We start from the raw sequence: 56,151 nt of genomic DNA on the forward strand, positions 1-56,151 counted from the left end.
ACAAGGCAGTATCACCCTGTGGCCGATCTCAGCAGCATCGAAACCATCGAGGACCCGGACGACCCGCGCCTGCGCGACTACACCGGCCTGACCGACGTCGAGCTGCGCCGCAAGCGCGAGCCCGCCGAGGGCCTGTTCATCGCCGAGGGCGAGAAGGTGATCCGGCGCGCCAAGCTCGCGGGCTACGAGATGCGGTCGATGCTGCTCTCCGCCAAGTGGGTCGACGTCATGCGCGACGTCATCGACGAGGTGCCCGCCCCGGTCTACGCGGTCAGCCCCGAGCTGGCCGAGCGGGTCACCGGCTACCACGTGCACCGCGGCGCCCTCGCCTCCATGCAGCGCAAGCCGCTGCCCACGGCCGGGGAACTCCTGCGGACCCACCGCCGCGTGGTGGTGATGGAGGCCGTGAACGACCACACGAACATCGGCGCGATCTTCCGCTCGGCCGCCGCCCTCGGCATGGACGCCGTCCTGCTCTCCCCGGACTGCGCCGACCCCCTCTACCGCCGTTCCGTGAAGGTCTCCATGGGCGCGGTCTTCTCCGTGCCGTACGCCCGACTGGAGTCCTGGCCCAAGGGCCTGGAAGGGGTGCGCGAAGCGGGTTACGACCTGCTCGCCCTGACCCCCGACGAGAAGGCCAAGACCCTCGACGAGGTCGCCCCCCACCGCATGGAGCGCGTCGCCCTGATGCTCGGCGCGGAGGGCGAGGGCCTGTCCCGGCAGGCCCTGGTCGCCGCCGACGAATGGGTGCGCATCCCGATGGCGCACGGCGTCGACTCCCTGAACGTGGGCGCGGCGGCCGCGGTGGCCTTCTACGCCGTGGCGACGGGCCGCCCCGCGCCCTGACCCGCCGACGGGCCCCCGGAGCCGAGCGTCAGGTCTGGGGACTCGCCGCCCCGGCGGTCACGAACCGCTGTCGTGCGGCTGGCGCACGTCGCTGACGCCCTGCTCCTGGCGGACGTCGCCGAGCCCGCGCGTGGGCCCCTGGCAGCCCTGAGCGGCCGCGATCCCCAGGGCCACGAGCAGCGTCACCACCACGAACACGAAGAGCCGCTGCCGCAGGAGCCGGGGGTTGGCGGGCCGCAGCCGCGTACCGGTGGTGCGCGGCCCCTGCCGCCCGGTGCCGCTGCGCGGTCCCTGCCTGCTGCCGGTGGAGCCCCGGGTGCCGCGCGGCGCGGACGGCCGCGAGCCGCCGGTCCGCGAGCCACCGGTCTTCGAGCCGCCCGTACGCGGATCGCCGTCGCGGAAGCCACCCGTCCGGGACGGGCCGGTGCGCGGCGGGGGAGTCCCCGGCGCAGCGCGGCGCTGCGTGCGCTGGTCGGCGTACTCGGCGGCGAGGCGGCCCGTCGGGCGCTCGTGCTGCTCCTGGCGCGGCGCGGGCGGCCGCACGTCGCTGAGGCCCTGCGCCTCGCGGGCCGCGATCTCCTTGAGCCGCAGCGACAGTTGGAGCGTGCTGGGACGTTCCTCCGGGTCCTTGGCGAGACAGGCCCGCAGCAGCGGCGCGAGCGCGTCCGGCACGCCGCGCAGCTGGGCCTCCTCGTGGACGACCCGGTAGAGCATGACCTCGGAACTGCCGTGCCCGAAGGGTGAGTCCGCCATCGACGCGTACGCCAGGGTCGCCCCGAGCGCGAAGACGTCCGTGGCGGGCGTGACCGCGGCGCCGCGCACCTGCTCGGGCGCCAGGAAGCCGGGCGAGCCGACGGCCGTGCCGACGTGCGTCAGGGTCGAGGCGCCGGTGGCCCAGGCGATCCCGAAGTCGATGATCCGCGGCCCCTTCGGGGACAACAGGATGTTCGACGGCTTGAGGTCCCGGTGCACCACACCGGCCTCGTGCACGGCGACGAGCCCCTCGGAGAGCGCGGAGCCGACGACGGCGACCTCGGCGGCGGACAGCGGCCCTTCGGCGGCGACCTTGTCGTGCAGCGAGGGACCGGGCACGTACTGCGTGGCGAACCAGGGCCGGTCGGCATCCAGATCGGCGGCGACGAGCCGGGCGGTGCACCCGCCGCGGATGCGCCGGGCGGCCGAGACCTCCCGCGCGAAGCGCGAACGGAACTCCTGGTCCTCGGCCAGATCGGGCCGGATCACCTTCAGCGCCACACGCTGCCCGCGACGGTCGGAGCCCAGATAGACGACACCCATCCCGCCGGCGCCCAGCCGCCTGTGCAGCCTGAACGAGCCGACGACACGCGGGTCCTCGCGCCTCAGGCGCATCATCGCCATGTTCATCCCCGCTGCCCGGTCCGTCTGACGAGCCACAGCTTACGTTTCCACGGCCCGGGCCGTGCAGAGGCCGCGCCCTCACGGGCCGATCGATTGTCAGTGCCCGGTGCGAAACTTGAAAAGTGGTCAGGTGGCGCGCGCCCAGGGCTCATCGCCGTCACCCGCACCCCCAACCACCCACCGTCGAAGGGGGATTGATCCCGTGAAGGGTGATCGCGTGGAGATAGTCGTGGACGCCGGGGACACGACGCGTACGTACGAAGTGGTGGCGAGCCGGGCGGGCCGTCGTGTGGAGACCGCCGTCCGCAGAGGAGTGGTCGAAGTGAGCGAAGTCACCCGCAGCGGCTCCGTCGTGCGCACCGCCCGGTTCATGGCGACCCGCGTCCTGGCCCTGGTCGAGCAGCCGGTCCCGAGAGAGGACAGCTCCGAGCGAATCGGACGTCCCCTCAGGGAAGACCCTGAGTCCTAGGACGGACCTAGGTCTCCATCTCCACCCACGGGAGTACTTGTGTGACGAGCGGTCATCCTCCGGGAGGCCCGCCAATCGGTACGAGGGCATGACGTGCGCCGCGCCCCACGCGCCTAAATTTGAGGTCAAGCGGCGGGTGCAGCACTCGTCCCCCGAGGTCAGACACCCGCCGCTGCCCATGAACCTCCATGCACAACAACAAAGTCAGGAAGGGAGAGCGGCCATGGCGGACACCGCGCCGCGGACCATGATCCGCACACGGGGACGCAGGCTCTCCACCCTGGGCGTCCGGCCTTCCGGAACGCGCCACCCACTGGTGGCCACGCTCATGGTTCTCCCCCTGGCAGCACTGCTGATCGTCGCCTTCGGCGGCTGGGACGCAGTGCTCACACAAGCGTCGTCCGTGGGCGAGATGCTGGGGCGCTGAGCGGCGCCCCAGGCCCGGAAGAGCGGTCCGGGCGGGGACATCCGGCCATGAAACCCCGTGGGGACGGGGGTGCGGCGGACGGCACACAGCCCGCGCAGCTGGGGAGCTGCGCGGGCTGTTCTTTTCCCCCTGACTCTTCTCCCCGGCCTCTTGGCCTCTTCTTCCCGGCCTGATCCCCACGGCCCTCACTCCCCGGTCCGCGTGCCGCCCTCCGGTCTGCGTGCCCCCCCCGGGTCTGCGTCCTCCCCGGTCCGCGTGCCGCCTCTCCGGTCTGCGCGCCGCGGGCTTCCTCTCCCCGCTTCACGTGCGCCTTCGCCGCTCAGCGCACGAGGTCTCCCCCCGCCGTACGAACCGCCGTACGAGCCGCAGGCCGGGCCCGGCAGGCGGCAACCCCCTGGCCACGGCCATGGCCAGAGGGCAGGGCAGGACCGGGGCGCGCCCGCGCGGCCCCACCCCGTACGCTCACGGCACACCCGCACCCTCCCAGGACCTCCGTGACCCTCCTCCCCGCCCTGGCCGCCCACGCCGAGCGACGGGCCCACGCCCCCGCCCGGCACGCCTGCCCCTGCGCCCCGCCCGCCGCCGTCCTGGCCGACCGGCCCGACGCCACCGTCGTCCGGCACGCCGACACCGTGGCCAAGGCCCACGCCCCCGGCACCCCCGAGCGCCCCCTGGCCGCCCGCCTGGCCACCGCGGCCCTCCCCGCCCTCGCGGACACCCTGCTCGCTCCGCTGGACCCGCGCCCCGCGCTCCTGCACGGCCGCCTCGTCACGCTCTGGCCGCACGGCACGCCCGTCGACCGGGACGACCCGGACGCCGCCCCCTGGGAGGGGGTCGCCACCCTCCTGGCCCGGCTGCACCGCACCCCGCCCGCCCGGCTGCCCTCCGGCCTGCCTCGCATGCGGGGCCCGGAGAAGGCGGCCCGGGCCGTCGCGCGCCTGCGCGCGGCCACCGCACGGGCCCCGCACCCGGGCGCGCCCGCCGTCGAGGGCGCCTGGGCGGCCCTGCCCCCCTGGGCCCGGGCCGAGGCTCCGCCGCTGGGCCCGCCGTCGCTGTGCCACGGCGATCTGCACCTGGGCCAGCTCGTGCGCGCGCCCGACGGCCGCTGGCTGCTGATCGACATCGACGACCTGGGCCTCGGCGACCCGGCCTGGGACCTGGCGCGCCCGGCCGCCTGGTACGCCTGCGGCCTGCTCGGCGCGGGGGAGTGGACGCGGTTCCTGGACGCCTACCGCGCGGCGGGCGGCCCGGCCGTCCCCACCGGCGGCGACCCGTGGCCCGTGCTCGACGTCCCGGCCCGCGCGCTGACCGTGCAGACGGCCGCGCTCGCGATCACCAAGGCGCGGGCGGGGGGCCGTGACCTGGACGAGGTGGAGCGGGACGTCGTCGACGCCTGCCGCCGGATGGCCGCCCTCCCTCCCGATCCGGCGCCGATCGGCCCGAAGTAGGGTGCAACGCACCGAAGCCGGGCAGACATCCGGCGAACCTGTCACGACCGGCTAGGAGTTGAGCCGCCCATGCACTGTCCCAAGTGCCACGCAGCGATGCACACGTACAACCGCAACGGCGTTCAGATCGAGCAGTGCAGCGGCTGCCGCGGGATATTCCTCGACTACGGCGAGCTGGAGGCCCTGACGCGTCTGGAGGGCCAGTGGAGCGGCCACCAGGCCCCGCCCGTGCCGCCCGCCACGCCCCAGGGCTACCCGGCCGCGCCCGCCCCCGCCTGGGGCGCCCCGCACCACGGTGGTCACCACGAGTACCACGGCGGCCACCACGAGCACCACGGTCACAAGCGGCACAAGAGCTTCGGCCACATGCTGTTCTCGTCCTGAATCCGGTCCCGCCCGGCACGGGCCGACGTGGCCCCGCCGGGCGGGAGCGCCGCCGTCCGCCGCGCGGCGCACGCACGACGAAGCCCCCGGCCGAGGAACGGCCGGGGGCTTCGTGGAGGTGGTGCGCGATACTGGGATTGAACCAGTGACCTCTTCCGTGTCAGGGAAGCGCTCTCCCGCTGAGCTAATCGCGCGGGACCATCAGCGAGTGTATACCCGCAGGTGGTAGGTGCTGCGTGCGCGATACTGGGATTGAACCAGTGACCTCTTCCGTGTCAGGGAAGCGCTCTCCCGCTGAGCTAATCGCGCGGGGAAACCTCGGTGACCGAAGACCCGAGGGCCTCATGATCAGAGATTCCAGTGGACGATACTGGGATTGAACCAGTGACCTCTTCCGTGTCAGGGAAGCGCTCTCCCGCTGAGCTAATCGTCCTTGGAGGTGGAGACGGGATTTGAACCCGTGTAGACGGCTTTGCAGGCCGTTGCCTCGCCTCTCGGCCACTCCACCAGGAGTACGGGGTTTCGGGAAGATCCCCCGCGTTCCTGCGAGCGGACGACCAGGTTCGAACTGGCGACCTCAACCTTGGCAAGGTTGCGCTCTACCAACTGAGCTACGTCCGCTTGTCTTTCCCGGTCCGCTTGCGCGTCCCGGCGACGTGTTGAACTCTAGCGGATTCCCGGGCCAGTACAAAAACGCGTTTGCGCAGCGTGCTGCGCTGCCGCCCTGGTCACCCGCGTCCGGGGCGCCGCAGAAGCGCCGGTCATAGACTCGCAGCCGTGCACGACCTGCCTCCCCTGGCCCGCTTCGGCGGCCTTGTCGCGACCGATCTGCGCGACGTGACCAGCGACCCTTCCGCCCTGGACGGCAGCGGCTTCTGGGCCGTCTGCGCGGACTTCGAGGGCCGTCTGGTGTGCGCCCGCTTCGGGCGGGTGCGCGAGGAGCCGGTGCCCGCCCCGGTGCCCGGCGCCTGGCACGGCCCGGCCGCCGGTGACTGGACGTCCTCCCTCGACCGCGCCGCGTACACGGACGGCGTACGCCGGATCCGCGCGCACATCGCGGCCGGGGACGTCTACCAGGCGAACCTCTGCCGGGTCCTGTCCGCGCCCGTCCCGGACGACGCCGACATCGACGCGCTGACCGCCCTCCTCGCGCGCGGGAACCCCGCTCCGTACGCCGGAACGATTCGTCTGCCCGCGCACGGCGTGGAGGTCGCCACCGCCTCGCCCGAGCTGTTCCTGCGCCGCGCGGGCGGTGCCGTCGAGTCGGGCCCGATCAAGGGCACCGGGCGGACCGAGGCGGACCTCCTGGACAAGGACTACGCCGAGAACGTGATGATCGTGGACCTCGTCCGCAACGACCTCGGACGGGTCTGCGCCACCGGCACCGTGACCGTGCCCGAACTGTGCGTCGTCGAGAAGCACCCGGGCCTGGTCCACCTCGTCTCCACCGTCCGCGGTGCGCTGCGGCCCGGGGCGGGCTGGCCGGAGCTCCTGGACGCGGCCTTCCCGCCCGGCTCCGTCACCGGCGCCCCCAAGTCCAGCGCCCTGCGGATCATCGACGCCCTGGAGACGGCGCCCCGCGGCCCCTACTGCGGTGGCGTCGGCTGGGTCGACGCCGACCGGGGCACGGGCGAGCTGGCCGTCGGCATCCGCACGTTCTGGATCGACCGCGCCGACGGCGTCCTGCGGTTCGGCACGGGCGCCGGCATCACCTGGGGCTCCGACCCCGAGGGGGAGTGGCGCGAGACCGAGCTGAAGGCCGAGCGGCTGCTGGCGGTAGCGTCGGGAACGTACGAACCAACGGGAGGGACCCCTTCGTGAAGATATGGCTCAACGGCGGCCTGCACGACCTCGACACCGCGCGCGTCTCCGTCCTCGACCACGGCCTGACCGTCGGCGACGGCATCTTCGAGACGGTGAAGGCGGTCGCCGGACGGCCCTTCGCGCTCACCCGCCACCTCGACCGGCTCGCCCGCTCGGCGCGCGGCCTCGGCCTGCCCGAGCCGGACCTGGACGAGGTCCGCAGGGCCTGCGCCGCCGTCCTCGACGCCAACCCCATGGCCCTCGGCCGTCTGCGCATCACCTACACCGGCGGCCTCTCCCCGCTCGGCTCCGACCGCGGCGACCACGGCCCGACCCTCGTCGTCGCCCTCGGCGAGACCGCGCGCAGGCCCGACACCACCGCCGTGATCACGGTCCCGTGGACCCGCAACGAACGCGGCGCCCTGACCGGCCTGAAGACCACCTCGTACGCGGAGAACGTGCTCGCGCTCGCCCGCGCCACCGAACAGGGCGCGAGCGAGGCACTGTTCGCGAACACCGTGGGGCGGCTGTGCGAGGGCACGGGCTCCAACGTCTTCGTCGTCCTCGGCGGCGAGATCCACACCCCGCCGGTGGCCTCCGGCTGCCTCGCGGGCATCACGCGCGCGCTGGCCGTCGAGTGGACCGGCGCGCACGAGACCGACCTGCCGTTCGACGTCCTGGACCGGGCCGAGGAGGTCTTCCTCACCTCCACGCTGCGTGACGTGCAGGCCGTCCACCGCGTCGACGGCCGCGACCTGCCCGGCGCCCCCGGCCCGGTGACCGCCAAGGCCATGCGGGTCTTCGACGAGCGCGCCGCCGACGACCTGGACCCGTGAGGGACCGGCCCGGCCGACGGGAAAAACAGATGACGCGGGGGCGCGGGATGGGTACAACTCCCGTGATGACCACGACTCTGCGGCCGGCCGGGCCGCTCCAGCAGAGCACTGACGGCACGAAGTCACGCACGTACGACGTGTGCGTGAACAGCCGCCCCGTCGGCCGGATCCAGCTGGCCACGCACCCCCTCTTCGGCCCGCGCGTCGCCGAGATCCTGGACCTGCGGATCGACGAGCGGGACCGCCGCCGCGGCCGCGGCACGGTGGCGGCCCTCGCCGCCGAGGAGGTGGCGCGCGGCTGGGGCTGCGCCCGCATCGAGCTCAAGGTGCTCGCGGCCGCCCCGGGCGCGCTGGACCTCGCCACCGCGCTCGGCTACGTGGAGCGCAACCGCAACATGTCCAAGCCGCTGCCCCCGGCGCCGCCCGCCCTGCCCGACGGGGTGCGGGCCAGGCCGATGACGGACGCGGAGTTCCGGGACTGGACGGCGCACACGACGGAGGCCTACGCCCGCGACTGGATCGAGCGCGGCGTCCCCGAGGCCGAGGCCCGCGACAAGGTGGCGCGGGACCAGGCGCGCCTCCTGCCCGACGGCCTGGCGACGCCCGGCACCCGGCTGAGCGTCCTGACCGAGGCGGACGCGACGGTGGGCACGCTGTGGACCGCCGACCGCGACGACGCGACCTTCGTGTACGACGTCGAGGTCCGCGAGGAGCACCGCGGCCGCGGCCACGGCCGGTCGCTCATGCTCCTCGCCGAACGGCAGTGCCGGGAGGCGGGCAGGACCCGCATCGGCCTGAACGTGTTCGCGGGCAACACCCCGGCGCTGCGCCTGTACGAGTCGCTCGGCTACGAACCGGACGCGTACTTCCTGTACAAGCCGCTGCTCTGACCCCTGCGGGCGGGCGCTCCGGCCTGCCGTACCCGCTCCGGCCCGCCGCGCCCGCCCGCGCGGTCGGAGCCGGCCCGTGTCAGCCCTGCGCGAGCAGACGGTCGGTGATCTCCTCGACGCGCTCGCGCAGGCCGTCCTGGCTCTTGCCGCCGTCCAGGCGCTCACCGCCCACCACGTACGTCGGCGTCCCGGTGACCCCGATGGCCTTGCCCTCGGCCTGGTCGGCGTCCACGATCAGGATGTGCCGCCCGTCCACCAGGGCGGTGTCGAACTCCTCGGCGTCCAGGCCGAGTTCCCGCGCCACCTCCACCAGGAAGGGTTCTCCCTTACGGTCCAGGTCCTCGACCCGGGCCAGGACCGCCTCGACGTACTCCCAGCCCTTGCCCTGCTCCACGGCCTCCTCGGCGGCCTGCGCGGCGGCGAAGGAGTGCCGGTGCTTCTCCAGCGGGAAGTGGCGCAGACGCAGCTCGGCGCGGTCGCCGTAGCGCTCCCGCAGGGCGCGCACGTCGTCCAGGGCGGTGCGGCAGTCGGGACACTGCAGCTCGCACCAGACCTCGATGACGACGGGGCTGGCGGGGCCGGTGGGGGAAGAGTCGTTCATGCGCACAGTCTCCCAGGCGACCGCCCGCCGACCGGCACCTGGGGAGGAGGCCCGACCCGGATATCTCCCTGATGTCCTCGTACGACATGGCTACGAGCCCCCGGCCAGGTGCAGGATGGAAGGGACAAGCGTGACCACACCGTGCCCGCGCGACCGCACCACACCCGCACGCCTGGAGGACCGGGATGATTGCCGAGACCATCTGCTCCGCCGTAGCCGCGGCCGGCCTTGGCATAGCCGCCGTCACCGCGTACCGCAAGCGTTTCCTCGCCGCGGCCCGCCTCGCGGCGTACGCCCTGGTCCCGCTCGGCCTGGTCATGACGGGCGCCGTCGAATGGGCGGCCGAGACCGCCTTCAGCCCGGTCGCCTGGGCGGGCTTCGGCGTCCTCGGCGCGGCCTGGCTGCTGTTCATGGGCACGCGCTCGGCGGAGCGCCGCTCCGGAGGCACCCGCAAGGAGCGCAAGGCAGCGGCCAAGGCGGCCCAGCGCGACGCGGTCGCCCCCGCGGCCTCGGCCCCCTCCCTCGGCGCGGGCGCGCGGCCCGCGGCCAAGCCGCAGAAGGCGGCGGCCCCCGCGGAGGACTTCAGCGACATCGAGGCGATCCTCAAGAAGCACGGCATATGAGCCGAAGCCAGACACACGGCGGCTGACTCGAGCGGCTCGCGCGCCGGGCGTCACCCTGTGGGGTCGCCGGTTCGAGCGTATCCACGGACACCGCTCGCAGGTACGCCACACCGGGCCCACCAAGGTCACGAAATGCGGCGAACTGCCGCTGTGATCGTGCGTGTTGGTCAGCACGGGTGTGCGCGCTGCGCCATCATCACCGCGAGATGCTGGACACCACCACACAGAGCGAACCCGCCCCGCCCGACGGGCACGGAACCGCCGACGAGCCGCGAGGCTGCCTCTTCGCCCTCTCCCAGCCCCCGCTGATGATCTTCCTGGCGGTGATCGGCTGCCTCTTGCTCATGGCCTCACTGCACGACCTGTTCCTGCTGTAGTTCCCGTCCCAGAGGCTCCCGCTCCAGGCTTTCGCGCTCCAGCTCGCCCCGCCCCGGGGCGTCGCCCTCCGGTGCGCCCTGCTCCTGGCCCGCCGCCTCCCGGCGCCGGGCCCGGTAGGCGGCGACGTGCAGCCGGTTGCCGCAGGTGCGGCTGTCGCAGTAGCGGCGCGAGCGGTTCCGGGACAGGTCGATGAAGGCGCGGCGGCAGTCCGGCGCCTCGCAGCGCCGCAGCCGCTCCTGCTCGCCCGCGACGACGAAGAAGGCGAGGGCCATCCCGCAGTCCGCCGCCAGGTGGTCCGCGACGGAGGCGCCCGGGGCGAAGTAGTGCACGTGCCAGTCGTAGCCGTCGTGATCGGTCAGCCGCGGCGTGGTGCCCGCGGCGGCCACCAGCTCGTTCAGGAGGGACGCCGCGAGGTGCGCCTCGGTGGCCGCGAAGACCTCCGCGAAGCGGCTGCGGATGCGGTGCACGGCCGCCAGGTCCCGCTCCGTGAGCACGCCGACGTCACTGATGGAGTGGTTGCGTACGAACGTGTGCAGGGCCGCGACGTCCGCCAGGCCCTCGGCGTTGCCACCGCCCCCGTCGTCCGGGTCGTCCGGCGCGGAGTTCACCAGATCGACCACGGCGTCGAGCGCGCACCTGGTGTCATGGGTGATCAGCACGATTCGCTCCCTGGCCTGATGAGGGTCGGGCGGGCGCCCGCCTGATGCTGGCCGATGCTAGCGGCTCACGCCGTGCACGCCACGGCGCCGGAGCCGCGGAGTTCCGCGGCACCGGCGCCGGTGTCTGCTGTGCCTGCTATGTCGTTGTCGTACCCACGCCGTCTCCCCGAGTCGGACGGCGCGTGGGCGGCTCCCGGACGGGCCGGACTAGCTTTCGGCCAAAATGTGCGAGAGCTCCGTGTCGAGATCGAAGTGACGATGTTCGGTGCCGGGCGGCACGGCCGCGTCGGTCCGCTTCAGGAACGATTCCAGGGCCCGCGCCGGGGCTTCGAGCAGGGCCTCACCCTCGGGAGAGCTCAGGGCGATGCAGACGACGCCCTGACCGTGGCTGCGGGACGGCCAGACACGGACGTCGCCGGTGCCGGTGGGCCGGTGCAGGCCCTCGGCGAGGAGGTCGCGGGCGAACACCCACTCGACGGTCTCCTCGGCTCCGGTGTGGAAGGTGGCGTGCACGGCATAGGGATCGGCCGTGTCATACCGCAGTCCTGCGGGTACAGGCAGTGAGGACTCGCTCGACACAACGAGGCGCAGGTGCAGCTCGCAGCTGACCGTGGTGTTCATAAGCGCCAAGGCCTTTCGCTCAGTGTGCGCTCGGGGATTCGCACGTCGGCGAAATCGACATGCCACCTACGGTGCCGTTGTAAACCCCTCTGAGAGTTTTGGGTGTCTTTAGGTGGCTCGTATGGCGGACTGTCCGATTGGTTCGTACGGCCATTCCGGTGACGGGTTTCCGTCCGGTAGGGTTTGGCGGCATGAATACGGGGAGTAACGAGCCGCCGGTGGCCCAGGCGACCGAGGGCGCGGCGGGCGAGACCAAGCCCGAGAAGCCCTTCGGGTCGCGGGCGCCCGAGTTCGTCAAGGCGCGCCGCGCACTGCACCTGAGCTGGCAGGTCGGCGTCTTCATCGTCGGGCTCGCGGTCGTGGTGGTGGGCATCATCATGCTGCCGCTGCCAGGGCCCGGCTGGGTGGTGATCTTCTGCGGCATGGCGATCTGGGCGACCGAGTTCGTCTGGGCGCAGCTGGTGCTCCGCTGGACGAAACGGAAGGTCACCGAGGCGGCACAGCGCGCACTCGACCCCAAGGTGCGCCGCCGCAACATCACCCTCACGGTGATCGGCCTGGTGATCGTCGGCGCCCTCGCCGGGGTCTACCTCTGGAAGTACGGCCTCGAGATGCCCTGGAAGATCAACGATCAGTGAGCGGCGCCCCGGCGGGCTCCGCGAGCCCGCCGGGGACGTGCTCGGTCAGCTGGTCACAAGCACCCTCTGACATGGGGTAATGTTCTCTCTGCGCCCGGGCGATTAGCTCAGTGGGAGAGCGCTTCGTTCACACCGAAGAGGTCACTGGTTCGAACCCAGTATCGCCCACCCGGGATTGTGGCCCGGAGGCTGGAAACAGCCTCCGGGCCACTGTCGTATTTGACGCCCTTTCATGAAATTCGCAGACCGCGCCGAACCGTCCGGAATAACTGCTTCCTATTTCTTCGAGTTGACGCCCCGTCGGAAACTGCCGCACGGAACGCGGCCCCCGGCGGCAGACTGGAAGCCATGGACTGGTGCCATTACCGCTTCCGCAGCCTATGGAATCTGCGCGCCGAGCCCGCCGCCGTCTATGCCGCGCTCGAACGCGTCCAGGACTACCCCGCCTGGTGGCCCCAGGTCCGCGAGGTCACCCCTCTCGACGACCACAGCGGCACCGCGCGCTTCCGCTCGCTCCTGCCCTACGACCTGGTGATCACCGCCCGCGAGCGGTGCCGGGACCCCGAGCGCGGCGTCCTCGCCATCACCATGACCGGCGACCTCGACGGCTGGGCCCGCTGGACCCTGACCTCCGCACCCGACGGCGGCACCCGCGCGCGCTACGACCAGGAAGTCGACGTGCGCAAACCCCTGCTGCGCCGCCTCGCCGTGCCCGGCAGGCCGCTCCTCCTCCTCAACCACGCCCTGATGATGCGCGCCGGAAGCCGCGGCCTCGCCGCCCGCCTCGACCGGGAAGGACCGCACACCGCACGCCCCTGAGGCGCCCCGGCCGGCGGACGGACGGGCGGTTTGAAGGATCGGCGCCCGGACCTGTATTGTTCAGTGCGTTCCCGGGCGATTAGCTCAGTGGGAGAGCGCTTCGTTCACACCGAAGAGGTCACTGGTTCGAACCCAGTATCGCCCACCCGGAGAATGCCGGTCCGTCACAGACGGACCGGCTTTTTCATGCCCCGGGCCCGTCAGGCCTCAAGCGGCCGCGGGCAGTTCGGGCCGCAGCGGCCACGCCGGGTCCACCGTCTCCGCCGACCCGCTGCGCGCGAACCACGTCTGCAACCCGCGCGCCTGCGCCGCGTGCCACACCGCCTGCAACGTATGCAGCTCGGCGGGCGACAGCCGGTCCAGGCGCGCCGAGAAACGACGGCCCAGGGCGCGGACGAGATCCAGCGCCGCCTGCGCGTCCGCCGCCGCGTCATGGGCGCCGCTCAGCTCCACCCCATAGAGCTCGCACAGGTCCGACAGGGTGCGCCGACCCTTGCGGTACCGGTCAAGATGCCGGTCCAGGACCCGCGGATCGAGCACGCACAGCGGCGAGCCGTCCACATAGCGCGCGAGCGACGAAGCGCGGTGCCTGCGCAACTCCCGGTCCAGGAGCGTCAGATCGAACGGCGCGTTCATCACCACGAGCGGCCGCCCCGCCGCCCCCTGCTCGGCCAGCTCCCTGCCCATCTCCTCCATCACCGGCGCCGGCCAGCGGCCGTTGCGCTCCAGATGGTCCTGGGTCAGGCCGTGCACCGCCGTCGCCGCCGCCGGCACCGGCACCCCCGGATTCACCAGCCAGCGCGTCACTCGCGGGCGGGCCCCCGCGCCGTTCTGCACGACGACGGCGGCCGACACTATTCGGTCGGTCTCCACGTCGACACCCGTCGTCTCCGTGTCGAATGCGGCCAAGGGCCCCTCGTACCAGCACGTCATCCCGACGCAACTCCTCGTTCAGCTGTGGCAGTTGACCTCCGCTCCTGCCTCACGCAGGTGATACCCGGGCCGTTTGCGCCGAACCCGCTCAGGAGACAACACAGGTACGGAGCCGGGTGGTTGACGGCTCAAGCGCGCACTCCACCGGTTCGGAAGGCTTTCAGGACATGGCGCTCGCGCAGCCCGAACAGGGCGGGCTGCTGCCCGAGCGGATCGCACCGCCGCGCGGCACACTCGCCACCACCGCCTGCATGGAGACCCTTCAGGTGGGCTATCTGCACGCGGTCGCGGCAGCGGCCGGCTGCTCGCTCTCCCAGCCCTTTCCGGACAACGGCATCGACTGGCACGTCAGCCACAGCGCCCCCGGCCACACCGTCGACGACGAGGTCACCATCAAGGTGCAGCTCAAGTGCACCTACCAGATCCCGCCCCGCCCCAAGGGCCCCGCCTTCTCCTTCACCCTGGACAACGCCCACCTGGAGAAGCTCGCCCGCACCCCGGTGTCGGTGCACAAGATCCTGGTCGTCATGCTCGTGCCCCGGTCCCAGGACGACTGGCTGCGCGCCGGCCACGACCGCCTCGACCTGCGGCACTGCTGCTACTGGACCAACCTCGCCGGACACCCCGTGACCGGCAGACGGAGGACCACCGTCCGCGTTCCCACCGCACGGATCTTCGACGACCGCGCACTCTGCGAGATCATGACGCGCGTCGGCACGGGAGGGAGACCCTGATGCACCGCCCGATCGACGACCCAGCCTCCGTACGCGACGACGGCCCGGCCACTGCGCACGCCGCACGCGCACTCCGCGGCGTACGGCCCCACTCCGCCGACGGACCCGCCGCACCCGCCGCGCCCGACGTCTGGTCCGAGCCGCCCGACCCCGGCCACGTCGACCCCGCCGTGCTCGTCGCCCTCCTCCACCGGCACGGCTGGCGGCGCCGCGGCGGTGCCGCCGGACGCTACTCCCGCTGGACCCCGCCGGGCCCCGCCGCCCGCGGCACCAGCCTCCTCGTCCCCGAGAACCGCGCCTTCCCCGACAGCGACGACCTCATCGGCGAGGCCCTCACCGCCCTCACCCGCAGCTCCTCGCCCTCGGCCCGTGACGTGCTCGTGTCGCTCGCCGTGCCCAGCGACGAGATCCGCTGGTGGCGCGACGTCCCCGGCGGCCCCGCGGGCGCCGCCTCCTGGACCGTCGAGGAGCAGCTGCGCGCCGCCGCCCGGCAGATGCTCCTGGCCGGTGCCCTCGCCGCGCGCGAGCGCGCCGGGTACTACGGCGCCCGGCACCGCCGCCCCGCCGCCGCGTCCCTGGAGAACATCCTCGTGGGGCCCGCGCCGGGCGGGCGCCGCCTCACCGCCTTCGTGCCGGTCTCCGCGGCCCGGCCACTGGCCGTACGGCTGCACCAGGCGCTGTACGCGGCCCGCGAGGCCGTCGACTACCAGCGGGCCACCGGCGGCATGGACGCCTTCGACACCGCCGTCGAGGCAGGGGTCAGCCACGAGCTGGTCGAGGCCATCGTCTCCCTGGTGCGCGGCACCGAGGGCGCCCGCGTCCACGTCGAGTGGTCGCCCGCGGCAGGTGTGCCCGAGGGCTGCGCGGCCACCACCGAACCCGTCGAGTTCTCCCCGGGCGACCTGGCCGTCCTGCGCGAGGCCGGGGCCCGCTATCTGCGCGACGAGCCCTCGGTGCCGGTGCGGATCACCGGCACCGTGGTGCGCATGCGGCGCTCGGGGCCGCGCGGCACGGGCACGGTGCGGGTACGGGTGCTCGCGGGCGCCGAGGTCCCGCACGTGCGGATGTCCCTCGACGAGGAGTCGTACCGCGTCGCGGGCCACGCCCATCTGGTCGGGCTGCCGATCCGGGTGCACGGCCGTCTGGAGAGCCGCGGCGGCTTCCGCAGGCTCACCGGGGCCACGCAGGTGGTGCCGGTGCAGGTCGACGACGCCGAGCGGGACCGGCTGCTGAAGTCGCTCCAGGAGAACCTCGACTTCTTCGAGGAGGCGTGCAGCACCGACTGAGGGCGGGGAGCGGGCCCCCGCCCGCGGCCAACCGTTTCGCGGTGGGCCCCCGGGGCTCGGTACGATTCGTTGCGCGTGCAGGCGAGGACCTGCCGCAGCCCCCTCAGACAGGAGAGACCGGTGTCAGACGTCCGTGTGATCATCCAACGCGATTCCGAGCGGGAAGAGCGCGTGGTGACCACGGGCACCACGGCCGCCGAGCTCTTCGCGGGCGAGCGCACCATCGTGGCCGCCCGCGTCGGCGGCGAGCTGAAGGACCTCGCGTACGAGATCAAGGACGGCGAGGAGGTCGAGCCCGTCGAGATCTCCTCCGAGGACGGCCTGAACATCCTGCGCCACTCCACCGCGCACGTCATGGCCCAGGCCGTGCAGGAGCTCTTCCCCGACGCCAAGCTCGGCATCGGCCCGCCCATCCGGGACGGCTTCTACTACGACTTCGACGTCAAGGAGCCCTTCACCCCCGAGGACCTCAAGCGCATCGAGAAGAAGATGCAGGAGATCCAGAAGCGGGGCCAGAAGTTCTCCCGTCGCGTCACCACCGACGACGACGCCCGCGTCGAGCTCGCCGACGAGCCGTACAAGCTGGAGCTCATCGGCCTCAAGGGCAACGCCGCGCAGGCCGCCGACGGCGCCGACGCCGAGGTGGGCGCGGGCGAGCTGACCATCTACGACAACCTGGACGCCAAGACCGGCGAGCTGTGCTGGAAGGACCTCTGCCGCGGCCCGCACCTGGCCACGACCCGAGTGATCCCGGCGTTCAAGCTGATGCGCTCCGCCGCTGCCTACTGGCGCGGCAGTGAGAAGAACCCGCAGCTCCAGCGCATCTACGGCACCGCCTGGCCGTCCAAGGACGAGCTGAAGGCGCACCTGGAGTTCCTCGCCGAGGCCGAGAAGCGGGACCACCGCAAGCTCGGCGCCGAGCTGGACCTGTTCTCCTTCCCCGAGGAGCTGGGCCCGGGCCTCGCGGTCTTCCACCCCAAGGGCGGCGTGATCCGCAAGGTGATGGAGGACTACTCCCGCAAGCGGCACGAGGACTCCGGCTACGAGTTCGTGAACACCCCGCACATCTCGAAGGAGAAGCTCTTCGAGACCTCGGGGCACCTGCCGCACTACGCGGACGGCATGTTCCCGGCGATCGAGTTCGACGAGCAGAACTACCGCCTCAAGGCGATGAACTGCCCGATGCACAACCTGATCTTCAAGTCGCGCGGCCGCTCCTACCGCGAGCTGCCCCTGCGGCTCTTCGAGTTCGGGACGGTCTACCGCTACGAGAAGTCGGGCGTCGTGCACGGCCTGACCCGCTCGCGCGGCTTCACCCAGGACGACTCGCACATCTACTGCACCAAGGAGCAGATGGCGGAGGAGCTCGACAAGCTCCTCACCTTCGTCCTGGACCTGCTGCGCGACTACGGTCTGAACGAGTTCGAGCTGGAGCTGTCCACCCGCGACGGCTCCGACAAGTTCATCGGCTCGGACGAGGACTGGGCCGAGGCCACCGAGGCGCTGCGCCAGGCCGCCGAGAAGCAGGGCCTGCCGCTGGTCCCGGACCCGGGCGGGGCCGCGTACTACGGGCCGAAGATCTCCGTCCAGGCGAAGGACGCGATCGGCCGGTCCTGGCAGATGTCGACCCTCCAGGTGGACTTCAACCAGCCGAAGCGCTTCGGCCTGGAGTACACCGCGGCGGACGGCACCAAGCAGCAGCCGGTCATGCTGCACCGTGCGCTGTTCGGCTCGATCGAGCGGTTCTTCGGCGTGCTCCTCGAGCACTACGCGGGCGCGTTCCCGGCGTGGCTCGCGCCGGTGCAGGCCGTGGGGATCCCGGTCGGTGACGCGCACGTGCCGTACCTCCAGGAGTTCGCGGAGAAGGCGAAGAAGCACGGGCTGCGGGTCGAGGTGGACGCCTCGTCGGACCGGATGCAGAAGAAGATCAGGAACGCACAGAAGTCCAAGGTGCCGTTCATGGTGATCGTCGGCGACGACGACATGAACGCGGGCGCGGTGTCCTTCCGGTACCGCGACGGCTCGCAGGAGAACGGCATCCCGGCCGACGAGGCCATCGCCAAGATCCTGAAGGTCGTCGAGGAGCGCACCCAGATCTGACGCACGGCCGCGGCACAGGCCGACGCCGAGGGGCGGTCCCGTTCGGGGCCGCCCCTCGGCGTACTCCCGGCGGCGAATATGCTGACCACCATGACGAGTGAGCCGGAGCAGCAGATCGGAGTGGGGACGCAGGACGCGTTCCAGCGCCTGTGGACGCCCCACCGGATGGCGTACATCCAAGGCGAGAACAAGCCGACCGGTTCGGGGGCCGACGACGGCTGCCCGTTCTGCTCCATCCCGGCCAAGTCGGACGAGGACGGTCTCGTCCTCAAGCGGGGCGAGCACGTGTACGCGGTGCTCAACCTCTATCCGTACAACGGCGGGCACTTGATGACGGTGCCGTACCGGCACGTCGCGGACTACACGGAGCTGACGGGTCCGGAGACCCTGGAGCTGGCCGAGCTGACCAAGCAGGCGATGACGGCGCTGCGCACGGCGTCCGGCGCGCACGGCTTCAACCTGGGCATGAACCAGGGCACGGTCGCGGGTGCGGGGATCGCCGCGCACCTGCACCAGCACATCGTGCCGCGCTGGGGCGGGGACACGAACTTCATGCCCGTCGTGGGGCACACCAAGGTGCTGCCGCAGCTGCTCGCGGACACCCGCGCGATGCTCGCGAAGGCGTGGCCCGCGGTGTAGGGCAGCGCCCCGAAGGGGCGCGGGGCGGTATCGACATGCGGCTCCGCCGCGTGGGCGCGACCAGCCACGATGGACCGGCAGGCAACCGACGGCCCATCGTGGCGATTCCAGCGAAGCGCTTACGCGCCGTACACGTCCGCCTGGCGCGGCATGGGGTCCTGGATCGCGCCGCTGAGGAAGGTGGCGCGGCCGCTGAAGCGGTCGGTGTTCACGCCGTTCTCCTCCAGGACCTTGATGGCGGCCGTGTGGACGACGCGCAGGACCGGCGTGGCGGCGCGCAGCGCGTCGTCGGCCATGAAGCGGTGCCGCCAGGGCTTGTCCGCCCAGGCGTGGCGCAGGCCGAAGGGCTCGGGCAGGACGAGCTTGCCGCCGAGGTAGTCCAGGATCGGCGGGTACCACGTGAAGGGGGCGCGGACGGCGAGGCGCACCACTTCCTGGGCGTCGACGAGCGGGAGGCTGCGCGTGGTGGTCTCCCAGAACCTGATGGTCTTGCTGACCGTCTTGGTCTTGGGCGAGGGCTTGCTGGTGAACAGCGAGTGCACCGGGCCGAGGGCGTGGCCGGTGACTTCGATGCGCAGGGTCTCGTGCAGCACGGTCACCGTGATCAGCATGGTGATGACGAGCTGGCCGTCCCAGAGGGTGAACTGCACGCCCAGATAGTGGCGGTCGCCGCTGCCGAACTGCTGCTCGTTGCAGATGCGCTGTATTTCGTGGCCCTTGATCTGGAAGGCCTCGACGTCCGTGCCGGAGGGGCGGGAGACCGAGCCCGCGTTCTCCCCGACGGGGGTGACGATCCAGTGCCTTATCGACGGGGTGGTGAAGCCGCCGGTGTGCAGCGGGCCGCGCTCGAGCATGCGGAGCTGGTCGTGCACCGCCCGTACGACGTCCCAGCTGCGGAAGGGGTTGATCTCCTTGCCTTCCTCGCGGGGGACGAGCTCCTCGGCGAGCTGCCAGCTGCCCCAGCGGGTGCCCATGCCCAGTATTCCCTTGGGGCCCGCGTAGAAGACGGAGTTGCTCTGCTGCTCGGCGGAGAGGCGGGCGAGGCCCTGGCGCAGGCGCTCGGCGGAGGCGTCGCCGGGGCTGCCGGGGACGGCTTCGGGGATCTTCGCGCCGATGCCGCCGCCGGACAGGAGCGCGCTCCACCGCTCGCGCAGGTCCTTGGCGGTGCCTTCGGCTATGTGCTTGGCCCAGAACCAGCCGATCACGGGGACGACGGGGCACAGGCGCAGATACCAGGCCAGGGGGCCCCCGAAGGGCAGTTTGACGAGGAGGATGACCACGACGACGCCGATGGCGACGAGGAGGGCGGTGGCGATCGCCTGGGTGCGCTTGTCCTTCTGCTTGGTGATCCAGCGGCGGGCGGTGAAGACGAGCAGCCAGGCGAGCAGGCCGGGCAGGAAGAGCAGGCCGCACACGACCATGACGAGGGTGAGCCAGCTGTCGCGGTGGCGGCGGATGCCGGTGGCGGCCAGGCAGTGCTCGACGACCGACTGGGGGTCGATGCCGAAGGCCTGGATGAGGGGGCTGCGGGCGCCGCCGAGCATCCGCACCTGGACGGTTCTGGCGAAGGCTTCGCCGAGGCTCGGCTTGAACAGGGACCACAGGCCCGGTTTCACCACGGACTTGTGCCAGTCGCTGTTGGCCTTGAGGATCTCGTCGACCTCGCCGTCGCGGTATGCCGCGGAGGCCAGGGCGTGGGTGGCCGCGGTCTGTCCGGCGGCGCCGGAGAGCGGTACCTGGGCCCCTGGCCTGAAGTCGAATGCGTCGTCCGCCACCTGCCGCCCCCATCGCCGCGCCGCTGACCGCCGCGGCCCTTCCCGTTTGCGTTGTTTCCCGACTGCACGGCCCGGCACACCTGTTGACCTGGCCGGTACGGCTGTTGATCAGGTCATCAGCGTATCGGGGCGTGCCGACATCCGTCAGGGGTCGGTCGAATGCCGCCCGCGAGGAGGAGGCGGAGCGGGCGGCATTCGGCCAGTGGGGCTCAACTAGGCGGTGTCCTGGGCCTGTTCGCGGATCCGCTGGGACAGCTGCGGGGGCATCGGTTCGTGCCGGGCGTAGCTGCGGCTGAAGCGGGCCGTGCCCTGGGACAGGGACCTGAGGTCGACGGCGTAGCGGCCGATCTCGATCTCGGGCACCTCCGCGCGGACGAGGGTGCGTCCGCCGGGTGCCTGTTCGGTGCCGACGACGCGGCCGCGGCGCCCGGACAGGTCGCTCATGACGGCGCCCACGTACTCGTCGGAGATGAGGACCTGGACGTCGGCGACCGGTTCGAGGAGGTGGATGGTGGTGCCGGCGGCGGCTTCGCGCAGGGCGAGGGCGCCGGCGGTCTGGAAGGCGGCGTCGGAGGAGTCCACGGAGTGGGCCTTGCCGTCGAGGAGCGTGACGCGTACGTCGATGAGGGCGTAGCCCGCGGCGACGCCCTTGGCGGCCTGGGCGCGGACTCCCTTCTCCACGGACGGGATGAACTGCCGGGGCACGGCCCCGCCGACGACCTTGTCGACGAACTCGATGCCGCTGCCGCCGGGCAGCGGCTCGACCTCGATCTCGCAGATGGCGTACTGGCCGTGGCCGCCGGACTGTTTGACGTGGCGGCCGCGTCCGGCGGACTTGCCCGCGAAGGTCTCGCGCAGGGAGACCTTGTGCGGGATGACGTCGACCTGGACGCCGTAGCGGCTGCGCAGCCGTTCCAGGGCCACGTCGGCGTGGGCCTCGCCGAGGCACCACAGGACGACCTGGTGGGTGTCCTGGTTCTGTTCGAGCCGCATGGTGGGGTCCTCGGCGACGAGGCGGGACAGGCCTTGGGAGAGCTTGTCCTCGTCGGCCTTGCTGTGGGCCTGGATGGCGAGCGGCAGGAGCGGGTCGGGCATGTCCCAGGGCTCCATGAGGAGCGGGGTCTCCTTGGCGGAGAGGGTGTCGCCGGTCTCCGCGCGGTTGAGCTTGGCGACGCAGGCGAGGTCGCCCGCGATGGCCTGGGAGAGGGTGCGCTGCTGTTTGCCGAAGGGGGCGGAGAGGGCGCCGACGCGCTCGTCGACGTCGTGGTCCTCGTGGCCGCGGTCGGCGAGGCCGTGCCCGGAGACGTGCACGGTCTCGTCGGGCCTGAGGGTGCCGGAGAAGACGCGGACCAGCGAGATCCGGCCGACGTAGGGGTCGGACGCCGTCTTGACGACCTCGGCGACCAGGGGGCCTTCGGGGTCGCAGGTGAGGGCGGGCCTGGGTTTGCCGTCGGGGGTGGTGACGGTGGGCGCGGGGTGCTCCAGGGGGGTCGGGAAGCCGCCGGTGATCAGTTCCAGGAGCTCGACGGTGCCGATGCCCTGGCGGGCGCCCTCGGCGGCCGGGGCGGCGGCGAGCACCGGGTGGAAGATGCCGCGGGCGACGGCCCGCTCCAGGTCGTCCACGAGCGTCTTGAAGTCGATCTCCTCGCCGCTGAGGTAGCGGTCCATCAGGGACTCGTCCTCGCTCTCGGAGATGATGCCCTCGATGAGCTTGTTGCGCGCCTCCTCGATGGCGGGCAGCTGGTCGGCGCCCGGCTCGGACTCCTTGCGTTCGCCCGACGCGTAGTCGTACACGCGCTGGGACAGCAGTCCGATGAGTCCGGTGACGGGGGCGTGGCCGTCGGGTCCCGTCTCGCCGTGCAGCGGCAGGTAGAGCGGCAGGACCGCGTCGGGGTCGTCGGCGCCGAAGGCCTCCGCGCAGGTGCGGGTCATCTGGGTGAAGTCCGCGCGGGCGGATTCCAGGTGGGTGACGACGATGGCCCGGGGCATGCCGACGGCGGCGCACTCCTCCCAGACCATGCGGGTGGCTCCGGTGATGCCCTCGGCGCCCTCGGCCGCCGAGACGACGAAGAGGGCCGCGTCCGCCGCCCGCAGACCGGCCCTCAGCTCTCCGACGAAGTCGGCGTAGCCGGGAGTATCCAGGATGTTGATCTTGTAGCCGCCCCATTCGACGGGGACGAGGGACAGCTGGACCGAGCGCTGCTGCCGGTGCTCGATCTCGTCGTAGTCGGAGACCGCCGTGCCGTCCTCCACGCGGCCTGCCCGGTTCACCGCCCCCGCGGTCAGCGCGAGGGCCTCCACCAGGGTCGTCTTGCCCGATCCGCTGTGGCCGACCAGCACCACATTCCGTACGGACGCGGGATGGTCGGCCGTCGCTGCCCTGCCGGCGGCTCCGGGGTGTGCGTTCGCCTTGTCGCCCATGCCTTGGCCTCCCGGTTACGTGCGTGGTGAGGAGGCACAGCCCCCTCGGGGATGCTGGCTTCAGCGCGGACACGCGGGAACCGCGTGCGGGGGCGGCTCCGACGACGCCCGCGGTGCTTTCGAGCTTTCCACTTGCGTCACTGTGCGTCCATACGTCGTACGCGATCGTGAGGGGGCGAGCCGCCGTGTCCGGGGCGTGACTACGATGGGTCGGCCGGTGGCCAACGGGGCCGCCGTGCGCACCGACCCTCGGGAAGGCCATGCTGAACAAGTACGCGCGTGCGTTTTTCACGCGTGTCCTCACGCCGTTCGCCGCGTTTCTCATCCGTCGCGGGGTCAGCCCCGACACGGTCACGCTCATCGGTACGGCCGGAGTGATGGCGGGAGCGCTGGTCTTCTACCCCCGCGGGGAGTTCTTCTGGGGCACGATCGTCATCACGCTGTTCGTCTTCTCCGACCTGGTCGACGGCAACATGGCGCGTCAGCTCGGCCGCTCCAGCCGCTGGGGCGCGTTCCTCGACTCCACGCTCGACCGGGTCGCCGACGGCGCGATCTTCGGCGGCTTCGCGCTCTGGTACGCGGGCTCGGGTGACGACAACATCCTGTGCGCGGTCTCGATCTTCTGCCTGGCCAGTGGCCAGGTGGTGTCGTACACGAAGGCGCGCGGCGAGGCGATCGGCCTCCCCGTGGCGGTCAACGGCCTGGTGGAGCGCGCCGAGCGCCTGGTGATCTCGCTGGTCGCCGCGGGCTTCGCCGGACTGCACAAGTTCGGGGTGCCGGGCATCGACGTGCTGCTGCCCGTGGCCCTGTGGATCGTGGCCGTCGGCAGCCTCGTCACGCTCGTGCAGCGCGTGGTGACCGTGCGCCGCGAGTCCGCCGAGGCGGACGCCGAGGCCGCGCGGGACGGCGCCCAGCGGAGCGGGACCGCTTCATGAGCCGCGCCGCGGAGAAGCTGACGGACGCGCTGTACGGGGTGGCCTGGAGCACGGTCAAGAAGCTTCCCGAGCCCGCCGCCGTGGGCCTGGGGCGCCGCATCGCGGACCTCGCGTGGAAGCGGCGCGGCAAGGGCGTGCTGCGCCTGGAGGCCAACTACGCGCGCGTGGTGCCCGACGCGACGCCGCAGCGCCTCGCGGAGCTGTCCAAGGCGGGCATGCGGTCGTACATGCGCTACTGGATGGAGTCCTTCCGGCTTCCGGCCTGGAGCGAGGACCGCATCAAGAACGGCTTCGCGCCCCAGGACCTGCACCACCTGACCGACGGCCTGGACAGCGGCAGGGGCGTCATCCTCGCGTTGCCGCACCTGGGCAACTGGGACCTGGCGGGCGCCTGGGTCACCACGAAGCTGAAGACGCCGTTCACGACCGTGCAGGAGCGGCAGAAGCCCGAGTCCCTGTACGACCGCTTCGTGGCCTACCGCAGCGGTCTGGGCATGGAGGTCCTGCCACACACCGGCGGCTCGGCCTTCGGCACGCTCGCCCGGCGGCTGCGCGCGGGCGGGCTCGTCTGCCTCGTCGCCGACCGGGACCTGTCGGCGTCCGGCGTCGAGGTCACGTTCTTCGGCGAGAGCGCGCGGATGCCCGCGGGGCCCGCCGCGCTCGCCCAGCAGACGGGCGCGCTGCTCCTGCCGGTGACGCTCTGGTACGACGCGTCGCCGGTGATGCGCGGCCGGGTCCACCCGCCCGTCGAGGTCCCCGCTACGGGCACCCGCGCGGAGAAGACGGCCGCCATGACCCAGGCCCTCGCCGACGCCTTCGCCACGGGCATCGCCGAGCACCCGCAGGACTGGCACATGCTGCAGCGTCTGTGGCTCGCAGACCTGGATCCGGCGAAGGCGCCGACCGCGGCGGGGCGCGCGCCGTCGGCACGGGGCGCGCAGTCGTCGCAGGGCACGCCGTCGCCGCAAGGCACGCCGTCGTCGGAGGGCGCGCAGGAGGCGGCCGGGCCCCGGGGCGAGGGGACGCCGTGAAGGTCGGCATCGTCTGCCCGTACTCGTGGGACGTGCCGGGTGGCGTCCAGTTCCACATCCGCGATCTGGCGGAGCACCTCATCCGCCTGGGGCACGAGGTCTCGGTCCTCGCCCCGGCGGACGACGAGACCCCCCTGCCGCCGTACGTGGTGTCGGCGGGCCGTGCCGTGCCGGTTCCGTACAACGGCTCGGTGGCGCGGCTCAACTTCGGTTTCCTGTCGGCCGCGCGGGTGCGCCGCTGGCTGCACGACGGCACCTTCGACGTCATCCACATCCACGAGCCCACCTCGCCCTCGCTCGGCCTGCTGACCTGCTGGGCGGCGCAGGGTCCGATCGTGGCGACGTTCCACACCTCCAACCCGCGCTCGCGGGCCATGATCGCGGCGTATCCGATCCTGCAGCCGGCCCTGGAGAAGATCAGCGCGCGCATCGCGGTCAGCGAGTACGCCCGCCGCACGCTGGTCGAGCACCTGGGCGGCGACGCCGTGGTCATCCCCAACGGCGTGGACGTCGACTTCTTCGCCGACGCCGAGCCCAAGCCCGAGTGGCAGGGCATGACGATGGGCTTCATCGGCCGCATCGACGAGCCCCGCAAGGGCCTGCCGGTCCTGATGCGGGCGCTGCCCCGCATCTTCGCGGAGTGTCCGCAGGCGCGCCTCCTGGTCGCCGGGCGCGGTGACGAGGAGGAGGCCGTGGCCTCGCTCCCGGCCGCGCTGCGCGAGCGCGTGGAGTTCCTCGGCATGGTCAGCGACGAGGACAAGGCGCGGCTGCTGCGCAGCGTCGACGTGTACGTCGCGCCGAACACGGGCGGGGAGAGCTTCGGCATCATCCTCGTCGAGGCGATGTCGGCGGGCGCCCCGGTGCTCGCCAGCGACCTCGACGCCTTCGCGCAGGTCCTCGACCAGGGCGCGGCGGGCGACCTGTTCGTCAACGAGGACGCGGACTCCCTGGCGGAGGCCGCCGTACGCCTCCTCGGTGACGCCCGGCGCCGCGAGGAGCTGCGCGAGCGGGGCAGCAAGCACGTGCGCCGCTTCGACTGGTCGACGGTCGGCGCGGACATCCTGTCGGTGTACGAGACGGTGACGGACGGCGCGGCGGCCGTCGCGGCGGACGACCGCACGGGCCTGCGGGCCCGGTTCGGCCTGGCGAGGGACTGAGGGCCCCGCGCCCCTTCGGGCACCGCCGAACCCCGGCGGTAGCCTAGGCCGCTGTGACCTCCACTTTGATCTGGATCGCGGCCGCCCTGTTCGCGATCGGCCTCTACTTGAGCTGGACCGCGGGCCGTCTCGACCGGCTGCACGCGCGCATCGACGCGGCCCGCGCCGCGCTCGACGCGCAGCTGCTGCGCCGCGCCTCGGTCGCCCAGGAGCTGGCCACCTCCGGAGTGCTCGATCCGGCCGCGTCGATCGTCCTGTACGAGGCGGCGCACGCGGCCCGGCAGGCCGAGGAGGAGCAGCGCGAGGTCGCCGAGAGCGAGCTGAGCCAGGCGTTGCGCGCGGTCTTCGGAGAGGCGCAGCAGGTCGAGGCGGTGCGGGAGGCGCCGGGCGGCGAGGAGGCCACGCGGGAGCTCGCCGCGGCCGTGCGCCGGGTGCCGATGGCGCGGCGCTTCCACAACGACGCGGTGCGCGCGGCCCGGGCGCTGCGCCGCCACCGCAAGGTGCGCTGGTTCCGCCTGGCCGGGCACGCGCCGTTCCCGATGGCGGTGGAGATGGACGACGAGCCTCCGGTGGCCCTGGCGGACCGGGCCACGGCCTAAGGGGCGAGCCCCCGTTGGTCCTGGCGGACCGGGCCACGGCATAGAGGGCGAGCCGCCGCTGGCCCTGCGGGACCGGGCCACGACTTGGACGACGAGCCCCCGGTGGCCCTCGCGGACCGGGCCACAACCTGGCGGGGGAGTGGTCACCGAGCGTCGTAACGCCGTCACAGGAGCGGACCGGAGGTCCGCAAAACGATCCACCACCTCACCATTGGCCCTTGCTGTGGCCTGGTCACAAGGCGTTTCCTCAAGGCGGCGGAATCGCCACACGCAGCGCTCCGCAGCCCGCTGTCAGCGGCTCTCAGCAGCTCGCCTTCCACCGAGTCTCCACCGAGTGAGGTCAACCCGTGTCCAGCACGCTCTCCAGCAACGCCAAGTCCGCCGAGAACACGGCCACCGGCACCGCCCGCGTGAAGCGCGGCATGGCCGAGCAGCTCAAGGGCGGCGTGATCATGGATGTGGTCAACGCCGAACAGGCGAAGATCGCCGAAGACGCGGGCGCGGTCGCCGTGATGGCCCTGGAGCGGGTCCCGGCCGACATCCGCAAGGACGGCGGCGTGGCCCGGATGTCCGACCCGAACATGATCGAAGAGATCATCGAGGCCGTCTCCATCCCGGTCATGGCCAAGTCCCGCATCGGCCACTTCGTCGAGGCGCAGGTCCTGCAGTCGCTCGGCGTCGACTACATCGACGAGTCCGAGGTCCTCACCCCGGCCGACGAGGTCAACCACAGCGACAAGTTCGCCTTCACCACGCCCTTCGTGTGCGGCGCCACCAACCTGGGCGAGGCCCTGCGCCGCATCGCCGAGGGCGCGGCCATGATCCGCTCCAAGGGCGAGGCCGGCACCGGCAACGTCGTCGAGGCCGTGCGCCACCTGCGCCAGATCAAGAACGAGATCGCCAAGCTGCGCGGCTTCGACAACAACGAGCTGTACGCCGCCGCCAAGGAGCTGCGCGCCCCCTACGAGCTGGTCAAGGAGACCGCCGAGCTGGGCAAGCTGCCGGTCGTGCTGTTCTCCGCCGGCGGCGTCGCCACCCCGGCTGACGCCGCGCTGATGCGCCAGCTCGGCGCCGAGGGCGTCTTCGTGGGCTCCGGCATCTTCAAGTCCGGCGACCCGGCCAAGCGCGCCGCCGCCATCGTGAAGGCCACCACCTTCTACGACGACCCCAAGGTCATCGCGGACGCCTCCCGCAACCTCGGCGAGGCCATGGTCGGCATCAACTGCGACACCCTGCCCGAGGCCGAGCGCTACGCGAACCGCGGCTGGTAACCGATGGCACACGACGTACCCGTGATCGGCGTCCTGGCCCTCCAGGGCGACGTACGGGAGCATTTGATCGCCCTGGCCACGGCCGACGCCGTGGCCAGGGAGGTCCGGCGCCCCGAGGAGCTCGCCGAGGTCGAAGGGCTGGTCATCCCCGGCGGCGAGTCCACCACCATCTCCAAACTGGCCGTGCTCTTCGGCCTCCTGGAGCCCCTCCGCGCGCGCGTGCGCGCCGGAATGCCGGTCTACGGCACCTGCGCGGGCATGATCATGCTCGCCGACAAGATCCTCGACCCGCGCTCGGGCCAGGAGACCGTCGGCGGCATCGACATGATCGTGCGGCGCAACGCCTTCGGGCGGCAGAACGAGTCCTTCGAGAGCGCGGTCGACATGAAGGGCGTCGAGGGCGACCCTGTAGAGGGCGTCTTCATCCGCGCCCCGTGGGTGGAGTCGGTCGGCGCCGAGACCGAGGTGCTCGCCGAGCACGGCGGTCACATCGTCGCCGTACGCCAGGGCAACGCGCTCGCCACGTCCTTCCACCCGGAGCTGACGGGCGACCACAGGGTGCACGGACTGTTCGTGGACATGGTCCGGGCCGAGCAGGGGCGGCGGTCCTTGTAGGATCTCTGACGTTCGTTATCGAGGTTGGTTACGCGAAGGAGACAGGCAGATGTCCGGCCACTCTAAATGGGCTACGACGAAGCACAAGAAGGCCGTGATCGACGCCAAGCGCGGCAAGCTCTTCGCGAAGCTGATCAAGAACATCGAGGTCGCGGCCCGCACCGGCGGCGCCGACCTGGACGGCAACCCGACGCTCTTCGACGCCGTGCAGAAGGCCAAGAAGCAGTCGGTGCCCAACAAGAACATCGACTCCGCGCTCAAGCGCGGCGCGGGCCTCGAGGCCGGCGGCGCCGACTACGAGACGATCATGTACGAGGGCTACGGCCCGAACGGCGTCGCGGTGCTCATCGAGTGTCTGACGGACAACCGCAACCGCGCCGCCTCCGAGGTCCGCGTCGCCATGACCCGCAACGGCGGCTCCATGGCCGACCCGGGCTCCGTGTCGTACCTGTTCAACCGCAAGGGCGTCGTGATCGTCCCCAAGGGCGAGCTCTCCGAGGACGACGTCCTGGGCGCCGTCCTGGACGCGGGCGCCGAAGAGGTCAACGACCTGGGCGAGTCCTTCGAGGTGCTCAGCGAGGCCACCGACCTGGTCGCGGTCCGCACCGCCCTCCAGGAGGCCGGGATCGACTACGACTCGGCGGACGCCAACTTCGTCCCGACCATGCAGATCGAGCTGGACGAGGACGGCGCGCGCAAGATCTTCAAGCTGATCGACGCGCTGGAGGACAGCGACGACGTGCAGAACGTCTTCGCCAACTTCGACGTCTCCGACGAGGTCATGGAGAAGGTCGACGCCTGAGCCCTGGCGGGCGGTTTTTCGCGGGCCGGTGGGACACGTCCCCCCGGCCCGCCGCCATTGTCGGTGGCGGCGGATAGCCTGAGAAGCAATTGAAGATCACCGACATGGACCGCAACCATCAATTGAGGGACCACGACGGTGATCAACCAGGTCCGCGAGAGCGGCGGCGGTTCAGCCGCAAGAAGGGGGATGCTGCGGTGCGGGTACTGGGGGTCGACCCGGGGCTGACCCGGTGCGGTGTCGGCGTCGTCGAGGGCGCCGCGGGCCGCCCGTTGACGATGCGCGGCGTCGGCGTCGTCCGCACCCCTGCCGACGCGGAGCTCGGCAGCCGCCTCGTCGCCATCGAGGAGGGCATCGAGCACTGGCTGGACGCGCACAGCCCCGAAGTCCTCGCCGTGGAGCGCGTGTTCAGCCAGCACAACGTGCGTACGGTCATGGGCACGGCCCAGGCAAGCGCCGTCGCCATGCTGTGCGCCTCCCGGCGCGGCATCCCGGTCGCCCTGCACACGCCCAGCGAGGTCAAGGCCGCCGTGACCGGCTCGGGCCGGGCCGACAAGGCCCAGGTCGGGGCCATGGTGACGCGGCTGCTCCGGCTCGACGCGCCGCCCAGGCCCGCCGACGCCGCCGACGCCCTCGCGCTCGCCATCTGCCACATCTGGCGCGCCCCCGCGCAGAACAGACTCCAGCAGGCCCAAGCCCTGCACGCTAGGAAAGGCCGTACGGCATGATCGCCTTCGTCAGCGGCCCGGTCGCCGCCCTCGCCCCGGACACCGCCGTGGTCGAAGTGGGCGGCATCGGCATGGCCGTCCAGTGCACGCCCAACACGCTGTCCACGCTCCGCGTCGGCAAGCCCGCCAAGCTCGCCACCTCCTTGGTGGTCCGCGAGGACTCCCTCACGCTGTACGGCTTCGCCGACGACGACGAGCGGCAGACCTTCGAGCTGCTCCAGACCGCCAGCGGGGTCGGCCCGCGTCTGGCCCAGGCCATGCTCGCCGTGCACAGCCCCGACGACCTGCGCCGCGCGGTCTCCACCGGGGACGAGAAGGCGCTCACTGCCGTGCCCGGCATCGGCAAGAAGGGCGCCCAGAAGCTGCTCCTGGAGCTGAAGGACCGCCTAGGCGAGCCCCTCGGCACCGGCGGCCCCGCCGTCGGCACGCCCGTCACCCAGGGTTGGCGCGAGCAGCTGCACGCCGCGCTCATCGGCCTCGGGTACGCGACCCGGGAGGCCGACGAGGCCGTCACCGCCGTCGCCCCGCAGGCCGCGGCCGCCGGGGGGAATCCGCAGGTGGGCCAGCTCCTCAAGGCCGCCCTGCAGACGCTGAACCGCACCCGCTGACCCCATCCGCCGCCCCCGGCCCCGCCCTCCGCGCCCCGGCGCGGACCACGGCCGCACGACCTTCGACGACCTACGCGAGGCACACCGCATGAACTGGGACGACCCGACCGCCGAGGCCGCCACCGCCGCCGAGCGGCTGGTGGAAGCCGTCGCCGACGGCGAGGACCAGGCGGTCGAGGCCGCCCTGCGCCCCAAGGACCTGGGTGAGTTCATCGGTCAGGAGAAGGTCAGGGAGCAGCTCGACCTGGTCCTGCGCGCCGCCCGCGCCCGGGGCGCGACCGCCGACCACGTGCTGCTCTCCGGCGCCCCCGGCCTCGGCAAGACCACCCTGTCGATGATCATCGCCGCCGAGATGGGCGCCCCGATCCGCATCACCAGCGGCCCGGCCATCCAGCACGCGGGCGACCTCGCGGCGATCCTGTCCTCGCTCCAGGAGGGCGAGGTCCTCTTCCTCGACGAGATCCACCGCATGTCCCGGCCCGCCGAGGAGATGCTGTACATGGCGATGGAGGACTTCCGCGTCGACGTCATCGTCGGCAAGGGCCCCGGCGCCACCGCCATCCCCCTGGAGCTGCCGCCGTTCACCCTGGTCGGCGCCACCACGCGCGCGGGGCTCCTGCCGCCCCCGCTGCGCGACCGCTTCGGCTTCACCGCGCACATGGAGTTCTACGAACCGGCCGAGCTGGAGCGGGTGATCCACCGCTCGGCGAACCTCCTCGACGTGGAGATCGACACCGCGGGCGCCGCCGAGATCGCGGGCCGCTCCCGGGGCACCCCGCGCATCGCCAACCGCCTGCTGCGCCGCGTACGGGACTATGCGCAGGTCAAGGCGGACGGCGTGATCAACCGCGAGATCGCGGGCGTCGCCCTCGGGGTGTACGAGGTCGACTCGCGCGGCCTCGACCGCCTCGACCGCGCGGTCCTCGAAGCCCTCCTGAAGCTCTTCGGCGGCGGCCCGGTCGGCCTGTCCACGCTGGCCGTGGCGGTGGGGGAGGAGCGCGAGACGGTCGAGGAGGTGGCCGAGCCGTTCCTGGTGCGCGAGGGCCTGCTCGCCCGCACCCCCCGCGGCCGCGTCGCCACGCCCGCCGCCTGGGCGCATCTGGGCCTGACCCCGCCGGGCCAGGCGGCGGGAAGTGGCCAACAGGACCTGTTCGGGACGTGACACGGACGGTGACGGCGCGGAGAGTCGCACGGTCAGGAACTGCGGTGCCATGCTGAGCGTTGTTCGTTAGGCGCGGACTCGCTTAGACTCCGCCGATGCCGCCTCTATAGGCAGCGCCGCCCACCCCCATCCATCAGGCCGCCTCACCACGCGGTCGTGCGAAGGAAACTCCGTCCCGTGAATATCGTGACCCTCCTCCCGTTCATCGTGCTCATCGGGGCCATGTTCCTGATGACCCGGTCCGCCAAGAAGAAGCAGCAGGCGGCCGCCCAGATGCGCAGCGACATGACGCCTGGCACCGGCATCCGCACCATCGGAGGCATGTACGCCACCGTCAAGGAGGTCCACGACGACTCGGTCCTCCTTGAGGTGGCCCCCGGCGTCCACGCGGTTTACGCGAAGAACGCCATCGGCGCCGTCCTGGACGACGACGAGTACAACCGCATCGTGCACGGCGCGGAGCCCGAGGACGAGACCCCGGTGGTGCCGGACGACGCCTCCTCCCTCACCGAGACCGACGAGACCGACGAGCCCGTGTCCGACGACTCGCGCATCGACCTCGGCAAGAAGGACGCGGCCGACGAGGCCCCCGAGGCCGCAGACGCAGAGCCGAAGAAGACCGACGGCGAGTCCGGCGCGAAGTAGTCACAGCCGGGGGCCCGACGTGCGCCCGCTCGCGCACCGCGGCCCCCGCCGCAGGTGATTTCGCGCCGCGTCTCGACACAACTTCATGGCCGCCCGCCCGGGACCCCCTCCGCTCAGCGAAGGCCAGGGGGAGCACCCCGCAGGCCGGCGGTTGGACAGGGAGAACGAGAAGGTGGCAGCACCCAAGAAGGGCAGAAGGCAGGGTACCCAGGGGAAACCGGGTCGCACCCTGGTCTTCATCCTGATCGCCCTGGTGGCGCTCACCGGGGGGATGTTCCTCTCCGGGCACACCACGCCCCGCCTCGGTATCGACCTCGCCGGTGGTACGAGCATCACGCTCCAGGCGAAGAACGAGCCGGGCCAGAAGAACGCGATCAACGAGACCAACATGAACACGGCTGTTGACATCATCAACAAGCGTGTCAATGGTCTGGGTGTCTCCGAGGCCGAGGTCCAGACCCAGGGCTCCGAGAACATCATCGTCAACATCCCCAAGGGCACGAACGCCAAGCAGGCGCGCGAGCAGGTCGGCACGACCGCGCAGCTGTTCTTCCGGCCGGTCATCGCCCGTCAGCCCAGTGCTCCGGTGGACGGCGGCAAGGACAAGGGCGACAAGGGCGACAAGGACAAGAAGGACAAGCAGAGTTCGTCCCCGACCCCGGGCGCCAGCGACAAGGGCACGGACAAGGACGGCGACAAGGACGACAAGGGCGACAAGTCCAAGGACGAGTCGACCTCTCCCTCCCCGACGCCCACGACCCAGGGCCGTTCCGTCACCGACGGCCTGAAGGACGAGCCCACCCCGTCCGGCAAGTCCAGCGACAAGCCGCAGGGCAAGAAGGACGAGACGCCGAAGCCCGACCCCACCGGCGACCCCTCTGCCAAGCTCCAGGAGCAGTTCGCCAAGCTCGACTGCACCGACCCCAAGGTCCGCACGAAGATCAAGGAAGGCGTCAAGCCGTCCGATCCGGTCGTGGCCTGCGGCAAGGACAGCGACGGCAACTGGAACAAGTTCATCCTTGGCCCGTCCGAGGTCAGCGGCAAGGAGGTCGACGACGCCAAGGCGATCTTCGACACCCAGGGTGCCGCCGGCTGGAAGGTCACCATGGACTTCTCCAAGACCGGCACCAAGCAGTTCGGCGAGATCACCGGCAACCTCGCGGGCAAGCAGCCCCCGCAGAACGAGTTCGGCATCGTCATGGACGGCGAGGTCGTCTCCTGGCCGCGCGTGAACCAGGCGCTGACGGATGGCACGGCCGAGATCTCCGGCGGCTTCGACCAGGACGAGGCCAAGGACCTGGCCAACATCCTGTCCTACGGCGCGCTCCCGCTGACCTTCAAGGAGCAGAGCGTCACCACCGTCAGCGCGGCCCTCGGCGGCGAGCAGCTGCACGCCGGTCTGATCGCCGGCGCCATCGGCCTCGCGCTCGTCATCATCTACCTGGTGGCGTACTACCGCGGCCTGGCGCTCATCGCCATCGCGAGCCTCGGCGTCTCCGCGGCGCTGACGTACACGATCATGACGCTGCTCGGCCCGACGATTAAGTTCGCGCTGAACCTCCCGGCCGTCTGTGGCGCGATCGTCGCCATCGGCATCACCGCGGACTCCTTCATCGTCTACTTCGAGCGCATAAGGGACGAGGTCCGCGAGGGCCGCACGCTGCGGCCCGCCGTCGAGCGCGCCTGGCCGCGGGCCCGGCGCACCATCCTGGTCTCGGACTTCGTGTCGTTCCTCGCCGCCGCGGTGCTCTTCGTCGTCACCGTCGGCAAGGTCCAGGGCTTCGCGTTCACGCTGGGTCTGACCACGCTGCTCGACGTCGTGGTGGTGTTCTTCTTCACCAAGCCGCTGATGACGATCATGGCCCGCAAGAAGTTCTTCGCGGGTGGCCACAAGTGGTCCGGTCTCGACCCGAAGCGGCTCGGTGTCACTCCGCCGCTGCGCCGCGCACGCCGTGCGAGCGCCCCCGCCGCCCCCGTCGACCCGAAGGAGGCGTGAGATGTCGAAGCTCGGCAATCTCGGCGCCCGGCTCTACCGCGGCGAGGTCGGCTACGACTTCGTCGGCAAGCGCAAGATCTGGTACGGCATCTCCATCCTCATCACCATCACGGCCTTCGTGGCCCTGATGGTGCGGGGTCTGCACATGGGCATCGAGTTCGAGGGCGGCGCCGTCTTCAACACGCCCAAGACCAGCGTCTCCGCCGCCAAGGCCGAGGAGGTCGCGGAGGAGGCGTCCGGCCACCAGGCGATCGCCCAGCGACTCGGCAACGACACGCTGCGCATCCAGATCAGCGGCGTGGACACCGACAAGTCCGACCACATCAAGTCCGAGCTCGCCAAGGAGCTGGACGTCAAGGCGGACGACATCAACGCCGACCTGGTGGGTCCCAGCTGGGGTGACCAGATCGCCAACAAGGCCTGGCAGGGCCTGGCGATCTTCATGATCCTCGTGGTGATCTACCTGGCGATCGCCTTCGAGTGGCGCATGGCCCTGGCCGCGCTCATCGCGCTCATCCACGACCTCACCATCACCGTGGGTGTGTACGCCCTCGTCGGCTTCGAGGTGACGCCGGGCACGGTCATCGGCCTCCTGACGATCCTCGGCTACTCGCTGTACGACACGGTCGTGGTCTTCGACAGCCTCAAGGAACAGTCGAAGGACCTCACCAAGCAGACCCGCTTCACCTACAGCGAGGTCGCCAACCGCTCGATCAACAGCACGCTGGTCCGGTCGATCAACACCACGGTCGTCGCGCTGCTCCCGGTGGCCGGCCTGCTGTTCATCGGCGGCGGCTTCCTCGGCGCGGGCATGCTGAACGACATCTCGCTCTCGCTGTTCGTCGGCCTCGCCGCGGGCGCGTACTCGTCGATCTTCATCGCCACTCCGCTGGTCGCGGACTTCAAGGAGACCGACCCGCAGATGAAGGCGCTCAAGAAGCGGGTGCTCGCCAAGCGCCGCGCCGCGGCCGCCAAGGGCGAGTCCGAGGAGGCCCCGGCGCTCGACGCCGAGGCCACCGAGGACGCCGAGGACACCCCCGCGGTCGTCGGTCCGCGCTCGGGTCCCCGCGCCCAGCCCGTCCGCAACCGCGGCCGGGGCCGCCCCTCGGGCAAGCGCCGATGACGGAGACGGAAACGCCGATGACCGAGATCAAGGAACTGCTGCTCAGCCGCATCCGCGACGTGGCGGACTACCCGACACCCGGAGTGATGTTCAAGGACATCACGCCGCTGCTCGCCGACCCGGCGGCCTTCGCGGCGCTCACCGACGCGCTCGCCGACCTGAGTGTGCGCAGCGGCGCCACGAAGATCGTCGGCCTGGAGGCCCGCGGCTTCATCCTGGGCGCCCCGGCGGCCCTGCGCGCGGGCCTCGGCTTCATCCCGGTCCGCAAGGCGGGCAAGCTCCCCGGAGCCACGCTCAGCCAGGCCTACGACCTGGAGTACGGCAGCGCCGAGATCGAGGTGCACGCCGAGGACCTGGTGGCGGGCGACCGCGTCATGGTCATCGACGACGTCCTGGCCACCGGCGGCACCGCCGAGGCCTCGCTGCGGCTCATCCGCCGGGCGGGCGCCGAGGTGGCCGGCGTGGCGGTCCTGATGGAGCTGGGCTTCCTGGGCGGCCGCGAGCGGCTGGTTCCGGTCCTGGACGGAGCCCCGCTGGAGGCGTTGCTCACGGTGTGACGTGACACTAGGGCGATCAGGGCCAGTGCACCGGGACGTTCCGGAGCACTGGCCCTTTGCTTTTTGGGGCGCACAGGTTGCTTTTTGGACACACAGGCAGAAGGAAGATCAAATTCTGCTCAAATCGATGGGTCATGCATAAATGCCTCTGATTGGATCTTGAGCGTGTCCCTGACCAGGGCGCTTTCCCATTGGAGGATGTGTGAAGTTCTCAAGCAAGATCACCACGGGGGTCGTGACGGTGGCCTCGGCCGCGGCTGTGGCTCTCGTGGCCGCTCCGGCCAACGCGACTGTGTCGAAGGCTGCCGAGCCTGTCGTCGTCAAGCCGGGGAGTGGGGTGTTCATCGCCGGGCACGCCTGCACCGACTGGCACATGGCGGGCGGCATCCCGTTCAAGTGGAGCCCCCCTGTCTCGAACGGCTGCGCGACCTTCGGGCACCCCGGGTTCAAGCAGGGCTACGTGTGGAAGGCCACGCGGGGTCGCCCCTGCGTCAAGGTCGTCGGCTACACCAAGTCGCAGAAGAAGAAGTGGTACAACGCCGGCTGCGGGACGGGCGGCAGGGTGAAGGTTCCGTGGGGGAACGCCGCGGCCGAGAAGCAGATCAAGATCAAGGGCGCTTCGTTGGTGGACTGGCGCTAAGTCGCCCATAGAAGGTTCTTGACTCCAGTCAGTGCGACTGATCGAGAGCGTCCGGGCGGGCGCCGGCGGAATCCGGCGCCCGCCTCTGGCGTTTCTCCAGTACGGAGCCGTCTCACCGGCCGAGGGCGAGCCGCGGGCCCAGGATCGATACCATGGGCACTTCGGGACCTCACCGGGGGACCCGATCGCGCACAGGGAGCGCTCTTGCCAGACGAGTCCCAGCCACTTGCCGCCGCCAAGCCCGTCGATGAGTCCGAGCGGGCCACGGCGCCCGCCGCCACGTCCGCGCGCCGGGCGCCGAGCACGGCGTCGGCGGCCCCCGCCCCGGGCGGGACGACCACGCCCGGCGCCACCCCGGCCCGCGGCGAGCAGAGCGAGCAGACCGCCGGGGCCGCCGAGCCCGAGCGGGCGGCCGAGCGGCAGCACCGCCCCGCGCCCCAGCCCGAGCGCCCCGCCCCGCCCCCCGCGGCGGCCCGCCCCGCCACCGGCAAGCCGGAGCGCTCCGGCTCCTCCAACCGGGTGCGCGCCCGCCTGGCCCGCCTGGGCGTGCAGCGCTCCAACCCGTACAACCCGGTCCTGGAGCCCCTGCTGCGGATAGTGCGCAGCAACGACTCCAAGATCGAGACCGCCACGCTGCGCCAGATCGAGCGGGCCTACCAGGTCGCCGAGCGCTGGCACCGGGGCCAGAAGCGCAAGAGCGGCGACCCGTACATCACCCATCCGCTGGCCGTCACCACGATCCTGGCGGAGCTGGGCATGGACCCGGCCACGCTCATGGCGGGCCTCCTCCACGACACCGTCGAGGACACCGAGTACGGCCTGGAGCAGCTGCGCCGCGACTTCGGCGACCAGGTCGCCCTCCTCGTCGACGGCGTCACCAAGCTCGACAAGGTCAAGTTCGGCGAGGCCGCGCAGGCCGAGACCGTGCGCAAGATGGTCGTCGCGATGGCCAAGGACCCCCGCGTCCTGGTCATCAAGCTCGCCGACCGCCTGCACAACATGCGCACCATGCGCTACCTCAAGCGCGAGAAGCAGGAGAAGAAGGCCCGCGAGACGCTGGAGATCTACGCTCCGCTGGCGCACCGCCTGGGCATGAACACCATCAAGTGGGAGCTGGAGGACCTCGCCTTCGCGATCCTCTACCCCAAGATGTACGACGAGATCGTGCGCCTGGTCGCCGAGCGCGCCCCCAAGCGCGACGAGTACCTGGCCATAGTGACCGACGAGGTCCAGGCCGACCTGCGCTCCGCGCGCATCAAGGCCACCGTCACCGGCCGTCCGAAGCACTACTACAGCGTCTACCAGAAGATGATCGTCCGCGGCCGTGACTTCGCGGAGATCTACGACCTGGTGGGCATCCGCGTCCTCGTCGACACGGTCCGCGACTGCTACGCCGCCCTCGGCACGGTGCACGCGCGATGGAACCCGGTCCCCGGCCGGTTCAAGGACTACATCGCGATGCCCAAGTTCAACATGTACCAGTCGCTGCACACGACGGTCATCGGCCCCAACGGCAAGCCCGTCGAGCTGCAGATCCGCACGTTCGACATGCACCGCCGCGCCGAGTACGGCATCGCCGCGCACTGGAAGTACAAGCAGGAGGCCGTCGCCGGCGCCTCCAAGGTGCGCACCGACGCCCCCAAGTCGTCCGGCAAGAAGGACGACCACCTCAACGACATGGCGTGGCTGCGCCAGCTCCTGGACTGGCAGAAGGAGACCGAGGACCCGGGCGAGTTCCTGGAGTCCCTGCGCTTCGACCTGTCGCGCAACGAGGTCTTCGTCTTCACCCCCAAGGGCGACGTCATCGCGCTGCCCGCGGGCGCCACTCCCGTGGACTTCTCGTACGCCGTCCACACCGAGGTCGGCCACCGCACCATAGGCGCCCGGGTCAACGGTCGGCTCGTGCCGCTCGAATCGACCCTCGACAACGGCGACCTGGTGGAGGTCTTCACCTCCAAGGCCGCGGGCGCGGGCCCCAGCCGCGACTGGCTCGGCTTCGTGAAGTCGCCCCGCGCGCGCAACAAGATCCGCGCCTGGTTCTCCAAGGAGCGCCGCGAGGAGGCCATCGAGCAGGGCAAGGACGCCATCGTGCGGGCCATGCGCAAGCAGAACCTGCCGATCCAGCGCATCCTCACCGGTGACTCGCTCGTCACGCTCGCACACGAGATGCGCTACCCCGACATCTCGTCCCTGTACGCCGCGATCGGCGAGGGCCACGTCACCGCGCAGAGCGTGGTGCAGAAGCTCGTCCAGGCCCTCGGCGGCGAGGAGGCCGCCAACGAGGACATCGCCGAGAGCGCGCCGCCCGCCCGCAGGGGCCGCTCCAAGCGCCGCTCCAGCGCCGACCCGGGCGTCGTCGTCAAGGGCGTCGACGACGTGTGGGTCAAGCTGGCCCGCTGCTGTACGCCGGTCCCCGGCGACCCGGTCATCGGCTTCGTCACGCGCGGCAGTGGCGTATCGGTTCACCGCAGCGACTGTGTGAACGTGGACTCGCTCTCCCGTGAGCCCGAGCGCATCCTCGAGGTCGAGTGGGCGCCCACGCAGTCCTCGGTGTTCCTCGTCGCCATCCAGGTCGAGGCCCTGGACCGCTCGCGCCTGCTCTCGGACGTCACGCGCATCCTCTCGGACCAGCACGTGAACATCCTGTCGGCGGCCGTCCAGACCTCCCGCGACCGCGTCGCCACCTCCCGCTTCACCTTCGAGATGGGCGACCCCAAGCACCTGGGACACGTCCTGAAGGCGGTCAGGGGAGTGGAGGGCGTGTACGACGTGTACCGCGTGACGTCGGCACGCCGACCGTAAGCACGCCCCCGGAAACCGGGCTCCACGCAGAGGGGCTCCCGTACGTCACGTACGGGAGCCCCTCTACGTAAGCGGTGGACGACCGCTGTAGGCGGTGGAGAACCGCTCTAGCCGCCGAACTCCTCCAGGCCCTTGAGGGCCTGGTCCAGCAGCGCCTGGCGGCCGTCGAGCTCCTTCTGGAGCTTGTCCGCCTTGGCGTTGTTGCCCGCCGTGCGCGCGGCCTCGATCTGAGCCCGCAGCTTGTCCACGGCGGCCTGGAGCTGACCGGTCAGACCCGCGGCGCGCGCCCGCGCCTCGGGGTTGGTCCGGCGCCACTCGGCTTCCTCGGACTCCTGCAGGGCCCGCTCCACGGCGTGCATCCGGCCCTCGACCTTGGGCCGGGCGTCACGCGGGACGTGGCCGATGGCCTCCCAGCGCTCGTTGATGGAGCGGAAGGCCGCGCGGGCCGCCTTCAGATCCGTCACCGGCACGAGCTTCTCGGCCTCGTCCGCCAGCTCCTCCTTGAGCTTGAGGTTCTCGCCCTGCTCGGCGTCGCGCTCCGCGAAGACCGAGCTGCGCGCCGCGAAGAACACGTCCTGGGCGCCGCGGAAGCGGTTCCACAGGTCGTCCTCGTGCTCGCGCTGGGCACGGCCCGCCGCCTTCCAGTCGGCCATCAGCTCGCGGTAGCGCGCCGCCGTCGGGCCCCAGTCCGTCGAGTTCGACAGGGCCTCGGCCTCCGCGACCAGCTTCTCCTTGGCCTTGCGGGCCTCCTCGCGCTGCGCGTCCAGCTGCGCGAAGTGGGCCTTGCGGCGCTTGGAGAACGCCGAGCGGGCGTGCGAGAAGCGGTGCCACAGCTCGTCGTCGGACTTGCGGTCCAGGCGCGGCAGCCCCTTCCAGGTGTCCACGAGCGCCCGCAGACGCTCGCCCGCCGACCGCCACTGCTCGCTCTGCGCGAGCTCCTCGGCCTCCGCGACCAGCGCCTCCTTGGCGTGCCGCGCCTCGTCCGACTGCTTGGCCTTCTGGGCCTTGCGCTCCTCACGGCGCGCGTCGACCGACGCGACGAGCTTGTCGAGCCGCTTGCTCAGGGCGTCCAGATCGCCCACGGCGTGCGCCTCGTCGACCTGCTGCCGCAGGTGGTCGATGGCGACCGTCGCGTCCTTGGCCGACAGATCGGTCGTCTGCACCCGGCGCTCGAGAAGTCCGATCTCGACGACCAGACCGTCGTACTTGCGCTCGAAATAGGCCAGGGCCTCGTCGGGAGATCCTGCCTGCCACGAACCGACCACTCGCTCGCCGCCGTCGGCCGTACGCACGTACACGGTCCCCGTCTCGTCGACGCGGCCCCACGGGTCGCTGCTCACAGCGCCTCCTCCACATGATGCCTGCACAAGGCCACGGGCCCCCGGCATCGTCCACAGTTTCGTCACCGCCAACATAGGCGACCGGCGGGGCGGCTGTCCGCATCCAGCACGAGCGAAATTCACCGCCCGTGCCCGGGACGCGCACGGGGTCGCCTTCCGGACTTCTCCGGTGCCGCCTCAGGACTTCCGTACGGTCGCCTTGTCGATGACCACGGTCGCGTTCGGCGCCCCGTCGCCCTGCCCGGAACTCTCACCCGCGGCGGCGATCTTCTTCAGGACCTTCATGCCCGCCGCGGAGACGGTCCCGAACGGCGTGTAGTCGGGCGGCAGCTGGCTGTCCTGGTAGACGAGGAAGAACTGGCTGCCGCCGGTGTCACGACCCGTCTTCTTGTCGGCCTTGTAGCGGTTCGCCATCGCCACCGTGCCCGCCGGGTACACATTGCCCTTCAGGCGCTTGTCCTTGAGGTTCTCGTCCGGGATCGAGTAGCCCGGAGTGCCCTGGCCGGTGCCCTCGGGGTCGCCGCACTGCAGCACGTTGACGTTGCCCGAGGTGAGCCGGTGGCACGCGGTGTGGTCCAAGTACCCCTTGTTCACCAGGAAGTTGAAGGAGTTGACGGTGTGCGGGGCCTTCGCCGCGTCCAGGGCGAGGTCGATGTCGCCGCACGTCGTGCCCAGCTTCATCGTGTACGCCGCCGACCTGTCGATGGTCAGCGCCGGCTCCTTCTTGAAGCTGAGCGGCTTGACCTTGCCCGGGGCCGCCTTGCGGCAGGGGTCCGCGGGCTTGCTGGGCGACGGGCTCGGCGCGGCGTCGTCCTTCGTGGAGCCGCCGCCGTCGAAGGCGCCCGCCGCGTAGGAGGCGGCGCCTGCGGCCACGACCAGGGCAACCGCCCCCGCGATGACTCCGTTGCGCACGCGTCGGCGGCGCTGGGCGGCCTCCCGCCGCTGCTGCTGCCGCAAGTACTTCTCCCGTGCGAGCTGCTTACGCCGCTGCTGCTGGCTGACCACCGGGCCCACTCCTCGAACGTCTCATCCGTCGTCTCGTACATTCCGCTCGGGCATTCCGTACGCGAGGGCGCACCTGCCGCACGCACCCGTACGTCCTCCGCTGTCGGTCTGCTGTCGTCGGCGCGCGGCACGAGGGGCCGCGCGTGCCCCGTACCGTATATGGGTTGGCTGTGGAATCGGCAGCGCCGGTAGGCTCTGACCCGCCGCAATCTCCGCTGCCACTCAGCCGTACGACCAAAACGAAGGACGATCGTGCTCATTGCCGGGTTTCCCGCCGGAGCCTGGGGCACCAACTGCTATCTGGTCGCCCCCGCCGCAGGCGAGGAGTGCGTGATCATCGACCCGGGGCACGAGGCCGCCCCGGGCGTCGAGGAAGCGCTCAAGAAGCATCGGCTCAAGCCCGTCGCCGTGATCCTCACCCACGGCCACCTCGACCACGTCGCCTCGGTCGTCCCGGTCTGCGGCGCGCACGACGTGCCCGCCTGGATCCACCCCGAGGACCGGTACATGATGAGCGACCCGGAGAAGGCCCTCGGCCGCTCCATCGGGACCCAGCTCATGGGCGAGCTGACGGTCGGCGAGCCCGACGACCTGCGGGAGCTCACGGACGGGGCGAGCCTCAGCCTCGCCGGGCTCGACCTCACCGTCGCGCACGCGCCGGGCCATACGAGGGGGTCGGTGACCTTCCGGATGCCCGAGACGGCCGACATCCCGTCGGTCTTCTTCTCGGGCGACCTGCTGTTCGCCGGCTCCATCGGCCGTACCGACCTGCCCGGCGGCTCCCACGCCGAGATCCTCGAGTCGCTGGCCCGCGTGTGCCTGCCGCTCGACGACTCGACCGTGGTGCTTTCGGGTCACGGCCCCCAGACGACCATCGGCCAGGAGCGCGCCACCAACCCGTATCTGCGGCAGGTGGCCGCCGACCGCCAAGGCCGGGGCACGGACCCGACGTCCGCACCCCGACGAGGAATGTGACGAGAGACTGCTGAAGTGAGCACCTTCAAGGCCCCCAAGGGCACGTACGACCTGCTGCCGCCCGCCTCCGCGACGTATCTCGCGGTGCGCGAGGCCATCGCGGCCCCCCTGCGCAACTCCGGGTACGGCTATGTGGAGACCCCCGGCTTCGAGAACGTCGAGCTGTTCGCGCGCGGCGTCGGCGAGTCCACGGACATCGTCACCAAGGAGATGTACGCCTTCGAGACCAAGGGCGGCGACAAGCTCGCCCTGCGCCCCGAAGGCACCGCGTCCGTGCTGCGCGCCGCCCTGGAGGCCAACCTGCACAAGGCGGGCAACCTCCCGGTCAAGCTCTGGTACTCGGGCTCGTACTACCGCTACGAGCGCCCGCAGAAGGGCCGCTACCGCCACTTCTCGCAGGTCGGCGCGGAGGCCATCGGTGCCGAGGACCCGGCGCTCGACGCCGAGCTGATCATCCTGGCCGACCAGGCCTACCGCTCCCTCGGCCTGAAGCAGTTCCGCATCCTGCTGAACTCGCTCGGCGACAAGGAGTGCCGTCCCGTCTACCGCGCCGCGCTCCAGGACTTCCTGCGCGCGCTCGACCTGGACGAGGAGACGCGCCGCCGCATCGACATCAACCCGCTGCGCGTCCTCGACGACAAGCGCCCCGAGGTGCAGCAGCAGCTCGTCGACGCCCCGCTCCTGCGCGACTACCTGTGCGACGGCTGCAAGGCGTACCACGAGCAGGTGCGCGAGCTCCTGACGGCGGCGGGCGTGGTGTACGAGGACGACCCGAAGCTGGTTCGCGGCCTGGACTACTACACGCGCACGACCTTCGAGTTCGTCCACGACGGCCTCGGCTCGCAGTCCGCGGTCGGCGGCGGCGGCCGCTACGACGGCCTGTCCGAGATGATCGGCGGCCCCGCCCTGCCGTCCGTCGGCTGGGCGCTCGGCGTGGACCGCACGGTGCTCGCCCTCGAGGCGGAGGGCGTCTCCCTGGAGCTGCCCGCGGCCACCAGCGTGTTCGCGGTGCCGCTCGGCGAGGAGGCCCGCCGGGTCCTCTTCGGCAAGGTCACCGAGCTGCGCAAGGCCGGGATCGCGGCGGACTTCTCGTACGGCGGGAAGGGCCTCAAGGGCGCGATGAAGAACGCCAACCGCAGCGGCGCGCGCTTCACCGTCGTCGCCGGTGAGCGCGATCTGGCGGAGGGCGTCGTCCAGCTCAAGGACATGGAGTCCGGTGAGCAGGAGGCCGTCGCCGTGGACGAGATCGTGGAGCTCCTCAAGGGCAAGCTGGCCTAGTACGGCAACGACAAAGGGGTGGGGCACGTTCTCGTGCCCCACCCCTTTGTCGTTCGCGCCTCCCCCGTAGGTGTCCGCTTATGTCCACCCGACGGTGGACACACAGGCGCTTGCGGCACAATGACCCTGCCCCGGGCCACCCACGAGCGATGGAAACGGCGTGATGAGCAAACCGATGTCAGTGAAGCAGTCAGCGAAGGACGGCGCCGCTCCGGGCGAGGACCGTGCGGACGTGTCCGGTTCCGTCGGCGGGAGCCGGGCGTTCGCGCTGCTCCTGGTGGTCACGGGTGTGGCGGGGCTGTGGGCTTCGTGGATCATCACGCTCGACAAGTTCGAGCTGTTGAAGGACCCGAACTTCCAGCCCGGGTGCAGCATCAACCCGGTGGTGGCCTGCGGCAGCATCATGAAGAGCGAGCAGGCGGAGGCGTTCGGGTTCCCGAACCCGATGCTGGGGCTCGCGGCCTACGCCGTGGTGATCGGCGTGGGGATGAGCCTGCTGGCCGGGGCGCGGTTCCCGCGGTGGTACTGGCTCACGTTCAACGCGGGCACGCTGTTCGGCGTGGGGTTCTGCACGTGGCTGCAGTTCCAGTCGCTGTACCGGATCAACGCGCTGTGCCTGTGGTGCTGCCTGGCGTGGGTCGCCACGATCCTGATGTTCTGGTACGTGACGTCCTTCAACATCCGCAACGGCTTCCTGGCCGCGCCGCGCTGGCTGAAGGGCTTCTTCGAGGACTTCACCTGGGCGCTGCCGGTCATGCACGTCGGCGTGATCGCCGTACTGATCTTCACGCGCTGGGGCACCGACCTCTGGGCCTGAGCCCGCCCACCGGCGGCCCCGGACCGATTGTCAGTGGGGTGGCATAGGGTTCTCGACGTGGAGCCCGACCTGTTCACCGCCGCAGCAGAGGACCGCCAGGAGAAGGACCCGGCGAGCAGTCCTCTGGCCGTCCGCATGCGCCCGCGCACGATCGACGAAGTCGTCGGCCAGCAGCATCTGCTGCGGCCCGGTTCGCCGCTGCGCCGCCTCGTCGGCGAGGGCAGCGGCGGGCCCGCGGGGCCGTCCTCGGTGTTCCTGTGGGGCCCGCCCGGCATCGGCAAGACGACGTTGGCGTACGTGGTCTCCAAGGCGACGAACAAGCGCTTCGTGGAGCTGTCCGCGATCACCGCGGGCGTCAAGGAGGTCCGCGCGGTCATCGACGGCGCCCGCCGGGCCATGGGCGGCCACGGCAAGGAGACGGTGCTCTTCCTCGACGAGATCCACCGCTTCAGCAAGGCCCAGCAGGACTCCCTGCTCCCCGCCGTCGAGAACCGCTGGGTGACGCTGATCGCGGCGACCACCGAGAATCCGTACTTCTCGGTGATCTCCCCGCTCCTGTCCCGCTCCCTGCTCCTGACCCTGGAGCCGCTCACGGACGACGACCTGCGGGGCCTGCTGCGGCGCGCCCTCACCGAGGAGCGCGGCCTCGGGGGAGCGGTCACCCTGCCCGAGGAGGCCGAGGCGCACCTCCTGCGGATCGCCGGCGGTGACGCGCGCCGGGCCCTGACCGCCCTGGAGGCGGGCGCGGGCGCGGCCCTCGCCAAGGGCGAGCAGGAGATCACGCTCCAGACCCTGGAGGAGTCCGTCGACCGCGCGGCGGTGAAGTACGACCGCGCGGGCGACCAGCACTACGACGTCGCGAGCGCCCTCATCAAGTCCATCCGCGGCTCGGACGTGGACGCGGCCCTGCACTATCTGGCGCGGATGATCGAGGCGGGCGAGGACCCCCGGTTCATCGCCCGCCGCCTGATGATCTCCGCGAGCGAGGACATCGGCCTGGCCGACCCCAATGCCCTGCCCATCGCCGTCGCCGCGGCCCAGGCCGTCGCCATGATCGGCTTCCCCGAGGCCGCGCTGACCCTGAGCCACGCCACCATCGCCCTCGCCCTCGCCCCGAAGTCGAACGCGGCGACGACGGCGATCGGCGCCGCCCTCGAAGACGTCCGCAAGGGCCACGCGGGCCCGGTCCCGCCCCATCTGCGCGACGGTCACTACAAGGGCGCGGCCAAGCTGGGCCACGCCCAGGGCTATGTCTATCCGCACGACCTGCCCGAGGGCATCGCCCCCCAGCAGTACGCCCCGGACGCCCTGAAGGACCGCACGTACTACACCCCCACCCGCCACGGCACCGAGGCGCGCTACGCGGACGCGGTGGAGTGGACCAGGAAACACCTGGGTCGCAAGCGGCCCTGAGCAGCCTGTAGACTTCCCCGAAGTGCTGAGTCCCGTGTCCGGTCCCGTACCGGCACCACCAGAGCGGGACATCCAGCCGGAGATCCGGCCCCCGGGCGGGGATCTCCAGGAGCGTCGCGCACCGTCGAAGGTGTCGCGGGCAGCCCACCACCATCCCCCGAGGGGAAGCGGTCGGTGGGCCACTCGCGTGCTGCACATAGTGCCCAGACCCAGGAGCGGCTGCCGGGTGTGTCCCTCAGGGGCCCGCCGGGTTTCCCGGGCTGCGGATGTGACCTCCCCTAACCCTGGTGAAGCCGATTTCGTACAGAAGAGCAGAGGTGTTTGGTTCATGGCGAACCAGTCCCGCCCCAAGGTCAAGAAGTCGCGTGCCCTCGGCATCGCGCTGACCCCGAAGGCCGTCAAGTACTTCGAGGCCCGCCCCTACCCGCCGGGCGAGCACGGCCGCGGCCGCAAGCAGAACTCGGACTACAAGGTCCGTCTGCTCGAGAAGCAGCGTCTGCGCGCGCAGTACGACGTGTCCGAGCGTCAGCTCGTCCGCGCCTACGAGCGTGCCGCCAAGACCCAGGGCAAGACCGGTGAGGCCCTGGTCATCGAGCTGGAGCGTCGTCTCGACGCCCTGGTCCTGCGTTCGGGCATCGCCCGCACGATCTACCAGGCCCGTCAGATGGTCGTCCACGGCCACATCGAGGTCAACGGCCACAAGGTCGACAAGCCGTCCTTCCGTGTGAAGCCGGACGACGTCGTCATGGTCCGCGAGCGCAGCCGCCAGAAGCCGCTGTTCGAGGTCGCGCGCGAGGGTGGCTTCGCCGCCGACGGCGAGACCCCGCGCTACCTCCAGGTCAACCTGAAGGCCCTGGCCTTCCGCCTGGACCGCGAGCCGAACCGCAAGGAGATCCCCGTGATCTGCGACGAGCAGCTCGTCGTCGAGTACTACGCCCGCTGACCCGGACGTAGCCTCACCTGGCTCAGCCCGCCGTCTCCCCGCCCTTACGGGTCGGGGAGGCGGCGGGTTCGCGCGTGTGGGGGGCCGGTCCTTCGGCCCGTGCCGCGCGCCTGCCGCGCCGCGGCCCCGGGGTCGCGGCGCCGCCCCGGCCGAGCGCCCGCGCCACCGCCGCGTCCGGCGGCAGCAGGGCCCCGGCCCGCAGCTGGGCCTCGTACAGCTCGTCGCCGAGCCGTTCCCTGGCCCGGGCCTCGCACAGCGCGTGCGGGCCGCCGAAGTACTGCGAGCCGAACAGCGGCAGCCCCACCGACGGCCAGATCCGCGAGGCCACGCCCTGGAGCACGGCCGCCTCCGCCGCGTCGCCCTCCGTCGCCGTGAACAGCGCGAGCAGCTCCACCGCGAGGACCGTGCCGAGCAGGTCGTGGAAGGCGTGGTCGAGGTCGAGGCAGCGCGTGACGAGCTCGCGCGCGAGGTCCGGCTCGCCCCGCGTCCACGCCGCGTACCCGAGGACGTACAGCGCGTAGGCCAGCGTCCAGCGCTCGCCGTGGTCCTCGCACACCTGCCGCACGTCCTCGCACAGCGCCACGGCGTCACCGAGCGACCCCTGGAAGGCCAGGGTCATCGCCAGCTCGACCTGCCCCATCAGGACGTTGCTGTTCAGCTCGCCGATGCGCCGGTAGGCGTCGAGGGCCGTGCGCAGCAGCTGCTCCGCGCGCGGCATGTCGTCCGAGACCAGGGCGAGACAGCCCAGGCGGTGCACGGCGTACGCCGCCGCGACGGCGTTGCCGGTGCGCTCGGCGGTGTCCTGGCACTCCTGGAGCGCGCACAGCGCGGGCACCGTGTCGCCCTGCAGGATCGCCACGTAGCCGAGCACCCACAGTGCCTTCAGGCGCGAGTCCTCGTGACCGCCCTCCAGGTCCACGGCCCGGTCCAGCCAGTGCCTGCCCTCCGCGAGCCGTCCGCAGCCCACCCAGCAGAACCACAGGGTGCCCGCGAGGTACTGGCCGAGGTGCGTCTCCTCCGGCTCGGTCAGACAGAACTCCAGGGCGGCCCGCAGATTGGGCAGCTCGCACTCGACGAGCGTGGCGACCTCGGTCTGCCGGGGCGAGAACCAGTCCAGCTCGCACCAGGTGGCCAGGCCCATGTACCAGTCGCGGTGCCTGCGGCGCATCCGCGCGGTGTCCCCGGTCGCCCGCAGCCACTCGGCGCCGTACGCCCTGACGGTGTCGAGCATGCGGTAGCGCACGCCCGTGGGGCTCTCCTCGCGGGTCAGGACCGACTGCGCGAGCAGCTCGTCGACGAGGTCGAGCACCTCCTCGGCGAGCAGCCCGTCGCCGCTGCACACGTACTCGACGGCCTCCAGGTCGAAGGGCCCGGAGAACACCGAGAGCCGGGTCCACAGCAGCCGCTCCTGCGCCGTGCACAGCTCGTGGCTCCAGCCGATCGCCGTACGCAGCGTCTGGTGCCGGGGCAGCAGATCGTGGTGGGCCCCGGTCAGGAGCCGGAAGCGGTCGTCCAGGCGGGCGAGGAGCTGGCCCGGCGAGAGCGCCCGCAGCCGTCCGGCGGCGAGCTCCAGGGCGAGCGGGATGCCGTCCAGGCGGCGGCACAGCTCCAGGACCTCGGCGTGGTGGCCGCCGTCGAGGGCGAAGCCGGGCAGGCAGGCCGCGGCCCGCTCGGCGAACAGGGCCGCCGCGTCCGGCTCCGCCATCGGCGCGAGCGGGAAGACGCGCTCGCCCGCCATGCCCAGGGGCCTGCGTCCGGCGGCGAGGACCCGCAGGCGCGGGCAGCGCACGAGGAGGTCGCGCACCAGGGAGGCGGTGGCCGCCACGAGGTGCTCGAACCCGTCCACCACGAGCAGCAGCTCCCGCCCCGCGAGCCGGTCGAGCAGCACCTGGCGGGGCGAGCGGCTCGTGTGGTCGGTCAGCTCCAGGGCGCCGGCGAGCGTGTGTTCCACGAGGTCGGGGTCGCGCACGGAGTCCAGCTCCACCAGCCAGGCGCCGTCGCGCGGCCGGACGGCGGCGGCCGCCCGCACCGCGAGCCGGGACTTGCCGACGCCGCCGACCCCGGTCACCGTGACCAGCCGGGCGGCCGCCAACGCCTCGGTGAGGGCGGTCAGTTCGGCGCCGCGGCCCACGAAGGCGGTGAGCTCCGCCGGGAGGTTGCCCGCGGGGCCGTCCGCCGCTGGGTCCGGGGGCGGGGACGACGGGCCGGCGGCGGCTGCTGAATCGTTTTGACGGTCGTCGGGGCGCTGAGGGCGTCGCATGGGGTACGGAGCGTACTCACGCGTAAGCGGTACGTACAATCAGCTCGCGTCAGTTCCGTGCAAGCCCCCCGCTCCAAGTGCCGCGTGCGGTAATGCGGTACGGAGCCGGGGCCCCGGCGCGATAGGGTCGGAGCACGACTTTTCGACGTTCGACGACCCTGGAGTCCAGGGCGGTGTCTCAGGGAGCGGTGCACAGTGTCCGGTGGAGAGGTGGCCGGGATCCTGGTGGCCGTCTTCTGGGCGATTCTGGTCTCCTTCCTGGCGGTGGCGCTGGCGAGGCTGGCGCAGACGCTCAGGGCGACCACCAAGCTCGTCGCGGACGTGACCGAGCAGGCGGTGCCGCTCCTGGCCGACGCGTCGACGGCGGTGCGCTCCGCGCAGACCCAGATCGACCGCGTGGACGCCATCGCCTCCGACGTCCAGGAGGTCACGTCGAACGCGTCGGCGCTCTCGACGACCGTGGCCTCCACCTTCGGCGGCCCCCTGGTCAAGGTCGCGGCGTTCGGCTACGGAGTGCGCCGGGCCATCAGCCGTAAGGAAGTGCCCGCCAAGCCGTCCCGTCGTACGGTGATCGTGGGCCGCACCCTCCCGTCGGCACGGCGGGGCAAGCGGAAGAAGGACTGACGCAGCGATGTTCCGACGTACGTTCTGGTTCACCGCGGGCGCGGCCGCCGGCGTCTGGGCCACCACCAAGGTCAACCGCAAGCTGAAGCAGCTCACCCCCGAGAGCCTCGCCGCGCGCGCCGCCGACAAGGCCGTCGAGGCCGGGCACCGGCTCAAGGACTTCGCGCTCGACGTCCGTGACGGCATGGCCGAGCGGGAGGCCGAGCTGGGGGACGCCCTCGGTCTGAACGCCCCGGTCGACCCCGAACTGCCCGCCCAGCGCCGCCTCGCGCTCGTCGAGCCCGCCAGCAAGAAGAACCCCAAGTCCCTCGCGAACACGACGGACACGACGTACTCGTACAACCGGAATGAGGACCACTGATGGAGTCGGCTGAAATCCGTCGCCGCTGGCTGAGCTTCTTCGAGGAGCGTGGGCACAAGGTCGTGCCGTCGGCGTCACTGATCGCGGACGACCCGACGCTGCTCCTCGTCCCCGCGGGCATGGTGCCCTTCAAGCCCTACTTCCTGGGCGAGACCAAGCCGCCCGCCCCGCGCGTCACCAGCGTCCAGAAGTGCGTGCGCACGCCGGACATCGAAGAGGTCGGCAAGACGACCCGGCACGGCACGTTCTTCCAGATGTGCGGCAACTTCTCCTTCGGTGACTACTTCAAGGAAGGCGCGATCAAGCTCGCCTGGGAGCTGCTCACCTCGCCCCAGGACAAGGGCGGTTACGGCCTGGACCCGGAGAAGCTCTGGATCACCGTCTACAAGGAGGACGACGAGGCGGAGCGCATCTGGCGCGACGTGATCGGCGTCCCCGCCGAGCGCATCCAGCGCCTGGGCATGGGCCCGAACTTCTGGTCCATGGGCGTGCCCGGCCCCTGCGGCCCGTGCTCCGAGATCAACTACGACCGCGGTCCGGAGTTCGGCGAGGAGGGCGGCCCGGCCGTCAACGACGAGCGCTACGTGGAGATCTGGAACCTGGTCTTCATGCAGTACGAGCGCGGCGCGGGCCAGGGCAAGGAGGACTTCCCGATCCTCGGCGACCTGCCGTCGAAGAACATCGACACGGGTCTCGGCCTGGAGCGCCTGGCCATGATCCTGCAGGGCGTACAGAACATGTACGAGACCGACACCCTGCGCGTCGTCATCGACAAGGCCACCGAGCTGACCGGCGTGCGCTACGGCGCCGAGCACGGCTCGGACGTCTCGCTGCGCGTGGTCGCCGACCACATGCGCACCTCCGTGATGCTCATCGGCGACGGCGTCACCCCCGGCAACGAGGGCCGCGGCTACGTCCTGCGCCGCATCATGCGCCGCGCCATCCGCAACATGCGCCTGCTCGGCGCCACCGGCCCGGTCGTCGCCGAGCTCGTCGACACGGTCATCAAGACCATGGGCGAGCAGTACCCGGAGCTGCTCACCGACCGCAAGCGCATCGAGACCGTCGCGCTCGCCGAGGAGGCCGCCTTCCTCAAGGCCCTCAAGGGCGGCACGAACATCCTCGACACGGCCGTCAGCGACACCAAGGCCGCCGGTTCCACCGTGCTGCCGGGCGACAAGGCGTTCCTGCTCCACGACACCTGGGGCTTCCCGATCGACCTCACCCTGGAGATGGCCGCCGAGCAGGGCCTGACCGTGGACGAGGACGGCTTCCGCCGCCTGATGAAGGAGCAGCGGGAGCGCGCCAAGGCCGACGCCCAGGCCAAGAAGACCGGCCACGCGGACATGGGCGCCTACCGCGAGATCGCCGACAGCTCCGGCGCCACCGACTTCACCGGCTACAGCCTGACCGAGAACGAGGCCGTGATCGTCGGCCTCCTGGTCAACGGCGCCTCCTCGCCCGCCGCCACCGAGGGCGACGAGGTCGAGGTCGTCCTGGACCGCACCCCGTTCTACGCCGAGGGCGGCGGCCAGATCGGCGACACCGGCCGCATCCGCCTGGACAGCGGTGCCGTCATCGAGGTCCGCGACGTCCAGAAGCCGGTGCCGGGCGTGCACGTCCACAAGGGCGTCGTGCAGGTCGGCGAGGTCACCGTCGGCGCCCCGGTGTGGGCCTCGATCGACTCCCACCGCCGCCGCGCCATCGCCCGCGCCCACTCCGCCACGCACCTCACGCACCAGGCGCTGCGCGACGCCCTCGGCCCGACGGCCGCCCAGGCCGGTTCCGAGAACCAGCCGGGCCGCTTCCGGTTCGACTTCGGCTCGCCGTCCGCCGTGCCGACGGCCGTGATGACGGACGTCGAGCAGCGGATCAACGAGGTCCTCTCCCGCGAGCTGGACGTCCAGGCCGAGGTCATGTCCCTGGACGAGGCCAAGAAGGCGGGCGCCATCGCCGAGTTCGGCGAGAAGTACGGCGAGCGCGTGCGCGTGGTGACCATCGGCGACTTCTCCAAGGAGCTGTGCGGCGGCACCCACGTGCACAACACCGCCCAGCTGGGTCTGGTGAAGCTGCTCGGCGAGTCCTCCATCGGCTCCGGCGTGCGCCGCATCGAGGCCCTGGTCGGCGTGGACGCGTACAACTTCCTGGCCAAGGAGCACACGGTCGTCGCCCAGCTCCAGGAGCTGGTCAAGGGCCGTCCGGAGGAGCTGCCCGAGAAGATCTCCGGCATGCTCGCCAAGCTGAAGGACGCCGAGAAGGAGATCGAGAAGTTCCGCGCGGAGAAGGTCCTCGCGGCCGCCGCCGGTCTCGCCAAGGGCGCCAAGGACGTGGGCGGCATCGCCCTGGTCACCGGCCAGGTCCCGGACGGCACGGGCGCCGACGACCTGCGCAAGCTGGTCCTCGACGTGCGCGGCCGCATCCCCGGCGACCGCCCGGCCGTGGTCGCCCTGTTCACCTCGGCCAACGGCAAGCCCCTCACGGTCATCGCCACCAACGAGGCCGCACGCGAGCGCGGTCTGAAGGCCGGTGACCTGGTCCGCACCGCCGCCAAGACCCTCGGCGGCGGAGGCGGCGGCAAGCCGGACGTCGCCCAGGGCGGTGGCCAGAACGTGGCCGCCGTCGGCGACGCCATCGCCGCCGTCGAGCGTCTCGTCGGCGAAACCGCCCGATGAGCTCCGTCAGACGGGGCCGCCGCCTGGCGATCGACGTCGGGGACGCCCGGATCGGGGTCGCCTCGTGCGACCCCGACGGGATCCTCGCGACGCCGGTGGAGACGGTGCCCGGCCGGGACGTCCCGGCCGCCCACCGCCGCCTTCGCCAGCTCGTGGAGGAGTACGAGCCCATCGAGGTCGTGGTCGGACTCCCTCGCTCCCTCAAGGGGGGCGAGGGCCCGGCCGCCGTCAAGGTCCGCGCCTTCGCCCAGGAGCTCGCCGCCGGGATCGCCCCCGTTCCGGTGAGGCTCGTGGACGAGAGGATGACCACAGTGACGGCCAGTCAGGGACTGCGCGCCTCCGGGGTGAAGTCCAAAAAGGGCAGGTCTGTCATCGATCAGGCCGCGGCGGTCATCATCCTGCAGCAGGCCCTGGAGTCCGAACGGGCGTCAGGCGCGGCTCCGGGCGAGGGCGTCGAAGTGGTCATCTGATCGCGATACGGTAACGTTCCGCGCGGTGTGGCGGCGTTCGAACAGCCGCTACACAGCATCAAGAGGCGGAACGGTTGCCCTGGGTTCCAGACGGCGGCCCCCGCCTCGCGGCTCGTAGGGGATCGATGACTGAGTATGGCCGGGGCCCAGGCTCCGAACCGTGGCATCCGGAGGACCCGTTGTACGGGGACGGCGGATGGGGAGGACAGCAGGCCGCGGACGGCCAGTCCCCCTACGGCGGCCAGGGGCAGTACCATCCGCAGCAGCCGCAGCAGGCCCACCCCCAGCAGCCGTACGGCGAGTGGGACGCGGGCCGGCAGCAGTCCTACGGTCATCAGCAGGGGTACGACCCCCTACAGGCGCAGTACAACGGCGGTGCCCAGCCGCACGACGGCGGCTGGGACGCCGGCGGGCCGGGCCAGGTCCCCTACGGCGGCGACCCGGCCGACCCCTACGGGCAGCAGCAGCCCGCCGCGTACGGCGAGGAGCGCCCGGACTTCTACGGCACGCCCGAGGCGTATCCGCCGCCCGAGCCGCCGGGCCGGCGCCGCCCCGCTCCCGAGCCCGACCACGAGACCGGCTGGGATCCCGGCCCCGACCAGGGCGAGCACGCGTTCTTCGCGGGGGGCGACGAGGACGAGGACCGCGATGACGCGGCCCCCGGCAGCCGGAGCGAGCGGCGCGGCCGCGGCGGCAAGAAACCCAAGAAACGGCGCAGCGGCTGCGCCTGCCTGGTCGTGGCCGCGGTGTTCGCGGGCGGCATCGGCGGGGTCGGGTACTTCGGCTACCAGTTCTACCAGGATCGTTTCGGCACGGCCCCGGACTACTCGGGCGACGGCATCGACGCCAAGGCGACGGTCACGATCAACAAGGGCGCCACCGGCGGCGCCATCGGGCAGGCGCTCAAGGACGCCGGAGTCGTCAAGAGCGTCGACGCCTTCGTCTCCGCGCAGGGCAAGAACCCCGACGGCCAGAAGATCCAGGCGGGCGTCTACACGCTCAAGAAAGAAATGTCGGCCGCCGCCGCCCTCGAATTGATGCTCAGCCCGAAGAGCCGCGCCAACCTCATCATTCCGGAAGGCAAGCGGAATGCGTGGGTGTACAAGCAGATCGACGAGCGGCTCGAACTCGACGAGGGCACCACGAAGAACATCGCCCAGAAGGACTGGAAGCAGCTCGGGCTTCCCCAGTGGGCCGTCGCCAACATGGGCAGCAAGGTCAAGGACCCGCTGGAAGGCTTCCTCTACCCCTCCAGCTATCCGGTCGCCAAGGGCCAGAAGCCCGAGGACGTCCTGAAGAAGATGGTCGCCCAAGCCGCCGAGGAATACGACGAGTTGGGCGTCGAGGGCAAGGCCAAGGAGCTGAAGCTCAAGAACCCGTTCGAGCTCATCACGGTCGCGAGCCTGGTCCAGGCCGAGGGCAAGACCCACGAGGACTTCCGCAAGATGGCCGAGGTCATCTACAACCGGCTCAAGCCCGGCAACATGGAGACGGTCGGCTATCTCCAATTCGACTCGACCTTCAATTACCTGATGGGTCAGAGCAAGATCAAGATCAGCGAGAGCGAGATCAAGACCAACCCCGACCCGTACAACACGTACAAGCACACGGGGCTGCCGCCGGGACCCATCGGAAATCCGGGCGAGGTGGCACTGAAGGCGGCGCTCAATCCGTCGACGGACGGCTGGCTCTACTTCGTCGCCACCGACGGCATGAACAAGACCGAATTCGCCAAGTCCCACGCGGAATTCCTGAAGCTGAAGGAAAAGTTCAATGCGAGCACAGGAGGCTGAGGCCCGGCACCGGGCGGCCGTACTCGGATCGCCCATCGCCCACTCCCTCTCCCCGGTGCTGCACCGCGCCGCGTACCAGGAGCTGGGCCTCGCCGAGTGGCGCTACGACCGCTTCGAGATCGACGAGGCGGCGCTGCCCGGGTTCGTCGAGCGGCTCGGGCCCGCATGGGCGGGGCTCTCGCTCACGATGCCGCTGAAGCGCGCGGTGATGCCGCTGCTCGACGAGGTCAGCGAGACCGCCGCGGCCGTGGAGGCCGTCAACACGGTCGTGCGCACGGACGACGGACGGCTCCTCGGCGACAACACCGACATCCCCGGCATGGTCTCGGCGCTGCGCGAGCGCGGCATCGAGCAGGTGGAGAGCGCCGCGATCCTGGGCGCGGGCGCCACCGCCTCGTCCGCCCTCGCCGCGCTCGCGCGGATCTGCACCGGCGAGGTCGTCGCGTACGTCCGCAGCGCGGAGCGCGCCGCCGAGATGCGGCAGTGGGGCGAGCGGCTCGACGTCGAGGTGCGCACCGCCGACTGGGCGGAGGCCGAGCAGGCCCTCCGGGCGCCGCTGGTCGTCGCCACCACCCCCGCGGGCAGCACGGACGCCCTGTCCCACGCGGTGCCCGAGCGGCCCGCCACGCTCTTCGACGTGCTCTACGACCCGTGGCCCACCGCCCTCGCGGCCCGCTGGTCGGCGTACGGCGGGGCCGTCGTCAGCGGCCTCGACCTGCTCGTGCACCAGGCCGTCCTCCAGGTCGAGCAGATGACGGGGCGTTCGCCCGCGCCCCTGGACGCCATGCGCAGGGCGGGGGAACAGGCGCTGGCCGCGCGCTG

52 protein-coding genes, 7 tRNA genes and 1 pseudogene (1 of these 60 only partly in view) are annotated in these 56,151 nt (G+C 71.5%); 45 read left to right on the forward strand and 15 right to left on the reverse strand.

Going from position 1 to position 56,151, the window contains the following annotated elements; translation table 11 throughout:
• Positions 1-18: 18 nt before the first annotated feature.
• Positions 19-846, forward strand: a complete 828-nt coding sequence (locus tag AC5WAM_RS33700) for a TrmH family RNA methyltransferase (protein WP_366789758.1) — start codon at positions 19-21, stop codon at positions 844-846.
• A 57-nt stretch (positions 847-903) separates the two neighbouring features.
• On the opposite strand, the gene AC5WAM_RS33705 is transcribed toward AC5WAM_RS33700, so the two are convergent.
• The gene (locus AC5WAM_RS33705) at positions 904-2,229 is read right to left on the reverse strand and encodes a serine/threonine-protein kinase (RefSeq protein WP_495523697.1); all 1,326 of its coding nucleotides are present in this window, start codon (positions 2,227-2,229) and stop codon (positions 904-906) included.
• A gap of 196 nt (positions 2,230-2,425) precedes the next feature.
• Between AC5WAM_RS33705 and AC5WAM_RS33710 the strand changes: the two genes are divergently transcribed.
• The 4 genes from AC5WAM_RS33710 (at position 2,426) to AC5WAM_RS33725 (ending at position 4,951) form a co-directional block, all read left to right on the forward strand.
• Entirely contained in the window at positions 2,426-2,692 is a 267-nt protein-coding gene (locus tag AC5WAM_RS33710; protein ID WP_242715608.1) for a DUF8836 family protein, read from the forward strand.
• A gap of 223 nt (positions 2,693-2,915) precedes the next feature.
• Entirely contained in the window at positions 2,916-3,119 is a 204-nt protein-coding gene (locus tag AC5WAM_RS33715) for a hypothetical protein (RefSeq protein ID WP_366789760.1), read from the forward strand.
• A gap of 494 nt (positions 3,120-3,613) precedes the next feature.
• Positions 3,614-4,567, forward strand: coding sequence for a phosphotransferase family protein (locus AC5WAM_RS33720; RefSeq protein WP_495519839.1), 954 nt, complete (start codon positions 3,614-3,616; stop codon positions 4,565-4,567).
• A 69-nt stretch (positions 4,568-4,636) separates the two neighbouring features.
• The gene (locus AC5WAM_RS33725; RefSeq protein WP_366789761.1) at positions 4,637-4,951 is read left to right on the forward strand and encodes a TFIIB-type zinc ribbon-containing protein; all 315 of its coding nucleotides are present in this window, start codon (positions 4,637-4,639) and stop codon (positions 4,949-4,951) included.
• A gap of 119 nt (positions 4,952-5,070) precedes the next feature.
• Here AC5WAM_RS33725 and AC5WAM_RS33730 read toward each other — a convergent pair.
• From AC5WAM_RS33730 to AC5WAM_RS33750, 5 genes are all read right to left on the reverse strand, one after another.
• A tRNA-Val gene (locus AC5WAM_RS33730) sits at positions 5,071-5,145 on the reverse strand.
• A 43-nt stretch (positions 5,146-5,188) separates the two neighbouring features.
• Positions 5,189-5,260, reverse strand: a tRNA-Val gene (locus AC5WAM_RS33735).
• A gap of 52 nt (positions 5,261-5,312) precedes the next feature.
• A tRNA-Val gene (locus tag AC5WAM_RS33740) sits at positions 5,313-5,384 on the reverse strand.
• 1 nt (position 5,385) lies between these two features.
• Positions 5,386-5,459 (reverse strand) — tRNA-Cys (locus tag AC5WAM_RS33745).
• 40 nt (positions 5,460-5,499) lie between these two features.
• A tRNA-Gly gene (locus AC5WAM_RS33750) sits at positions 5,500-5,572 on the reverse strand.
• Between the two features lie 156 nt (positions 5,573-5,728).
• On the opposite strand from AC5WAM_RS33750, the gene AC5WAM_RS33755 reads away from it, so the two are divergent.
• The 3 genes from AC5WAM_RS33755 to AC5WAM_RS33765 all read left to right on the forward strand — a co-directional run bounded on the left by AC5WAM_RS33755 (position 5,729) and on the right by AC5WAM_RS33765 (position 8,480).
• Complete coding sequence (locus tag AC5WAM_RS33755) at positions 5,729-6,772, forward strand: chorismate-binding protein (protein WP_495519840.1); 1,044 nt, start codon at positions 5,729-5,731, stop codon at positions 6,770-6,772.
• Complete coding sequence (locus tag AC5WAM_RS33760; RefSeq protein WP_495519841.1) at positions 6,769-7,590, forward strand: aminotransferase class IV; 822 nt, start codon at positions 6,769-6,771, stop codon at positions 7,588-7,590. Before AC5WAM_RS33755 ends, AC5WAM_RS33760 begins: the two co-directional genes overlap by 4 nt.
• A gap of 65 nt (positions 7,591-7,655) precedes the next feature.
• A complete protein-coding gene (locus tag AC5WAM_RS33765; RefSeq protein ID WP_495519842.1) occupies positions 7,656-8,480 on the forward strand; it encodes a GNAT family N-acetyltransferase in 825 nt (274 codons plus the stop codon).
• A gap of 79 nt (positions 8,481-8,559) precedes the next feature.
• On the opposite strand, the gene AC5WAM_RS33770 is transcribed toward AC5WAM_RS33765, so the two are convergent.
• Positions 8,560-9,081: a DsbA family protein gene (locus tag AC5WAM_RS33770; protein ID WP_172387605.1), complete on the reverse strand. Its 522-nt coding sequence runs from the start codon at positions 9,079-9,081 to the stop codon at positions 8,560-8,562.
• Positions 9,082-9,266: 185 nt separating this feature from the next.
• On the opposite strand from AC5WAM_RS33770, the gene AC5WAM_RS33775 reads away from it, so the two are divergent.
• Together AC5WAM_RS33775 and AC5WAM_RS33780 are read left to right on the forward strand one after the other, a co-directional pair.
• The gene (locus tag AC5WAM_RS33775; RefSeq protein ID WP_366789765.1) at positions 9,267-9,704 is read left to right on the forward strand and encodes a hypothetical protein; all 438 of its coding nucleotides are present in this window, start codon (positions 9,267-9,269) and stop codon (positions 9,702-9,704) included.
• A gap of 206 nt (positions 9,705-9,910) precedes the next feature.
• The gene (locus AC5WAM_RS33780; RefSeq protein WP_170316395.1) at positions 9,911-10,081 is read left to right on the forward strand and encodes a hypothetical protein; all 171 of its coding nucleotides are present in this window, start codon (positions 9,911-9,913) and stop codon (positions 10,079-10,081) included.
• A gap of 87 nt (positions 10,082-10,168) precedes the next feature.
• Here the strand turns inward: AC5WAM_RS33780 and AC5WAM_RS33785 are convergent.
• Both AC5WAM_RS33785 and AC5WAM_RS33790 read right to left on the reverse strand, forming a co-directional pair.
• Positions 10,169-10,741 (reverse strand): annotated as a pseudogene (locus AC5WAM_RS33785) (CGNR zinc finger domain-containing protein); the annotation flags it as partial.
• Positions 10,742-10,948: 207 nt separating this feature from the next.
• Positions 10,949-11,362, reverse strand: a complete 414-nt coding sequence (locus tag AC5WAM_RS33790) for an SsgA family sporulation/cell division regulator (protein WP_003959770.1) — start codon at positions 11,360-11,362, stop codon at positions 10,949-10,951.
• 191 nt (positions 11,363-11,553) lie between these two features.
• On the opposite strand from AC5WAM_RS33790, the gene AC5WAM_RS33795 reads away from it, so the two are divergent.
• The 4 genes from AC5WAM_RS33795 (at position 11,554) to AC5WAM_RS33810 (ending at position 12,964) form a co-directional block, all read left to right on the forward strand.
• Entirely contained in the window at positions 11,554-12,000 is a 447-nt protein-coding gene (locus AC5WAM_RS33795; protein ID WP_366789766.1) for a TIGR02611 family protein, read from the forward strand.
• Between the two features lie 96 nt (positions 12,001-12,096).
• Positions 12,097-12,168: transfer RNA gene (locus AC5WAM_RS33800), tRNA-Val, on the forward strand.
• Positions 12,169-12,348: 180 nt separating this feature from the next.
• Positions 12,349-12,819, forward strand: coding sequence for an SRPBCC family protein (locus AC5WAM_RS33805; protein WP_495519843.1), 471 nt, complete (start codon positions 12,349-12,351; stop codon positions 12,817-12,819).
• A 73-nt stretch (positions 12,820-12,892) separates the two neighbouring features.
• A tRNA-Val gene (locus AC5WAM_RS33810) sits at positions 12,893-12,964 on the forward strand.
• Positions 12,965-13,026: 62 nt separating this feature from the next.
• Here the strand turns inward: AC5WAM_RS33810 and AC5WAM_RS33815 are convergent.
• Positions 13,027-13,752, reverse strand: a complete 726-nt coding sequence (locus AC5WAM_RS33815) for a 3'-5' exonuclease (protein ID WP_495519844.1) — start codon at positions 13,750-13,752, stop codon at positions 13,027-13,029.
• Positions 13,753-13,919: 167 nt separating this feature from the next.
• Between AC5WAM_RS33815 and AC5WAM_RS33820 the strand changes: the two genes are divergently transcribed.
• The 4 genes from AC5WAM_RS33820 (at position 13,920) to AC5WAM_RS33835 (ending at position 18,511) form a co-directional block, all read left to right on the forward strand.
• Entirely contained in the window at positions 13,920-14,486 is a 567-nt protein-coding gene (locus tag AC5WAM_RS33820) for a DUF4365 domain-containing protein (RefSeq protein WP_150510023.1), read from the forward strand.
• Positions 14,483-15,772 carry a hypothetical protein gene (locus AC5WAM_RS33825; RefSeq protein WP_495523698.1) on the forward strand — a complete coding sequence of 430 codons (1,290 nt, stop codon included), beginning with the start codon at positions 14,483-14,485 and terminating at the stop codon, positions 15,770-15,772. The genes AC5WAM_RS33820 and AC5WAM_RS33825 overlap by 4 nt, the downstream gene beginning before the upstream one ends.
• 120 nt (positions 15,773-15,892) lie before the next feature.
• Positions 15,893-17,872: a threonine--tRNA ligase gene (thrS, locus tag AC5WAM_RS33830; RefSeq protein ID WP_495519845.1), complete on the forward strand. Its 1,980-nt coding sequence runs from the start codon at positions 15,893-15,895 to the stop codon at positions 17,870-17,872.
• A 78-nt stretch (positions 17,873-17,950) separates the two neighbouring features.
• Positions 17,951-18,511, forward strand: a complete 561-nt coding sequence (locus AC5WAM_RS33835) for an HIT family protein (protein WP_172387611.1) — start codon at positions 17,951-17,953, stop codon at positions 18,509-18,511.
• Positions 18,512-18,630: 119 nt separating this feature from the next.
• Here the strand turns inward: AC5WAM_RS33835 and AC5WAM_RS33840 are convergent, their stop codons facing one another.
• Both AC5WAM_RS33840 and AC5WAM_RS33845 read right to left on the reverse strand, forming a co-directional pair.
• Complete coding sequence (locus tag AC5WAM_RS33840) at positions 18,631-20,286, reverse strand: AbeC-like domain-containing protein (protein ID WP_495519846.1); 1,656 nt, start codon at positions 20,284-20,286, stop codon at positions 18,631-18,633.
• A gap of 213 nt (positions 20,287-20,499) precedes the next feature.
• Complete coding sequence (locus AC5WAM_RS33845) at positions 20,500-22,707, reverse strand: elongation factor G-like protein EF-G2 (protein ID WP_495519847.1); 2,208 nt, start codon at positions 22,705-22,707, stop codon at positions 20,500-20,502.
• A 260-nt stretch (positions 22,708-22,967) separates the two neighbouring features.
• Here AC5WAM_RS33845 and pgsA point away from each other — a divergent pair, with 260 nt between their 5' ends.
• The 16 genes from pgsA to AC5WAM_RS33925 all read left to right on the forward strand — a co-directional run bounded on the left by pgsA (position 22,968) and on the right by AC5WAM_RS33925 (position 39,378).
• Positions 22,968-23,642, forward strand: coding sequence for a phosphatidylinositol phosphate synthase (gene pgsA / locus AC5WAM_RS33850; RefSeq protein ID WP_138958598.1), 675 nt, complete (start codon positions 22,968-22,970; stop codon positions 23,640-23,642).
• Positions 23,639-24,673, forward strand: a complete 1,035-nt coding sequence (locus AC5WAM_RS33855) for a phosphatidylinositol mannoside acyltransferase (protein WP_495519848.1) — start codon at positions 23,639-23,641, stop codon at positions 24,671-24,673. Before pgsA ends, AC5WAM_RS33855 begins: the two co-directional genes overlap by 4 nt.
• Positions 24,670-25,830: a glycosyltransferase family 4 protein gene (locus AC5WAM_RS33860; RefSeq protein WP_366789774.1), complete on the forward strand. Its 1,161-nt coding sequence runs from the start codon at positions 24,670-24,672 to the stop codon at positions 25,828-25,830. The genes AC5WAM_RS33855 and AC5WAM_RS33860 overlap by 4 nt, the downstream gene beginning before the upstream one ends.
• 53 nt (positions 25,831-25,883) lie before the next feature.
• A complete protein-coding gene (locus AC5WAM_RS33865; RefSeq protein WP_138958595.1) occupies positions 25,884-26,429 on the forward strand; it encodes a LemA family protein in 546 nt (181 codons plus the stop codon).
• A 347-nt stretch (positions 26,430-26,776) separates the two neighbouring features.
• Positions 26,777-27,700: a pyridoxal 5'-phosphate synthase lyase subunit PdxS gene (gene pdxS, locus AC5WAM_RS33870; RefSeq protein WP_495519849.1), complete on the forward strand. Its 924-nt coding sequence runs from the start codon at positions 26,777-26,779 to the stop codon at positions 27,698-27,700.
• Between the two features lie 3 nt (positions 27,701-27,703).
• Positions 27,704-28,315, forward strand: coding sequence for a pyridoxal 5'-phosphate synthase glutaminase subunit PdxT (gene pdxT / locus AC5WAM_RS33875; RefSeq protein WP_366789776.1), 612 nt, complete (start codon positions 27,704-27,706; stop codon positions 28,313-28,315).
• A 49-nt stretch (positions 28,316-28,364) separates the two neighbouring features.
• The gene (locus tag AC5WAM_RS33880; RefSeq protein ID WP_030681062.1) at positions 28,365-29,117 is read left to right on the forward strand and encodes a YebC/PmpR family DNA-binding transcriptional regulator; all 753 of its coding nucleotides are present in this window, start codon (positions 28,365-28,367) and stop codon (positions 29,115-29,117) included.
• Between the two features lie 197 nt (positions 29,118-29,314).
• Positions 29,315-29,845 carry a crossover junction endodeoxyribonuclease RuvC gene (gene ruvC / locus AC5WAM_RS33885; RefSeq protein WP_138958592.1) on the forward strand — a complete coding sequence of 177 codons (531 nt, stop codon included), beginning with the start codon at positions 29,315-29,317 and terminating at the stop codon, positions 29,843-29,845.
• Positions 29,842-30,453, forward strand: coding sequence for a Holliday junction branch migration protein RuvA (gene ruvA / locus AC5WAM_RS33890; RefSeq protein ID WP_138958591.1), 612 nt, complete (start codon positions 29,842-29,844; stop codon positions 30,451-30,453). The genes ruvC and ruvA overlap by 4 nt, the downstream gene beginning before the upstream one ends.
• A gap of 88 nt (positions 30,454-30,541) precedes the next feature.
• Positions 30,542-31,615 carry a Holliday junction branch migration DNA helicase RuvB gene (ruvB, locus tag AC5WAM_RS33895; protein ID WP_366789777.1) on the forward strand — a complete coding sequence of 358 codons (1,074 nt, stop codon included), beginning with the start codon at positions 30,542-30,544 and terminating at the stop codon, positions 31,613-31,615.
• A gap of 177 nt (positions 31,616-31,792) precedes the next feature.
• Positions 31,793-32,260, forward strand: a complete 468-nt coding sequence (gene yajC / locus AC5WAM_RS33900; protein WP_138958589.1) for a preprotein translocase subunit YajC — start codon at positions 31,793-31,795, stop codon at positions 32,258-32,260.
• A 172-nt stretch (positions 32,261-32,432) separates the two neighbouring features.
• Positions 32,433-34,256 (forward strand): protein translocase subunit SecD, encoded by a 1,824-nt coding sequence (secD, locus tag AC5WAM_RS33905; protein WP_495519850.1) that lies wholly within the window; start codon positions 32,433-32,435, stop codon positions 34,254-34,256.
• A gap of 1 nt (position 34,257) precedes the next feature.
• The gene (gene secF, locus AC5WAM_RS33910; protein ID WP_495519851.1) at positions 34,258-35,379 is read left to right on the forward strand and encodes a protein translocase subunit SecF; all 1,122 of its coding nucleotides are present in this window, start codon (positions 34,258-34,260) and stop codon (positions 35,377-35,379) included.
• A gap of 17 nt (positions 35,380-35,396) precedes the next feature.
• Positions 35,397-35,936: an adenine phosphoribosyltransferase gene (locus AC5WAM_RS33915; RefSeq protein ID WP_366789780.1), complete on the forward strand. Its 540-nt coding sequence runs from the start codon at positions 35,397-35,399 to the stop codon at positions 35,934-35,936.
• A 202-nt stretch (positions 35,937-36,138) separates the two neighbouring features.
• Positions 36,139-36,576, forward strand: coding sequence for a hypothetical protein (locus tag AC5WAM_RS33920; RefSeq protein WP_495519852.1), 438 nt, complete (start codon positions 36,139-36,141; stop codon positions 36,574-36,576).
• Between the two features lie 204 nt (positions 36,577-36,780).
• Positions 36,781-39,378, forward strand: coding sequence for a RelA/SpoT family protein (locus tag AC5WAM_RS33925; RefSeq protein ID WP_495519853.1), 2,598 nt, complete (start codon positions 36,781-36,783; stop codon positions 39,376-39,378).
• Between the two features lie 107 nt (positions 39,379-39,485).
• Here the strand turns inward: AC5WAM_RS33925 and AC5WAM_RS33930 are convergent, their stop codons facing one another.
• Positions 39,486-40,718 (reverse strand): DUF349 domain-containing protein, encoded by a 1,233-nt coding sequence (locus AC5WAM_RS33930; protein WP_366789783.1) that lies wholly within the window; start codon positions 40,716-40,718, stop codon positions 39,486-39,488.
• A gap of 177 nt (positions 40,719-40,895) precedes the next feature.
• Complete coding sequence (locus tag AC5WAM_RS33935) at positions 40,896-41,723, reverse strand: peptidylprolyl isomerase (protein ID WP_366789784.1); 828 nt, start codon at positions 41,721-41,723, stop codon at positions 40,896-40,898.
• A 252-nt stretch (positions 41,724-41,975) separates the two neighbouring features.
• On the opposite strand from AC5WAM_RS33935, the gene AC5WAM_RS33940 reads away from it, so the two are divergent.
• From AC5WAM_RS33940 to rpsD, 5 genes are all read left to right on the forward strand, one after another.
• Positions 41,976-42,698: an MBL fold metallo-hydrolase gene (locus AC5WAM_RS33940; RefSeq protein WP_495519854.1), complete on the forward strand. Its 723-nt coding sequence runs from the start codon at positions 41,976-41,978 to the stop codon at positions 42,696-42,698.
• Positions 42,699-42,713: 15 nt separating this feature from the next.
• The gene (gene hisS / locus AC5WAM_RS33945; RefSeq protein WP_366789786.1) at positions 42,714-43,976 is read left to right on the forward strand and encodes a histidine--tRNA ligase; all 1,263 of its coding nucleotides are present in this window, start codon (positions 42,714-42,716) and stop codon (positions 43,974-43,976) included.
• Positions 43,977-44,151: 175 nt separating this feature from the next.
• Positions 44,152-44,793, forward strand: a complete 642-nt coding sequence (locus AC5WAM_RS33950) for a vitamin K epoxide reductase family protein (RefSeq protein ID WP_366789787.1) — start codon at positions 44,152-44,154, stop codon at positions 44,791-44,793.
• Between the two features lie 57 nt (positions 44,794-44,850).
• The gene (locus tag AC5WAM_RS33955; RefSeq protein WP_366789788.1) at positions 44,851-46,206 is read left to right on the forward strand and encodes a replication-associated recombination protein A; all 1,356 of its coding nucleotides are present in this window, start codon (positions 44,851-44,853) and stop codon (positions 46,204-46,206) included.
• 328 nt (positions 46,207-46,534) lie between these two features.
• A complete protein-coding gene (gene rpsD, locus AC5WAM_RS33960) occupies positions 46,535-47,149 on the forward strand; it encodes a 30S ribosomal protein S4 (protein ID WP_138958578.1) in 615 nt (204 codons plus the stop codon).
• Positions 47,150-47,171: 22 nt separating this feature from the next.
• Here the strand turns inward: rpsD and AC5WAM_RS33965 are convergent, their stop codons facing one another.
• Positions 47,172-49,409, reverse strand: a complete 2,238-nt coding sequence (locus AC5WAM_RS33965) for an ATP-binding protein (protein ID WP_366789789.1) — start codon at positions 49,407-49,409, stop codon at positions 47,172-47,174.
• A gap of 195 nt (positions 49,410-49,604) precedes the next feature.
• On the opposite strand from AC5WAM_RS33965, the gene AC5WAM_RS33970 reads away from it, so the two are divergent.
• From AC5WAM_RS33970 to AC5WAM_RS33995, 6 genes are all read left to right on the forward strand, one after another.
• Positions 49,605-50,033 (forward strand): DUF948 domain-containing protein, encoded by a 429-nt coding sequence (locus AC5WAM_RS33970; protein WP_030681106.1) that lies wholly within the window; start codon positions 49,605-49,607, stop codon positions 50,031-50,033.
• A 7-nt stretch (positions 50,034-50,040) separates the two neighbouring features.
• Complete coding sequence (locus tag AC5WAM_RS33975; RefSeq protein ID WP_495519855.1) at positions 50,041-50,394, forward strand: DUF6167 family protein; 354 nt, start codon at positions 50,041-50,043, stop codon at positions 50,392-50,394.
• Entirely contained in the window at positions 50,394-53,066 is a 2,673-nt protein-coding gene (alaS, locus tag AC5WAM_RS33980; RefSeq protein ID WP_366789790.1) for an alanine--tRNA ligase, read from the forward strand. Before AC5WAM_RS33975 ends, alaS begins: the two co-directional genes overlap by 1 nt.
• Positions 53,063-53,536, forward strand: a complete 474-nt coding sequence (gene ruvX / locus AC5WAM_RS33985) for a Holliday junction resolvase RuvX (protein WP_495519856.1) — start codon at positions 53,063-53,065, stop codon at positions 53,534-53,536. Before alaS ends, ruvX begins: the two co-directional genes overlap by 4 nt.
• A gap of 125 nt (positions 53,537-53,661) precedes the next feature.
• Positions 53,662-55,329 (forward strand): endolytic transglycosylase MltG, encoded by a 1,668-nt coding sequence (gene mltG / locus AC5WAM_RS33990; RefSeq protein ID WP_366789792.1) that lies wholly within the window; start codon positions 53,662-53,664, stop codon positions 55,327-55,329.
• Positions 55,310-56,151, forward strand: partial view of a shikimate dehydrogenase gene (locus AC5WAM_RS33995; RefSeq protein ID WP_495519857.1) — the 5' portion only. Its footprint extends 1 nt past the window's final position; 842 of the gene's 843 nt are visible here — the first part of the coding sequence; its start codon is at positions 55,310-55,312; its stop codon straddles the right edge of the window (only 2 of its three bases are visible, at positions 56,150-56,151). The genes mltG and AC5WAM_RS33995 overlap by 20 nt, the downstream gene beginning before the upstream one ends.

The sequence above is a fragment of the Streptomyces sp. JLYT201 genome (assembly GCF_059448825.1).

Bases quoted from the DNA above. Each gene is read 5' to 3' on its own strand.
- AC5WAM_RS33880 (WP_030681062.1), top strand. From the start codon at position 28,365: ATGTCCGGCCACTCTAAATGGGCTACGACGAAGCACAAGAAGGCCGTG.
- AC5WAM_RS33855 (WP_495519848.1), top strand. From the start codon at position 23,639: ATGAGCCGCGCCGCGGAGAAGCTGACGGACGCGCTGTACGGGGTGGCC.
- AC5WAM_RS33845 (WP_495519847.1), bottom strand. From the start codon at position 22,707: ATGGGCGACAAGGCGAACGCACACCCCGGAGCCGCCGGCAGGGCAGCG.
- ruvA (WP_138958591.1), top strand. From the start codon at position 29,842: ATGATCGCCTTCGTCAGCGGCCCGGTCGCCGCCCTCGCCCCGGACACC.
- AC5WAM_RS33815 (WP_495519844.1), bottom strand. From the start codon at position 13,752: ATGACGTGCTGGTACGAGGGGCCCTTGGCCGCATTCGACACGGAGACG.
- secF (WP_495519851.1), top strand. From the start codon at position 34,258: ATGTCGAAGCTCGGCAATCTCGGCGCCCGGCTCTACCGCGGCGAGGTC.
- AC5WAM_RS33975 (WP_495519855.1), top strand. From the start codon at position 50,041: ATGTTCCGACGTACGTTCTGGTTCACCGCGGGCGCGGCCGCCGGCGTC.
- AC5WAM_RS33770 (WP_172387605.1), bottom strand. From the start codon at position 9,081: ATGAACGACTCTTCCCCCACCGGCCCCGCCAGCCCCGTCGTCATCGAG.
- AC5WAM_RS33805 (WP_495519843.1), top strand. From the start codon at position 12,349: ATGGACTGGTGCCATTACCGCTTCCGCAGCCTATGGAATCTGCGCGCC.
- AC5WAM_RS33715 (WP_366789760.1), top strand. From the start codon at position 2,916: ATGGCGGACACCGCGCCGCGGACCATGATCCGCACACGGGGACGCAGG.
- ruvX (WP_495519856.1), top strand. From the start codon at position 53,063: ATGAGCTCCGTCAGACGGGGCCGCCGCCTGGCGATCGACGTCGGGGAC.
- AC5WAM_RS33725 (WP_366789761.1), top strand. From the start codon at position 4,637: ATGCACTGTCCCAAGTGCCACGCAGCGATGCACACGTACAACCGCAAC.
- AC5WAM_RS33965 (WP_366789789.1), bottom strand. From the start codon at position 49,409: ATGCGACGCCCTCAGCGCCCCGACGACCGTCAAAACGATTCAGCAGCC.
- rpsD (WP_138958578.1), top strand. From the start codon at position 46,535: ATGGCGAACCAGTCCCGCCCCAAGGTCAAGAAGTCGCGTGCCCTCGGC.
- AC5WAM_RS33915 (WP_366789780.1), top strand. From the start codon at position 35,397: ATGACCGAGATCAAGGAACTGCTGCTCAGCCGCATCCGCGACGTGGCG.
- AC5WAM_RS33705 (WP_495523697.1), bottom strand. From the start codon at position 2,229: ATGAACATGGCGATGATGCGCCTGAGGCGCGAGGACCCGCGTGTCGTC.
- AC5WAM_RS33780 (WP_170316395.1), top strand. From the start codon at position 9,911: ATGCTGGACACCACCACACAGAGCGAACCCGCCCCGCCCGACGGGCAC.
- mltG (WP_366789792.1), top strand. From the start codon at position 53,662: ATGACTGAGTATGGCCGGGGCCCAGGCTCCGAACCGTGGCATCCGGAG.
- pgsA (WP_138958598.1), top strand. From the start codon at position 22,968: ATGCTGAACAAGTACGCGCGTGCGTTTTTCACGCGTGTCCTCACGCCG.
- AC5WAM_RS33820 (WP_150510023.1), top strand. From the start codon at position 13,920: ATGGCGCTCGCGCAGCCCGAACAGGGCGGGCTGCTGCCCGAGCGGATC.
- AC5WAM_RS33795 (WP_366789766.1), top strand. From the start codon at position 11,554: ATGAATACGGGGAGTAACGAGCCGCCGGTGGCCCAGGCGACCGAGGGC.
- alaS (WP_366789790.1), top strand. From the start codon at position 50,394: ATGGAGTCGGCTGAAATCCGTCGCCGCTGGCTGAGCTTCTTCGAGGAG.
- AC5WAM_RS33835 (WP_172387611.1), top strand. From the start codon at position 17,951: ATGCTGACCACCATGACGAGTGAGCCGGAGCAGCAGATCGGAGTGGGG.
- AC5WAM_RS33950 (WP_366789787.1), top strand. From the start codon at position 44,152: ATGTCAGTGAAGCAGTCAGCGAAGGACGGCGCCGCTCCGGGCGAGGAC.
- pdxT (WP_366789776.1), top strand. From the start codon at position 27,704: ATGGCACACGACGTACCCGTGATCGGCGTCCTGGCCCTCCAGGGCGAC.
- AC5WAM_RS33790 (WP_003959770.1), bottom strand. From the start codon at position 11,362: ATGAACACCACGGTCAGCTGCGAGCTGCACCTGCGCCTCGTTGTGTCG.
- AC5WAM_RS33765 (WP_495519842.1), top strand. From the start codon at position 7,656: ATGACCACGACTCTGCGGCCGGCCGGGCCGCTCCAGCAGAGCACTGAC.
- ruvB (WP_366789777.1), top strand. From the start codon at position 30,542: ATGAACTGGGACGACCCGACCGCCGAGGCCGCCACCGCCGCCGAGCGG.
- AC5WAM_RS33775 (WP_366789765.1), top strand. From the start codon at position 9,267: ATGATTGCCGAGACCATCTGCTCCGCCGTAGCCGCGGCCGGCCTTGGC.